Source organism: Variovorax sp. J22R115 (assembly GCF_030317005.1).
GTDB lineage: Bacteria > Pseudomonadota > Gammaproteobacteria > Burkholderiales > Burkholderiaceae_C > Variovorax.
The window spans coordinates 1-55,517 of sequence record NZ_JASZYM010000003.1 but is presented as its reverse complement, the minus strand read 5'-3'; the positions used below and the strand labels follow the sequence as shown (position 1 = coordinate 55,517).

The following is a 55,517-nucleotide window of genomic DNA, read 5'->3' as shown; positions in this document are numbered from 1 at the left end:
CCGACGCGATCCTGCCGACAATGGGCGGACAGACGGCGCTCAACTGCGCGCTCGACCTCTGGCGCAACGGCGTGCTCGACAAGTACAAGGTCGAGCTGATCGGCGCGACGCCCGAGGCCATCGACAAGGCCGAGGACCGCCTGAAGTTCAAGGACGCGATGACCAAGATCGGTCTGGGCTCGGCGCGTTCGGGCATCGCCCATTCGCTGGACGAAGCCTGGGCGGTGCAGAAGACCGTCGGTTTCCCGGTGGTGATCCGTCCCAGCTTCACGCTCGGCGGCACGGGCGGCGGCATTGCGTACAACCCGGAAGAGTTCGAGACCATCTGCAAGCGCGGCCTGGAAGCCTCGCCGACCAACGAACTGCTGATCGAAGAATCGCTGCTCGGCTGGAAAGAGTACGAGATGGAAGTCGTGCGCGACAAGGCCGACAACTGCATCATCGTCTGCTCGATCGAGAACCTCGACCCCATGGGCGTGCACACCGGTGACTCGATCACGGTCGCGCCCGCGCAGACGCTGTCGGACAAGGAATACCAGATCCTGCGCAACGCCTCGCTGGCTGTGCTGCGCGAGATCGGCGTCGACACCGGCGGATCGAATGTGCAGTTCTCCATCAATCCGAAGGACGGCCGCATGGTCGTCATCGAGATGAATCCGCGTGTCTCGCGTTCGTCCGCGCTGGCCTCCAAGGCCACCGGCTTCCCGATCGCCAAGGTCGCGGCCAAGCTGGCCGTCGGCTACACGCTCGACGAACTGCGCAACGAAATCACCGGCGGCGCCACGCCCGCGAGTTTCGAGCCCAGCATCGATTACGTGGTCACCAAGATCCCGCGCTTTGCCTTCGAGAAATTCCCGCAGGCCGATTCGCGCCTGACGACGCAGATGAAGTCGGTCGGTGAAGTGATGGCCATGGGCCGCACCTTCCAGGAGTCGTTCCAGAAAGCGCTTCGTGGTCTGGAAGTCGGCGTCGACGGTCTCAACGAGAAGACGCAGGACCGCGAGGTTCTCGAGAAGGAACTCGGCGAGCCCGGCCCGGACCGCATCTGGTACGTCGGCGACGCCTTCGCCATGGGCCTGAGCGTGGACGAAGTGTTCGCGCTGACCAAGATCGATCCGTGGTTCCTGGTGCAGATCGAGGAGATCGTGAAGATCGAACTCGAGCTCGAAACCAAGTCGCTCGACGATATCGACCGCGACACGCTGCTCGCGCTCAAGAAGAAGGGCTTCTCCGATCGCCGCCTCGCGCGCCAACTGAAGACCACCGACACCGCGATCCGCGAAAAGCGCCGTGCACTGGGCGTGCGCCCGGTGTACAAGCGCGTCGACACCTGCGCGGCCGAGTTCGCCACCAACACCGCCTACATGTACTCGACCTACGAGGACGAGTGCGAAGCCGAACCGACGAACAAGAAGAAGATCATGGTGCTCGGCGGCGGTCCCAACCGCATCGGCCAGGGCATCGAGTTCGACTACTGCTGCGTGCATGCCGCGCTCGCGATGCGCGAGGACGGCTACGAGACCATCATGGTCAACTGCAACCCCGAGACCGTCTCGACCGACTACGACACCAGCGATCGCCTGTACTTCGAGCCCCTCACGCTCGAAGACGTGCTCGAGATCGTCGACAAGGAAAAGCCCACGGGCGTGATCGTGCAGTACGGCGGCCAGACGCCGCTCAAGCTCGCACTCGACCTGGAAGCCAATGGCGTGCCGATCATCGGCACCAGCCCCGACATGATCGACGCAGCCGAAGACCGCGAACGCTTCCAGAAGCTGTTGCATGAACTGAAGCTGCGTCAGCCGCCGAACGCGACCGCGCGAACCGAGCCCGAGGCGCTCGAAAAGGCGGCCGAACTCGGCTATCCGCTGGTGGTGCGCCCCAGCTACGTGCTGGGCGGACGTGCGATGGAAATCGTGCACGAGCAGCGCGACCTGGAGCGCTACATGCGCGAGGCCGTCAAGGTCAGCAATGATTCGCCGGTGCTGCTGGACCGCTTCCTGAACGATGCCGTCGAGTGCGACGTCGACTGCCTGCGCGATGCCGAGGGCAACACCCTCATCGGCGGCGTGATGGAGCACATCGAACAGGCTGGCGTGCACTCGGGCGACTCCGCCTGCTCGCTGCCGCCGTACAGCCTCAAGGCTGAGACGATCGCCGAACTCAAGCGCCAGAGTGCCGCCATGGCCAAGGCGCTGAACGTGGTCGGCCTCATGAACGTGCAGTTCGCGATCCAGGAGAAGGACGGCCAGGACGTGATCTATGTGCTCGAAGTGAATCCGCGCGCATCGCGCACGGTGCCCTACGTGAGCAAGGCGACGGGCATCCAGCTTGCCAAGGTGGCTGCGCGCTGCATGGCCGGCCAGTCGCTGGTTTCGCAGGGCGTCACGAAGGAAGTCACGCCGCCGTATTTCAGCGTGAAGGAGGCGGTGTTCCCGTTCGTCAAGTTTCCTGGCGTCGACACCATCCTCGGTCCCGAAATGAAATCGACCGGCGAGGTGATGGGCGTGGGCAAGACCTTCGGCGAAGCCTTCGTGAAGTCGCAGCTGGGTGCGGGCACGCACCTGCCGAAGTCCGGCCGTGTCTTCATCTCGGTGAAGAACAACGACAAGCCGCGCGCGGTGGAAGTTGCGCGCGGCCTGGCCACGCTGGGCTTCGAGCTCATCGCCACCAAGGGCACCGCGGCAGCGATCCAGACCGCTGGCATCGCCTGCGCCGTCGTCAACAAGGTCACCGAAGGCCGTCCTCACATCGTCGACATGATCAAGAACAACGAGATTGCGCTGGTCATTAACACGGTGGAAGAACGTCGCAACGCGATCGCTGATTCGCGTCAGATTCGCACCTCGGCGCTGCTGGCGCGTGTGACCACCTTCACGACGATCTTCGGCGCCGAAGCTGCGGTCGAAGGCATGCGGCACATGAAAGACCTGGACGTCATCTCTATTCAGGAAATGCACGCGCAGCTCGCGCTCGCGTAGCGGCAAAAAGATGGAATCGCAGCTCGTCGAACTCGACCTGGCCGACTGGAGCGGCGCCGTGCCGAACGAGGCATGGATCGCCGCGCTGGAGGCCGGGAAAGTGCTCTACTTTCCGCGCCTCGGGTTCGAGTTGCTGCCGGAAGAACGGGCGCTGCTGTCGCCGGTCGTCTTGTCGCCCGACGTCCGCAATATCAGCCTGGATGCGAATGGGCGCATCAAGGGCGTGGCAGGGGACGAGGAGCGGCAGCGCGCCGTCGCGGCAATGGTCGGGCGGTTCCGCGCGCAGGCGCAGCAGCTGATCTATGGCCTGCTGCCGCATTACACGCCTGCGCTGCGGCTGGCGCCGACCAGCTACCGGCCCGCGCAGGTCGAAACCCGTGTGCAGTCATGGCGGGCCGATGATCGGCGTTTGCACATCGACGCCTTTCCTTCGCGCCCCAACTACGGCGAGCGGATCCTGCGCGTCTTCACCAACGCCAACCCCGAAGGCGCGCCGCGCGTTTGGCGGGTCGGCGAGCCTTTCGAGACCGTCGCACGGCGCTTTTTGCCGCGCACCAAGCCCTATTCGCGCTGGCAGGCGCGGATGCTGCGGGCGCTCCGCGTCACCAAGTCGCTGCGCAGCGAGTACGACCATCTCATGCTGCAATTGCACGACGGCATGAAATCCGACCTGGACTACCAGAAGAACGCCGACCAGCAGACCGTGGCGTTCCCGGCCGGGTCGGTGTGGGTCTGCTTTTCCGACCAGACTTCGCACGCCGTCATGTCGGGCCAGTACATGCTCGAGCAGACCCTGCACTTGCCCGCTGCGAGGCAATACAATCCCGATTCGAGCCCGCTCGCCATCCTGAGCCGGCTGACCGGACGCCAGCTCGTCTGATCTTTTCACTCCCATCGACCGCCGAACGGCAGCGTTCGGCGGTTTCGCTTTCTGGAGCAACAACGTGGCCACCATTCCCATCACCAAGCGTGGCGCAGAAAAGCTGCGCGAAGAACTGCAACGACTCAAGACCGTCGATCGCCCGTGGGTCATCAACTCGATCGCCGAAGCCCGCGCTCAGGGCGACCTGAGCGAAAACGCCGAGTACGAAGCTGCCAAGGATCGCCAGGGCTTCATCGAAGGCCGTATCCAGGACATCGAAGGCAAGCTTTCGGCGGCGCAGATCATCGACCCGGCCGCGCTCGACGCGGGTGGCAAGGTCGTGTTCGGCTCGACCGTCGAACTCGAGGACGAGAAGTCGGGCGAAGCCGTCAAATACCAGATCGTCGGCGAGGATGAAGCCGACTTGAAGCTGGGCTTGATCAACGTCTCCAGCCCCATCGCGCGCGCATTGATCGGCAAGGAAGAGGGCGATACCGCGGAAGTGCAGGCGCCGGGCGGCATCAAGCGCTATGAGATCGTCGCTGTCAGCTATCTCTGATCCGGCAGGGGCCATGAAGGACCGCATCGCCCTGTTGCTCGCCGCCTTCTGGTGGGGCAGCCTGACGACGATCGGATTCCTCGTGGTGCCGATGCTTTTCGCCCGACTCGGCAGCCCGGCCGTTGCTGGCAATTTCGCCGGGCAGCTGTTCGCGGCGCAGACTTGGGTGGCCCTGGTTTGCGGCCTGGTGCTTCTGGTTCATTTCCGGGCACAAGGCGGCGACCGCGTCGAGGGGCCGGCGCGGGCTGCAATTTTCTTGATCATCACGGCGCTGTTGCTGGCACTGTTGCAGCAATATGCCGTCGCGCCGCGAATCCTGGCGCGCGAGAACCTCAGGCTCTGGCACTCGCTGGGGAGTGCCATGTACCTCGGTCAGTGGGTGTGTGCCGGCGTCCTGCTTTGGCGCATGGGACGCCGCCAGGCCTGATCAGGCCTTCCAGAACCGCGTGATCCAGCGCGCCGGCCGGATGAAGCGGAAGCGCCGGTTGCGTCGCCCCGCCAGTGCGTCTGGCGGGTTGCATTCCCCGTGAAAGACCATGATCTTGGCGCCTTCCGGCACGAAAGGCTCGCGCCAGTAGTTGGTCGGCCAGGTCGGAATCCCGTGGTACTTGAAGCTCGGGCACCATGCCTCGGGCCAGTAGGCAAGCTTGCCTTTGCGGTACATGAAGTCCGACAGGTAGGTCTGCTCGTTGCGGAACTCGGCCTGCACGGCGTCCATGTTCTGGCGGAAATGGGCCAGCACGTCGGGATGGGCGCCCAGTTCGAAGCGGTACACCGACGAGTTGCCTGTGATGCGCCGACGCCGCCAAGGGCGCTCGTAGTCGTGGATGATCAGGAATTCGCCCCGGTACTCGAAGAATTCGTCCAGGCTGCCCACCACCACCACATCGAGGTCGACAAAGAGCGCCGTGCCTCGCAGGCCGTGAAGATCCTGCTCGAAGGTGGTCAGTTTCTTCCATGCGCGGTCGACTTGTCCCGGTGCCAGTTCGAGGTCCAGGGGCGGGATCGGAAAGCACTCCACTTCGCTGCGGATGCCGTTGCTGTCGTCGGTCAGGCACACGAACTTGAACTCGCCACTCAGATGGCGGCGGACCATTGCGTAGAGCCGATTGACGTAGTCGGGCCCGTATTTCGTGCCCCACTTCATGCACAGGATGTGCCGCTGCTGCGGTCCAGCCGCTGTCTCGCTCGGCATCCTCAATCCGCCTGGCGCCGCTTCTTGACTGACAGCGGCTTGCGGGCCTTGGCGCGCTTGATCGTGCCGCCCGGCGTCAAGCGCTGGTTGCCAAGAACGCGCAAGGTCTTGATTTCGGGGCGCTGCCCCGCACGCTTGCTGTACTTGATGACTTTGACATCGCGCGGACCGGGCATGCGGTCTTCGTCAATTTCCCTTTCCTTTTCGGGAATGGGCCGCCAGAGGACGAGCAGCTTGCCGATGTGCTGGATCGGCGCGGCGTCCAGTTCGTCGGCCAGAGTCTGGAGCATGGCTTCGCGGGCAGTCCGGTCGTCGGAAAACACACGCACCTTGATCAGGCCGTGGGCCTTGAGCGCGGCGTCGGCTTCTTTCTTGACGGCCGGCGTCAGCCCGTCGCCGCCGATCATGACGATCGGGTCCAGATGGTGCGCTTCGGAGCGGTGCACCTTGCGCTGCGCAGGGGTAAGTTGAATGGCGGGCATCCCCGTATTATCGAGCGTCAATGAATCCCAAACCGAAAAGCAAGAAGGTCAACAAGGCGTGGCTGCATGATCACATCAACGACCCGTACGTCAAACTGGCCACGCGAGAGGGCTATCGAGCCCGGGCCGCCTACAAACTGAAGGAGATCGACGAGACGCTCGGGCTGATCAAGCCTGGGCATCTGGTCGTCGACCTGGGCTCGACGCCCGGCGCTTGGAGCCAGTACGTCCGGCGCCGCATGTCGCCCGGCGGTGCAGCCGCGGGCGAGTTGGCAGGAACCATCATCGCGCTCGACATCCTGCCCATGGAGCCGATCGAGGGCGTGACCTTCCTCCAGGGCGACTTCCGCGAAGCCGACGTGCTGGAACGGCTGACCCAGGCAATGGGCGGCCGGCTGGCCGATGTGGTCGTGTCCGACATGGCACCCAACCTGTCCGGCATCGCATCCGCGGACGCCGCGCGTGTCTCGCACCTGATCGAGCTTGCGATCGAGTTCGCGCACCACCACATGAAGCCTGAAGGGGCGCTGGTCGCCAAGTTGTTCCACGGCAGTGGCTACAGCGAGCTGACGAAGCTTTTCAAGGACAATTTCCGCATTGTGAAGCCGATCAAGCCCAAGGCTTCCCGCGACAAGTCTTCCGAAACCTTCATGGTGGGCATCGGCCTCAGGGCAACGGATACGAATTGATACTCGACTTTCTTCCCACGGTCGTACCTAAAACCGCTTGCACCCTATGGCTGCTATAGGGAAATCAGGCTGTTTCGCGGGTTGAAAAGCCTAAAATGGTCGCCAATTGCGTGCCCACAGCGCGTTTTTGTTTTTCATACCACGCGCTTTCGACTGGAGCTTCGTTTGAACAATCAGTGGTTTTCTAAAGTTGCCGTCTGGCTCGTCATAGCGATGGTGTTGTTCACTGTGTTCAAGCAGTTCGACACCCGCGGCGTTGCCGGTGCAGGCAACATCGGCTATTCCGACTTCCTCGAGGAAGTTCGCAACAACCGCATCAAGAGCGCCACGATCCAGGAAGGCCAAGGCGGCAGCGAGATCGTCGCGATCACCAATGACGACCGCAAGATCCGGACGACGGCCACGTACCTCGACCGCGGCCTGGTCGGCGACCTGATCGCCAACAACGTCAAATTCGACGTCAAGCCGCGCGAAGAGGGCTCGCTTCTCATGACGCTGCTCGTGAGTTGGGGACCGATGCTGCTGCTGATCGGCGTCTGGGTCTACTTCATGCGGCAGATGCAGGGCGGCGGCAAGGGCGGTGCGTTCAGCTTCGGCAAGAGCAAGGCCCGCATGCTCGACGAGAACAGCAACCAGGTCACCTTCGCCGATGTCGCGGGCTGCGACGAGGCCAAGGAAGAGGTGAAGGAAGTTGTCGACTTCCTGAAGGACCCGGCCAAGTTCCAGAAGCTCGGCGGCCGCATTCCGCGCGGCCTGTTGCTGGTCGGCCCTCCTGGCACCGGCAAGACCTTGCTCGCGAAGAGCATCGCCGGCGAAGCCAAGGTCCCGTTCTTCTCCATCTCCGGTTCGGACTTCGTGGAAATGTTCGTCGGCGTGGGCGCTGCCCGTGTGCGCGACATGTTCGAGAACGCCAAGAAGAACGCCCCCTGCATCATCTTCATCGATGAAATCGACGCGGTCGGCCGTCAGCGTGGCGCCGGCCTCGGCGGCGGCAACGACGAGCGCGAGCAGACTCTCAACCAGATGCTGGTCGAGATGGACGGTTTCGAGACCAACCTCGGCGTGATCGTGGTGGCAGCAACCAATCGTCCGGACATCCTCGACGCCGCACTGCTTCGCCCGGGTCGTTTCGACCGCCAGGTGTACGTGACGCTGCCGGACATCCGCGGCCGCGAGCAGATCCTCAACGTCCACATGCGCAAGGTGCCGCTGGGCCAGGACGTGAACCCCAGCATCATCGCGCGCGGTACGCCCGGCATGTCGGGCGCCGACCTGGCCAACCTGTGCAACGAAGCCGCGCTGATGGCGGCCCGCCGCAATGCCCGCGTCGTCGAGATGCAGGACTTCGAGAAGGCCAAGGACAAGATCTTCATGGGTCCCGAGCGCAAGAGCATGGTCATGCCTGAGGAAGAGCGCCGCAACACGGCCTATCACGAGTCCGGTCACGCGCTGATCGGCAAGCTGCTGCCCAAGTGCGACCCGGTCCACAAGGTGACGATCATCCCGCGCGGCCGCGCCCTCGGCGTGACCATGAGCCTGCCTGCGCAGGACCGCTACAGCTACGACCGCGAATACATGCTGAACCAGATCAGCATGCTGTTCGGCGGCCGCATCGCCGAAGAGGTGTTCATGCACCAGATGACCACCGGTGCCAGCAACGACTTCGAGCGTGCCACCCAGATCGCCCGGGACATGGTGATGCGCTACGGCATGACCGAATCGCTGGGCCCGATGGTCTATGCCGAGAACGAAGGCGAAGTGTTCCTGGGCCGCTCGGTCACCAAGACCACCAACATGAGTGAGTCGACCATGCAGAAGGTCGATGCCGAGGTACGCCGCATCATCGACGAACAGTACGCGCTGGCGCGCCGCCTGATCGAAGAGAACAGCGACAAGATGCACGCGATGGCGAAGGCCTTGCTCGAATGGGAGACCATCGATACCGAGCAGCTCGACGACATCATGGCCGGCCGCGCGCCGCGTCCGCCCAAGGATTGGACCCCACGCATTCCGCCCTCGGGCAGCGGCGGCGGCAGTGGCGGAACGCCGGCGGTGAATCCCGATCCGGCGCCGACCGTGGCCTGAGCATGATGCTTTGGCAATCAACGGGGCCTGTGGCCCCGTTTTTTCGTGGGGGTGAGGCATGACGGCGATCTGGCGCACCGCGCGCTTCGCCATCGATCTGGCAGAGCCGAGGGTGATGGGCATCGTCAACGTCACTCCCGATTCGTTCTCCGACGGGGGAGAACACGCCTCGACCGAGGCCGCCGTGCGTCATTGCGCGCAATTGATCGACGAGGGCGCGGACATTCTGGACATCGGCGGCGAATCAACGCGCCCGGGCAGCCCGGCCGTACCTCTCGAAGCTGAACTGGCGCGGGTGCTGCCGGTGGTGCGCGAGGCGGTGAAGCTTCAGGTGCCCATCTCCGTCGACACCTACAAGCCCGAAGTGATGCGCGCCGTGCTGGACCTCGGTGCGGACATCGTCAACGACATCTGGGCGTTGCGCCAGCCGGGCGCCCTGCAGGCGGTCGCCGCTCATCCCGCTTGCGGTGTCTGCCTGATGCACATGCACCGCGATCCCCAGACCATGCAGACGGCTCCGATGCTGGGCGATGTGGTTCCGGCGGTGCGCGCATTCCTGGACGAGCGGGCTCAGGCGCTGCTGGAGCTTGGCGTCGATGCGTCCCGCATCGTGCTCGATCCGGGCATTGGCTTCGGCAAGACCGTGGCTCAGAATTTCGCTTTGCTCGCACGCCAGGGCGAGTTGCTGGTCTCGGGCTGGCCTGTCCTGGCCGGATGGTCACGCAAGTCTTCGCTTGGCGCAGTCACCGGCATCGAGGTAGCAGGCGAACGCCTGGTGCCCAGCGTGGCCGCGGCCGTGCTGGCCGTCGAGCAGGGCGCGGCGATCCTGCGCGTGCACGATGTGCGCGAAACCGTTGCCGCGTTGGCGGTATGGCACGCGATGAAACAACAACAACAGGTATCAGATCAATGACAAGAGAATATTTCGGAACCGACGGCATTCGTGGAACGGTCGGGCAGCCGCCCATCACTCCCGATTTCGTACTGCGTCTCGCGCACGCCGTGGGCCGTGTGCTGAAGAAGACGGAATCGCGCCCGACCGTGTTGATCGGCAAGGACACGCGCATTTCCGGGTACATGCTCGAATCGGCGCTGGAGTCGGGCTTCAACTCCGCGGGTGTGGACGTGGTGCTGCTCGGTCCGCTGCCAACGCCGGGCGTGGCCTATCTCACGCGCGCTCAGCGTGCGAGCCTGGGCGTGGTCATCAGTGCAAGCCACAACGCTTATCCGGACAACGGAATCAAGTTCTTCAGCGCCCACGGCACCAAGCTCAGCGATGAATGGGAACTGGCCGTCGAGGCAGCCCTGAAGGAGCCACCGGTGTGGGTCGACTCCAAGACCCTGGGCAAGGCGCGGCGCCTCAACGATGCGCCGGGGCGCTACATCGAGTTCTGCAAGAGCACCTTCGCGAACGACCTGACCCTGCGCGGCCACAAGCTCGTCATCGACGCGGCCCACGGTGCGGCCTATCAGGTGGCTCCATCCGTGTTCCATGAACTGGGCGCCGAGGTGACGAGCATCGGCTGTGCGCCCGACGGCCTGAACATCAACAAGGGCTTCGGCGCCACGCATCCGCAGGCGCTGATCGATGCCGTCAAGGCCCAAGGTGCCGAGTACGGCATCGCACTCGATGGAGACGCAGACCGGTTGCAACTGGTCGACGCGAGCGGTCGCCTGTTCAATGGCGACGAACTCCTGTACCTGATGGCGATGGAGCGCATCGCGCGCGGCGAGAAGCCTGCCGGCGTCGTGGGTACCCTGATGACCAACAAGGCCGTCGAGGTGGCGCTGAAAGGGCAGGGCATCGAGTTCGTCCGAGCGAAGGTCGGTGACCGCTATGTGCTCGAAGAACTCGAGAAGCGCCGCTGGCTGCTGGGCGGCGAGGGCTCCGGCCATTTGCTCGCGCTCGATCGCCACACGACGGGCGACGGCATCGTGAGCGCGTTGCAGGTGTTGCAAGCTTGCGTGCGCAGCGGCCGGAGCGTGGCCGAACTGCTGGTGGGGGTGACGCTGTTTCCGCAGACGCTCATCAATGTGCGTCTCGCCGAAGGACAGGATTGGAAATCCAACGCCTCGCTGGCTGCCGAAACGCAACGCGCAGAGGCCGAACTCGGTGACGCGGGACGCGTGCTGATTCGCGCGAGCGGCACCGAGCCGTTGCTGCGCGTCATGGTGGAAGCGCGTGACGCAGCGCAAGCCGAAGCCTGCGCGCGACGCCTGGTCGCGGCCGTCCAGGAGGGTTGAGCGCGATGGTCGATATCGTGATGGCGGACTACCGCAATCCCATGCATGCGCGCGCCGTTGTCGATCTGCTGGATGCCTATGCGTGCGACCCAGCGGGTGGGGGCTCGCCGCTATCTGCCGATGTGATCGCGGAGCTGCCCAAAGCCCTGGCCGCGCGGCCGCAAGCCTTCAGCGTGCTCGCGTACGACGGCGAGCAACCCGTCGGGTTGATCAATTGCATCGAAGGCTTCTCGACCTTCGCCTGCAAGCCGCTCGTCAACGTCCACGACGTCGTCGTGTTGGCGAGTCATCGGGGGCAGCGGGTGACGCAGCGCATGCTGGCCCGCGTGGAAGATGAGGCGCGCAGCCGCGGCGCCTGCAAACTCACCCTCGAAGTGCTGTCAGGCAATCAAAGCGCTCTGCGAGCCTACGAACGCGAAGGCTTCGCAAACTACCAACTCGATCCCGCGTTCGGCTCCGCGATGTTTCTGCAAAAGAAGCTGTAAAAAATGCCGCCGGCACCTTGCGGTGCGGGCGGCCTTTATCGGGGAAACCGGAATCAGAAGCGAGTGACCGGCATCGCCTCGTCACCCTTAGACGGTGCGTACTTGCCCAACTCCCACTTCGCAATCGCATTGCGGTGCACTTCGTCCGGGCCATCCGCGAAACGCAGCGTGCGGGCGCCGGCGTAGGCGTAGGCGAGCGGGAAGTCGTCGCACATGCCGCCGCCGCCGTGCACCTGCATCGCCCAGTCGATCACCTGGCAGGCCATGCTCGGTGCGACCACCTTGATCATCGCGATCTCGGTCTTGGCGACCTTGTTGCCGGCCACGTCCATCAGCCATGCGGCCTTGAGCGTCAGCAGGCGTGCCATGTCGATCTTGCAGCGCGCTTCGGCGATGCGTTCCTGCGTCACGGTCTGCGATGCGACGGTCTTGCCGAAGGCCACGCGCGAGGAGGCGCGCTTGCACATCAGTTCGAGCGCGCGTTCCGCCAGGCCGATCAGGCGCATGCAGTGGTGAATCCGTCCCGGGCCGAGGCGGCCTTGGGCGATCTCGAAGCCGCGGCCTTCGCCCAGCAGAATGTTGCCCACGGGCACGCGAACGTTCTCGAAGTACATCTCGACGTGGCCGTGAGGCGCGTCGTCATAGCCCATCACGTTGAGCGGGCGCACGATGCGGATGCCCTTGGCGTCGGCCGGCACGATGACCATGCTCTGCTGGGAGTGGCGGGGCGCGTCGGGCTCCGACTTGCCCATGGTGATGAAGACCTTGCACCGGGGATCGGCCGCGCCGGAAATCCACCACTTGTGGCCGTTGATCACGTATTCGTCACCCTGGCGTTCGATGCGGGTGGAGATGTTGGTTGCATCGCTGGACGCTACATCAGGCTCGGTCATGGCGAAGGCCGAGCGGATCTCGCCTTCGAGCAGCGGTTTGAGCCAGCGCGACTTGATCTCGTCGGACCCGTAGCGTGCGATGGTCTCCATATTGCCGGTGTCGGGCGCCGAGCAGTTGAAGGCCTCGCTGGCCCATGGCACCCGCCCCATGATCTCGGCCAGCGGCGCGTATTCCTGGTTGGTGAGGCCGGCGCCTTCGTAGCCCGATGCGGCAGCGCTATCGACCGGCAGGAACAGATTCCACAGACCCTGGGCCTTGGCCTTGGTCTTGACCTTTTCGACGGTCTCGAGCGCGGTCCAGCGCTTGCCGGCGGCGGTGTTCGCCGCCAACTCTGCCGAGTACGCGGCCTCGGCGGGGTAGATGTGGTCTTCCATGAAAGCGCTGACGCGCTTTTGAAGCTCTTTGGTTTTGGCCGAGTATTCGAAGTCCATGTCTTCTCCAGGTGGGTGGAATGTCAGGCGGCCGCTGCCGCGCCAATCATGCTTTCTTGGCGAATTGCCAGGCCATTTCGGCCATCGGTCGCGCGCCGCGGCCCGAGGCCACGGCTTGTTCGCTCGATGCGGTCCCGGCCTCGACCCGCTTGGCGATGCCTTGCAGAATCGCCGCGATGCGGAACAGGTTGTAGGCCAGGTAGAAGTTCCAGTCCGGCGCGAGCGCTTCCGGCGTCGTCAGGCCGGTACGGTCGCAATAGCGCTGGATGTATTCGCTCTCCGTCGGGATGCCGAGGCTCTTCAGGTCGAGGCCGCCGACGCCGCGTGACATCGCGTGCGGGATGTGCCAGGCCATGCAGTGGTAACTGAAGTCGGCCAGCGGATGACCGAGCGTCGACAGTTCCCAGTCGAGCACGGCAATCGCACGCGGCTCCGTGGGGTGGAACATCAGGTTGTCGAGACGGAAGTCGCCGTGCACGATCGAACTCATCTTCTCGTCGCGTGCACTGGCCGGGATGTGGGCCGGCAGCCACTCCATCAGGCGATCCATCTCGGGGATCGGCTGCGTGATCGATGCGACGTACTGCTTGCTCCAGCGTCCGATCTGGCGTTCGAAGTAGTTTCCGGGCTTGCCGTAGTCGGCCAAGCCGCGTTCGGCGAACTTCACCGTGTGCAGCGCCGAGATGACGCGGTTCATCTCGTCATAGATGGCGGCGCGCCCGGCGTGGTCCATGTCGGGGAGGGACTGATCCCACAGCACGCGGCCGGCCATGAACTCCATCACGTAGAAGGCGCGGCCGATCACGGCTTCGTCTTCGCACAGGCAGTACATCCGCGGAACCGGCACATCGGTGCCTGCGAGGCCGCTCATGACCTTGAACTCGCGCTCGACTGCGTGCGCAGAAGGCAGCAGCTTGGCGACCGGCCCCGGCTTCGCGCGCATCACGTAGCTTTGCGAGGGCGTGATGAGCTTGTAGGTCGGGTTGGACTGCCCGCCCTTGAACATCTCGACCGTGAGCGGTCCCTTGAACCCATCGAGATTCTTCTCGAGCCATGCGGTCAGCACATCGATGTCGACGAGGTGCTGCTGGGAAACGGCACGCGTGCCGACGAAGTTGTCGAAGTCCTGGGTCATGTCTCTCGATGTCTCTGGATTTATTGGTCGTCTGCTTCGGAGATGCGCATCAGTGCGGCGCGGTCCAGCACCACCAGGCCGCCCGGCTCGATGCGGATCGCTTCTTCGCGCTCCATGGCCTTCAGTTCCTGGTTGACGCGTTGGCGCGAGGCGCCAAGCAATTGCGCAAGTTCTTCCTGAGCGAGATGCAGGCCGATGCGCATCTGACTGCCGTCCGCGAGGCTCGGCACCCCGTAGCTGCGAACCAGGTGGATGAGCTGCTTGGCCAGCCGTGCGCGCAAGGGCAGGGTGTTGAGATCCTCCACCAGTCCGAACAGCTGGCGAATGCGTCGTGCCTGCAGGCGCATCAGCGCTTCGTAGAGCTCGACGTGATTCGCAAGGATCTTCTGGAAGTCCGCACGCGCGACGCAGAGGATCGTGGAGTCGCCATGCGCATAGGCATCGTGCGTGCGCCTGTCCCCATCGAACATCGCCACGTCGCCGAACCAGATGCCCGGCTCCACGTAAGTCAGCGTCACCTGCTTGCCCGACACGGCCGTCGAACTCACCCGCACCGCGCCCTTCGCGCAGGCGATCCATTGCTCCGGCGGATCGCCGCGAGCGGCGATCAGTTCGCCGTCCTTGTAGCGTTTGACGAAAGCACATCGGAGGATGTCGTGGCGCAGTGATGGTGAAAGAGAAGAGAACCAGCGACCACCGTTGATCGCTTCACGTTCTTCGATGGTAAGAATGGGGTCGTCCATGGACTGTCCTGTCGGTGACTGAAAAGCTAGGGGTTGTCGCGGGAGCGACGCGCCCGTCATTCGTAGCGCGGCGTCTGCTTCGAGAGGAATGCGGCGATACCGATGCCAGCGTTGGCATGATGCAGATTACGCACGAAGTGATCGCGCTCCTGCGACAGCTGCGAAACGAGCGTCGTGCCCCGCGCTTCGCTGAGCAGTTCCTTGATGCTGGCCAGTGCGTTCGGCGCTCGGGCGTTGAGCTTGCCGGCGATGGCGAGTGCAGCAGTCAAGGCCTGGCCGCTCTCGGTGATCTCGTTGACCAATCCAAGCGCATGCAGGCGGGACGCATCGAGGCGTTCGCCCAGCATGAGCCATTCGCTGGCCAACTGGCGTGGCAGCGCCCGCCCGAGATGCCAGCTCAGTCCGCCATCCGGCGAAAGCGCGACATTGCTGTACGAGGCGGCGAACACCGCATCGCGCGCCGAGACGACGAAGTCGCAGGCCAATGCCAGCGAGAAGCCTGCACCGGCCGCCGCGCCTTCGACCGCTGCGATGACAGGCTTGGGAAAGGTGCGGATCGAATCGACCCAGGTATGCAATGCCTCGATGCTCTCGGCCTGCACCGCCGGCTCGCGGTCGCGGTTGGCCGACAGGCGCTGCAGCGAGCCGCCGGCACAGAACCACTTGCCTTCGCCCACGAGGATCACGCTGCGGATCTCGTCGCTGTTCTCGGCGCCATTGAGCGCCTCGATGCCAGCGGCATACATCTCGGGGCCCAGTGCGTTGCGTTGCGAGGGATTGGAGAGCGTGAGCACCATCGTGCTGCCCTCGGTCGTGCTTTTCAGTTCTGCGGTCATGGGTGTCTCTTACTCTTCTTCATGGGTGAGGCTCAGGCCGAGAGCGCCGCGGCGGCGCAGCCACGGGCTCGGGCGATAGCGGGGATCGCCGTAGACGGTCTGGAGGTTGAACAACACTTCGAGCATGTTTGTCGGGCCGTACAGGTCGCCCATGGCCAACGGCCCTTGCGGATAGCCGAGCCCGAGGCGCACGGCGGTGTCGAGGTCGGCCGGCGAGCAGACGCCTTGCTGGCACATGTCGCACGCGATGTTCACGATGGTCGCGACCACGCGCTGGGTGACGAAGCCCCCGCTGTCACGGATCACGCTGACGGCCTTGCCGTCGCGCGCGAACAGTGCATGCGCCGCATCGCGCATGTCGCGCCGGGTCGCGGGGTTGGTGGCGAGCACGCGGCGCTTGGTTGCCGCGTCGTCGACCATCATGTCGATGCCGATCGTGCGCGTCGCGTCCAGCCGCTCGACCGCGGCCACGGTCGTCACGTCGAAGCCGAGCGGCGCGACCAGGATCAGCGCCGCGCTGGAAGGCGTCGCGCCGCTTTCGAGTTGAGCGCCCAGGGCGTGGATGAGCCGCAGCAGTTCGGGTCGGCGTGCCGCGCGCGGCGATACCCAGACCGACGGTGTCGAATCGACCGTCGGCACAGGCGGCTCCGGGAGCTGCTGCATCGCGCCGTCGGCATAGCGATAGAAGCCTTCACCGGTCTTGCGGCCCAGCGCACCCGCGGCGAGACGCTGCGCCGTGATCACGCTGGGGCGGTAGCGCGGCTCCTCGTAGTACTGGCGGTAGATGGACTCCATCACCGGATGCGACACGTCGAGCGCCGTCAGGTCCAGCAACTCGAAAGGTCCGAGCCGAAAGCCGGCCTGGTCCTTCAGGATGCGGTCGATCGTCGCGAAGTCAGCCACGCCTTCGCCGACGATGCGCAGCGCCTCCGTACCATAGCCGCGTCCCGCGTGGTTCACGATGAAGCCAGGCGTGTCCTTCGCCTGCACTGCGCTGTGACCCATCTGCGTGCCATAGCCGGCGAGCCGCGTGCAGACCTCGGCTTCCGTCTTGAAGCCGGCCACGACCTCCACGACTTTCATCAGCGGCACGGGGTTGAAGAAATGGAACCCCGCCATGCGCTCGGGATGCTTCATCGCCGCCGCGATGGCGGTGACGGACAGCGACGACGTGTTCGTGGCCAGCGTGGCCGAGGTCGAAACGACCCCCTCCAGTTCCTTGAAGAGCTTGCGCTTGACCTCCAGGTCTTCGACCACGGCCTCGATGACCAGGTCGCAGCCGGCGAGCGCCTCCATCGAATCGACCGCACGGACGCGTGCCGACAGCACGTCGCGCTGCGCTGCGTCCAGCTTGCCTTTCTCATGCTGCTTTTGCCATTGGGCGAGGACGGCATCGCGTCCGCGCGCCGCTGCGCCATCGAAGCTGTCGAGCAGCAAAACCTCGCTTCCGGCCTGCGCTGCGATCTGCGCAATGCCTCGTCCCATGGCGCCAGCGCCGATCACACCTATGTTGGAAAAATTCACAGTCATTTGATAATTGTCTCTCTCTGAAAGATCGGCTCTGACCCTCATGTCAGAATGTGTCAACTTTAGATTGCCATTGCAGCCCATTTTGCAGTCCCCACGCTTAGCGGCGAGCCTGTTTCTCCTCGGGCTGGCCCTTGAATCATCCGCGTTGACGATCGGTCGACCGCAGGGTGCCGTCTGGATCGGCAAGCCGATGGACGTGGTGATCCCACTCACGCTCGACTCCGTGGAGGCGGGCGGGTCCCTGTGCCTCGAGGCCAGTGTCCTCCAGGGCGACACCCCGATCCCCGATCGCCGCGTGACTGTATCCCTCGACCCCGGCGCAGGTCCTGGCAATCCGAACATGCGCATTCGCTCCACCGTTCCGATGGAGGAGCCGGTGGTCACCGTCACGGTGCGGGCCGGCTGCGACATGAAGTCGACGCGCAGCTACGTTCTGCTCGCCGATGTGCCCACCGATGTGTCGCTGCCGGGTGTCGTTGCGCCTTCTGCCGCTCGCTCTTCATCGGACACGGCTCCGGTCGCACGGCCCGCTGCGCGCGGAGTTTCGCGCAATGCAAGCGGGGGCTCGTCCTCATCGGACGGTTCCGGTACCAGGACAGCACAGCGCGCCGTCCCGCCGCGGGATCCAGCATCGGCGCCTGATGCCGAAGCGCAGGCACCGCGCCGCCCACCCGCCATCGCCGCACCGGTCGCGCCACGGCGAACGCCCGTTGCGCGGCCCCCCGCCACTCCGAAGGTCGCTCCGGCGACGCCCGCATCACCGGTGCAAGCGCCTAAACAAGAACCGGCGACAGGCGCATCGCGGCTTCGCGTGGAGGCGCTGGAGCCGCAATCCACCAGGGAAGCCGGCCTCAAGACCGCGAAGGAACTGACGCTGCCCCCTGTGGAGGATCTCGGGCGGCGTGCTGCTGCAGCGGCCCTTTGGAACGCGATGAATCCGCAGCCGCAAGAGGCGCAGCGTGAGGCCCAGCGTGCAAAGGACATGGACGCCACGCTCGCCGCATTGCGCGAGCAGACCGCGCAGAACCAGCGCGCGCTCAACGAGTTGCGCAGCGAACTGGCCCAGGCGCGCGAAAGCCAGTTCCGCAATCCGCTCGTCTACACCTTGATCGTCTTGCTGCTGCTGGCTCTCATCGGCATGTTGCTGTTGTGGCGGCTGGCGCGGCGCCCGGCCGTGCCCGCCTGGTGGGGTGAAGCGCCGCCTCCGAAGGGCGACGGCGCACGCAGGCGCCTCCATCCGCAACGGGGCCTGCTGGACGACGAGATGGATTTGGACTCCGAGCCGGACCCGCCTCCTTCGCGACGCAGCGCCAGCACGGGCAGGACCTTCGTGCCGACGCCGTTTGCGCCGCTCGAGCCGAACGCTCTCGACAGCGGCTTCGACGAGCCCGTGGCGCACCCGGCTCGCACTTTCGACAACGCCCCGGTGCGGCCGGTCAACACCGAAGAACTGTTCGACGTGCAGCAGCAATCGGATTTCTTCCTTTCGCTCGGCCAGCACGACCAGGCGATCGCGGTGCTGCGCGAGCACATCGCCGCCAATCCCGGGACCAGCGCTCTCGCTTACCTCGACCTGTTGCGCATCTTCCATACGCTCGACCGCAAGGAAGACTATGCGAGGTTGGCGGAAGAGTTCGAGCGCGCCTTCAATGCCGATGTGCCGGCCTTCGAGCATTTCGCCGAAACGGGCAGAGGTCTGGAACACTACCGCAGCGCTTTGGCGCGCATCGAGTCGCAATGGCCCGCGCCGGGCACCCTCGCGCTGATCGAGGAACTGATTTTCCGCAAGCCTGGCGTCCACGAAGAGGGTGCGTTCGACCTCGCCGCCTACCAGGAACTCCTTCTCCTCTACGCTGTGGCGAAAGAAGTGATCGATCCGGACAGCGCACCGCCTGCACCGGTCACTCCGCATTCGTTCGTCGACACGCACGACGATCTGCCGACAGCGACCGCGCCCATCGAGGTCGACACCCAGCCGCCGGCCATATACGACGACCAGGTGGTGGCCCCCTCGATCTACGGCTCGATCGACGATGGACTGCACCACGACACGGTGATGGTCCCCGATACACCGGTCCCGATGCCTTCCGCAGACGAGACGCCGCAGCGCGTCAAGCCCGATCTCGAACTGGACTTCGCCGAATTCGACAAGACGGCTTACGAGACCATGCCGACGCCGATCGAGTCCCCGAAGCCGCCTCCCGCGCCTTCGACAGATCCGCACGTGATCGACTTCGAGTTGTTCGACCCGAACACCGAGGCCGAGATCGCGCCGCGACCGATCATCAAGCGCTGAACGCAGGGGCGCGGCGTTGTGCCCTGTCCACTGCGACGCTGAGACCTATGGCGGCAAGCACGGTCGCCAGCCCGACCCAACTCATCCACGCGGTCGCTTCATGGGCCAACAACCACCCGCCGGCCCCAGCGCCCACGGCCTGCCCGATGTAGATGCCGGAACTGTTCAGTGCCACCGAGCCCGGCGCGAGGGCGGGCGAGAGAGCCACCAGCCGCGCCTGCTGGGCCGAATTGGTCGCGAAGCAGCCCAGGCCCCAGGGGGTGAGCAGAAGCGCCAGCCAGACGAGCGTGACACCCAGCGGCCACAGAAGGAGGCTCAGTGCGATCAGCGAGGTGGTGAGCAGCACCATGCGCGGCGCACCCACGCGGTCGATGTGCCGGCTCACCAGCATGTTGCCCGCGAGGCCGCACGCGCCGAACCAAGCCCACATGAGGCCCAACTCGGTGGCGCTTGCGTCCAGCGTCTGCTTCAGAATCGGCGCGAAATAGCTGAACAGCACGAACTGGCCGGCGCCCTGCAGCGCGGTGACGGAGACCACGCCCATCAGCAGAGGACTTTTGAACACGCGGCCCCAGGCCTCGCGCGATAGGGCGGCAGGCCGGATGCCCGCGGGAAGCTTCAGCCAGATCCAGATCGCGCTGACCGCTGACAGAACCGTGATCACCGCGAACGCCGCCCGCCATCCGAAATGGCCGCCAATGACAGCGCCGATCGGAAGGCCCAGCACAGAGGCCATCGACCATCCGAGAAAGACGAAGGTGACTGCGCGGCCACGCTGCTCCGGCGGCACCAGCAAGCCGACGCACGCTGCCGCCTGCGGAGTGAAGATCGCGGGTGCAATGACCGTCAGCATGCGGACCAGTAGCAGTCCGCCGAAATTCGGCATCAGCGTCGCGACGAGGTGTCCCGCGCCGTACCACAGCATCGTGCAGGCCAGCAGCACCCGGCGGTCCCAGCCGGCGACCACGGCGGCAAGCAAAGGGGCGCCCAGGCACATCACGATCGCGCCGACCGTGATCAACTGGCCAGCCGTTGCCGCGCTGACCTGAAGCGACGTGCTGAGTTCGTTGAGCGTGCCAGGCACGACCATCACGCCCGTGCCGATCACGAAGTTGCCTGCCAGCAGGGCCCACAGGGCGGCCGGCAGCGCAGGCCGTTTCAACGGCGGACCTGCAGTGCGCCGGGATTGACGATGTTGGTCGGATTGCCCTTGATGAAGCTGACGACGTTGTCGAAAGCCTGACCGAAGTACATCTCGTAGCTGTCCTGCTCGACGTAGCCGATGTGCGGGGTGCAGATGCAGTTCTCCAGTCGGAGGAGGGCGTGACCCTGCAGCGGTGGTTCACTCTCGAAGACGTCGACCGCTGCCAGACCGGGCCGTCCGCGATTGAGAGCTGCGAGAAGAGCGTCCTGCTCGACCAGTTCCGCCCGCGACGTGTTCACGAACAGGGCGGTCGGCTTCATTCGGGAAAGATCCTCGAGCGTCACCAGGCCTCGCGTTTCCTCCGTGAGCCGCAGATGAACCGACATCACATCAGCCGCGGCGAAAAACGCCTCCCGGCTCGGGGCAATCTGGAAGCCGTCGGACCTTGCCCTGGCGCAGCTCTGCTCGCGCCCCCAGATCATCACCTGCATACCGAAAGCCTGGCCGTAGCGCGCGACCAGCTGGCCGATACGCCCGTAGCCCCAGATGCACAGCGTCTTGCCCTTGAGCACAGAGCCAAGCCCGAAGTTCGGCGGCATCGACCCCGACTTGAGGCCCGATTGCTGCCATGCGCCGTGCTTGAGGTTGCTGATGTACTGCGGCAGGCGACGCATGGCGGCCATGATCAATGCCCAGGTCAGCTCGGCAGGTGCCAGCGGCGACCCCGTGCCTTCCGCCACCGCAACGCCTTGTTCCGTACAGGCGTTCACGTCGATATGACTGCCAACCCGACCCGTCTGCGAAATGAGCTTGAGCTTGGGCAGCTTCTCGATGAGCTGCCGGGAGATGTGAGTGCGCTCGCGGATCAGCACGATCACGTCGGCGTCCTTGAGCCGCACCGAGAGCTGTCCAATGCCCTTGACCGTGTTGGTGTACACCTTGGCGGCATACGCATCGAGCTTGGCAGCGCACTGCAGCTTGCGCACCGCATCCTGATAGTCGTCGAGGATCACAATGTTCATGGCGTGCCATTGTGCCTCGCACCATCGACCTGCTGTGCCGGCGCGTTGCTTTGCTGTTGCACGCGCCGTACGTTGCGGTGACGAACAGCGGTGCCGAAGGACGCATTGCGCTCGTTCGACGCGGAAGCGTCCGGGTCTTCAATGTGTATGGTTGGACTGCAGGGGTGTGCCGGCTGCCTCGAGCGCCACGAGCCTGTCGAGCTCCGCGCAGACATCGGCCATCCGGCCCGAAATCACGACACGGCTCTGATGGCAGCCCGGCTGCTGCGCATCGACCATGCGTACCACGCGCAAAGGCCGCGCGGTGGGCGCGCTGGCTTGCACAGTGGCCGACTGCCGCCCGCCGCAGCTTGGACGAACCCCGACATAGCGCAGGCCCGGCGAACTGATGCGACGCGAACTGCGCGCCGGCATCCAGCGGCTGGCCAGCGATTGCAAAGGGGTGAACAAATCAACGATGCTGAGCAGGGCGATTCCCATGTGAACTCCAAAGGTCAGAGATTGAACATAGGCAGGATTGATTTCATGGGCCTCGACAGGGTGATGGCTCTTCGCCATACGCCCGCCACCTGTCGCGGCCGGGTGATTCAAAGCCCTACATCAGCATGGTGTTGCGGATCAGACCAACCGCCAGGCCTTCGATTTCGAAGGGCTCGCCCGGTTGGACGACTATGGTGGGGTAATCGGGGTTTTCAGCATGCAACTCGATGACTTGCTTGTTGCGCTTGAGGCGCTTGACCGTGACCTCATCGCCCAGCCGGGCCACGACGATCTGGCCGTTTCGGGCTTCCTTGGTGGCTTGAACCGCAAGCAGATCGCCGTCCATGATGCCGGCGTCCCGCATCGACATGCCGCGCACTTTGAGGAGGTAGTCGGGCTGGCGCTGGAACAGCGTGTTCTCGACGTAGTAGGTCTGATCGACATGTTCCTGCGCGAGGATGGGCGAGCCGGCCGCCACGCGGCCAATCAACGGCAGCGCGAGTTGCGCCATGCCTGGCAGCGACAGGGAGAACTGGTTGTTGCGGGACTCGTTGAGGGAGCGCAGGGCGTCGCCCTTGAGCCGGATGCCGCGGGAGGTGCCGCTCACAAGCTCGATGACTCCCTTGCGCGCGAGTGCTTGCAGGTGTTCCTCGGCAGCGTTGGCGGACTTGAACCCGAGTTCGGCGGCGATCTCGGCGCGTGTGGGAGGGGCTCCGGTGCGTGCGATGGCGCTTTGGATCAAGTCCAGAATTTGCTGCTGGCGGGCGGTAAGCTTCACTGCGAACTGCATGTTGGCTCCTGACGGGCACTGGCTGAATATCCAGTACCTGTATTTTTAACCAGTTTCTGGAAGTTGGCAAGTGATGGCCGAGAGCATGGGAAAAGACGAGCGCCGAGTGATCGTTCTGGGCACGGGGGGCACGATTGCCGGCCGTGCTTCGACTGCGGGCGACAACATCGGCTACAAGGCCGGCGAGGTAGGCGTGGCCGAACTGCTGGGCAGTATCGACGCGCCAGACGGCGTTTTGTTGTTGGCAGAGCAGGTTGCGCAGATCGATAGCAAGGACATGTCTTTTGCCATCTGGCAAACGCTGGCCCTGCGTTGTGCCCATTGGCTCGCGGAACCCGGAGTGGCGGGCATCGTCATCACCCATGGTACGGATACCTTGGAGGAGACGGCCTTTTTCCTCCAGTCGGTCCTGGCGCCGTCGAAGCCGGTGGTCTTGACCTGTGCCATGCGGCCGTCCACCGCGCTGGCGCCTGACGGTCCCCAGAACGTGCGGGATGCTGTCGTCGTGGCGTCCACGCCAGGCGTGCAGGGGGCCGTCGTCGTTTGTGCGGGTACGGTGCACAGCGCGCTCGATGTTCAAAAGATCCACACGTACCGGCTCGATGCATTCGACTCGGGTGATGCGGGGCCGGTGGCGTACGTCGAGGAGGGGGCCTTGCGGGTGCTCAGAAACTGGCCGGCGCCGACCGGGTCCGTGCGGCTCGCCTTCGAGCGAATGGCAGGCGCCGAATCCTGGCCTCGCGTGGAAATTCTGGTGAGCCACGCCGACGCGCGCGGCGCGATCGTGGATGCGCTGGTGCGGGAGCGCAGGCTGGGTCGCGCGGATGCCATCCAGGGGCTAGTCCTTGCTGCGACGGGGAACGGCACATTGCACCATGCGCTCGAAGCTGCCGCGCTGCGTGCGCAAGCGGAAGGTGTCGCCGTCGTTCGCGCGACCCGATGCTCGCAGGGGCGCATCCTCCCAAGGGAATGGGAAGTCTTGCGCGATGCGGGTGCCCTGACGCCGGTCAAGGCGCGCATCGCGCTGATGCTGGAATTGCTGTCGGGCGAGCGCTCCGCCTGATCCATGTTCGACGCGCTGCAATCGACTCCCTGGGCCTATCCGGCGCTGGAGGTCGTGCACATCGTCGGGATCGCGCTCCTCGTGGGCAATCTGGTCGCGCTCGAGGCGCGCGTTTTCGGACGCGCCGTCGTGCTGCCGGTGCACGGCCTTGCCAAACTGTCGTTGACCATCGCCTTGTCCGGCTTTGCACTGGCGGCGGCCAGTGGCTCGTTGATGTTCGCCACACAGCCGGCGGAGTTGCTGGCCAACCGGGCATTCTTGATCAAGATGGGATTGCTGCTATTGGCCGGCTGCAACGCCCTGTGGTTTCATGCGCGTGGCTCGTTGCTCAAACTCGACTTGATGGCGCGGGTACAAATGTTGTCGTCCACTGCGATCTGGCTGGCCGTGATCTTTTGCGGCCGATGGATCGCCTATTGAAAGGAGCTTCCGCATGAAACGTCGCTGCCTCGTATTGGCCGCTGCCGCTGCTTCGACTGCCGTCGTGATGCCGCCTGCCTGGTCGCACCATGGCTGGAGCAGCTTTGATCAGGACCGCCCGCTCTACCTGGAGGGCCGGGTCGTGAGCGCGCGCTGGCAGAACCCGCACGCCGAATTGATGATCGAGGTGTCCCCGGATCTCAAGGTGCCGGCAGACCTCGCGAAGCGTCCGCTGCCTGCGCAGAGCGCGCCCGTCGATGGGCCCGGCCTGCTTGCCAAGGCGACCGTGCCCCGCCGCAACGATCGCCAATGGGAGCTTGAACTGGCGCCGCTCACGCGCATGGAAGCCTGGAAAGTCCAGGAGATCAAGCCCGGCACCCGCATCTCCGCGGTGGGCTTCACTTCCAAGGACGAGAAGGGGGATGCCGTGATGCGCGTCGAGTACCTGTTCGTCGACGGCAAGGCCTATGGGCTGCGTTCCAGCCCGGCCTGATCAGCTGTTCAGTGCGGCGAGCGCGCGCTGCGTGATCTCGTCGACAGTGCCGACACCGCTGATGCCACGGTATTTGGGCGCCGCGGCGGGCTCGGCCTTGGCCCAGTTCGAGTAGTAGTCGACCAGCGGCCGGGTCTGTTGGCTGTAGACCTCGAGGCGCTTGCGCACCGTCTCTTCCTTGTCGTCTTCGCGCTGGATCAGGTCTTCACCTGTGAGGTCGTCCTTGCCTTCGGCCTTCGGTGGGTTGAATTTCACGTGATAGATGCGCCCCGACGCCGGGTGCGAGCGGCGACCACTCATGCGCTCGATGATGTCGGCGAAGGGCACGTCGATCTCGAGCACGTAGTCGAGCTTGACGCCGGCCGAGCGCATGGCTTCGGCCTGAGGAATCGTGCGGGGAAAGCCATCGAAGAGGAAGCCCTGGGCACAATCCGGCTGCGCGATGCGTTCCTTGACGAGATTGATGATCAGGTCGTCGCTCACAAGGGCGCCCGATGCCATGACGGCCTGGGCCTGGAGCCCGAGCGGCGTGCCGGCCTTGACGGCGGCACGCAGCATGTCGCCAGTGGAAATCTGGGGGATGCCGTACTTCTGGCAAATGTAGGCCGCCTGCGTGCCCTTGCCTGCCCCGGGGGCGCCCAACAAAATCAGTCTCATGGTGTCCTCGGAAGGTTCTTTGATTTTCTGTCGCGCCCATGGACGCCCCGAAGGACGCCACTGGGCGGAGTTGCTTCGAGGATAGCATGCGCCCCCGAGCTACTCGGGCCTGGGCACGGGCTCAAACTAGGCAGCTGCGAGCAGGGCGCGAACGCGTGCGAGGTCTTCGGGCGTGTCGATGCCGGGCCCGGGCGCATGCGAACTGACGTGCACGGCGATCCGATGGCCGTGCCACAGCGCGCGGAGCTGTTCCAGGGCCTCGGTCGCCTCGATCGGCGCCGGAGGCAGGCCGGGAAACGCGCGGACGAAGCCTGCGCGGTAGCCATAGATGCCGATGTGCCGCAGGGCTGGCGGCGAGGTCGGCACGGCCTTCATACCCTTCTCCGCGAAACCGTCGCGCCACCACGGAATCGGTGCGCGGCTGAAATAGAGCGCGTTGCCGTTCGCGTCGAGCACCGTTTTCACGACATTCGGATTGGCGAACTCCTCGGGTGAATCGATGGCATGGGCAGCCGTGCTCATGGCCGCGTCCGGATGCTCCGCCAGCGTCTGCGCCACGGCGTCGATCAAGGAGGGCTCGATCAGCGGTTCGTCGCCTTGCACATTCACGATGATCGCGTTGTCTGCCAAGCCAAGCTGCGTGCACGCTTCGGCAAGGCGATCGCTGCCGCTGGCGTGATCCGTGCGCGTGAGAAGAGCCTGAACGCCGTGCGCTTCGCAGGCGGCGACGATGCGAGGATCGTCGCCAGCCACCACGACGCGCTCGGCGCCGGATTCCATGGCGCGCTGGGCGACCCGCACCACCATCGGCAGGCCGGCGATGTCGGCCAGGGGCTTGTCTGGCAGGCGCGTCGAAGCGAGCCGCGCGGGAATCAGAACGGTGAAGGGGGTGTTCAAAGGCCCAGCTCTTCGTCGGTCAACGTGCGCGCTTCGGTTTCGAGCAGCACCGGAATGCCGTCGCGCACGGGGTAGGCGAGGCGGGCGCTGCGCGACGAAAGCTCCTGCTTTTCGGCGTTCCAGGTGAGCGGCCCTTTGGTCACGGGGCAGACGAGCAATTCAAGCAGCTTGGTGTCCATCGAGCGATGATAGCTTTGCGTCGAGCGCCGTAAAGAAGGCGGCAGAGGGTTCGAAGACAAGCGGCACGGCCAAGGCGTCGGGTGCCTTGCGCCATAGTTTCACTGCGTCTTTTTCGGTGCAGATCAGCGTCTGGCCGCTGTCCGTCGGCAAAGCCCAGTCATCGAAATCGTGGTGGTCGGGCAGTGCGATGCATTGCGCCGGCATCAGCGATCGATCCTTCAGCATCTGGAAGAAGGCCTCGGGCTTCGCGATGGCGGCGACGGCAATCAGCTTCCGATCGGTCAGCGATTCGAGCGGCACCCGTCTGCCATCGCGGCGCAAAGCGTACTCGGCAAGTGACTTTCGCACGGTGAAGCCGTGAAACGCGGGCTGTGCGCCCGTGTGGATCACCAGGTCGCAGCGGCGCGGCCACTGCTCGCGCAGCATGCCCGCAGGCAGGAGCCAGCCGTTGCCCACGCCGCGGTCGTCGAAGACGCAGATCTCGATATCGCGTGCGAGCGCAAGGTGCTGGAGTCCGTCGTCGCTCACGATGACTTGAGTGTCCGGATGCCGCTCGAGCAGGGCACGAGCCGCTTCGATCCGCTTTCGTGCGACGAAGACCGGCGCCCTGGTCGAATGCCGGATCAGCGCTGGCTCGTCCCCCACGTCGCGCGGGTCGGAGTCATCGAGCACCTCGCGGCAGTCGTCGGTCGCTCTTCCATAGCCGCGAGACACGACGCCGGCCATGATGCCGCGCGCCCGGAGGTGTCGAACGATGGCCATCACGACGGGCGTCTTGCCGGATCCACCGGCGATCACGTTGCCGACGACGACGACTGGCACGCGGACCCGCTCGGTCTGTAGGAGGCCCGTTCGGTAGAGCGCGCGTCGAATGCCAGCCAGCGCGCCGAACAGCATTGACAGCGGCCACAGCAGTCGCGCCAGCACGCCGCGTTGCAGCCAAGCCTGGCGCAACGAGCCCAAGGCTAGCGTCCCGCCTGTGCGGCCGATTGGGTGGCGAAAGTGATCTGCACCAAGCCGGCCCGGCGGGCCGCTTCCATCACCGTGATCACGGATTGATGGGAGGCATTGGCGTCGGCGCTGATGATCACGACGTTGTCCCTCGCACCTCCGGAAGCCGCCGCAAGCGCCACGGCGACCGCTTCGACACTGCGGTCAGGCAGCACGTTCTTGTTGATTGAATAGCGCCCGTCGGAGGACACGGCGACGATCACTTCCTTCGGGTAGTCCCGCTGCGCCTCCACATCAGCCACCGGCAGACGCAACTGCATCTCCGTAAACTTGCTGTAGGTGGTCGACAGCATCAGGAAGATCAGCACGACCAGCAGCACATCGATGAACGGGATCAGGTTGATCTCGGGCTCATCGCGCGACCCGTGGCGGAAATGCATTCTCATCGGCGTAACGTGTTCAGATGGCGAGCAAAGCGTTCGCCGGCCAATTCGAGATTCAGCAGGTACTCGTCAACCCGGCTGCGGAAATAGCGCCAGAAGATCAGCGCCGGAATCGCGATGATGAGCCCGAAGGCGGTGTTGTAGAGCGCAATGGAAATCCCGTGCGCAAGCTGCGCCGGATTGCCCGATCCGACCGCGCCGTTCGACGGAGACTGCGAGCCGAAGATCTCGATCATGCCGATCACGGTGCCAAGGAGGCCGAGCAACGGTGCGGCCGATGCGATCGTCGCCAGCGCGGGCAGGTAGCGTTCGAGCCGATGAGCCACGACGCGTCCGGCTGCCTCCATGGAAACACGCAGGTCGTCTTCGCTCGAGAGCGGATTGGTGTTGAGCGCGCGAAAACCTGCAGCCAGCACCTCGCCGAGTCCGGAGTTCTTTTCCAGCTTGGTCACCACATCCGGACCGGGGATCGAAGTGCGCGACACCGTGATGGCCTCGTCGAGCAACTTGGGAGGCAAGACCCGGGAGGTCTTCAAGCTGGTGAATCTCTCAATGACGAGCGCTAGCCCGATCACCGAACAAGCGAGCAGAGGCCAAATCGGCCAACCCGCAGCAACTATGATGGAAAACAAGAATTCCTCCGGCCCATGGACTGCAAATGCGCGGCGATTATCCACCGAGCCGGCTCGCCTTCCCGACCTGTCTTTCACGTAGGCGAAGACGCACACAATCTGTGGATAACTTTGTGACTAACACGCAGAGCAACTCGCCCGGACCCGCGTCGGCTGGGCGTTTCGATGATTAGACCGAAAATTGAGCAGTACTTTTTCCAATAAAATCAATAACTTGCACGAGGACATGCGCTCTTGCTGCAGACCCTGGGGTCGTTGTGGCGACCATGGGGCCGCTTGTGGACGAATCGTGATGCGAAAAGCGGTCTGGGCATGAACGAACGTGAGCAAACACCTGCGTCAGGAGGCCGAGTCTGGGCTGTTGGAGCGCTGTGCCGAGCGGTCGCGGATTCGCTGGATGCGCGCTTCAACCCAGTCATCGTGCGGGGGGAAATCTCCGGCTTTTCTCGCGCCGGCAGCGGGCATTGCTACTTCGCGCTGAAGGACGAATTCGGCCAGTTGCGGTGTGCGATGTTCCGGCGCGCGGCAAGCCTTCTCGATTTTTCGCCCCGCGATGGCGATCAGGTCGAGGTGCGCGGCCGGCTGGCGGTCTACGAGCCGAGGGGCGACCTGCAACTTGTCGTCGAGAGCCTGCGCCGGGCCGGCCAGGGCGCGTTGTTCGAGCAATTCATGCAACGCAAGGCACGGCTGGAAGCGGAGGGACTTTTCGACGGCGCACGCAAGCGACCGTTGCCGACGATGCCGCACTCCATCGGGCTCGTGACTTCGCTTGGCGCGGCGGCGCTCCATGACGTTGTCACCGCCCTGCGCCGTCGCGTGCCGCACATCCCGGTGGTGATTGCGCCTGCGGCAGTGCAGGGCGCGAATGCTGCAGCCGAACTCGCGAGTGCGATGCAGTCGCTGTACCGTTCGCAGCCCCAAGTCGATGTCATCCTGCTGGTGCGCGGGGGCGGCTCCATCGAGGATCTGTGGTCGTTCAATGACGAGCAGCTGGCGCGCACCATTGTTCAGAGCCCCGTACCGGTCATCAGTGGCATCGGCCATGAGACCGATTTCACCATCGCGGATTTTTGCGCCGACGTCCGCGCGCCGACGCCAACGGCTGCTGCCGAACTCGTTGCGGCGCCTCGGGACTTGTGGCTCGGCGCTCTCGAACTGCTGGACGACCGGCTGCGGGAGTCGATCGCAGCGCGCGTCGATGCTTCAAATCAGCGCCTTGACGTCGCGGCCGGCCGGCTCGGGCGCCCGTCGGCGTTGGTGGGGCGGCAGAAACTCCGCCTCGCCCACAATGCGCAACGCCTGCACTACGCCGTGATATCCCGAACAGGGCGCTTCGCGCAGACCCAACAAATACTGCAAGCCGACTTGCCGCAGCGGTTTCGCGCCGTGTTCTTTCGGCAGCACGAGCGCCTCGACCGAGCGGCGCTGCGCCTGCAGTTGCTCGACCCTGCGCTGGTGTTGCAACGAGGCTATGCGTGGCTCACGAACGCGGACGGCCATGCCGTCACCAGCGTGCAGAGCCTGGCGGCCGGCGACGACGTGCACGCGCGCCTTGCCGACGGCACGGTCGATCTCAAGGTGATGCGATCGGGGACAAAGGGAACACGTCCGACGCCCGACGCGTAATTCCTTTCTAGAATCGGCCATCCCACAACCAACCCGCGAGATAAAACATGGAACTCGTTCTTCCGCCTCTGCCATACCCGTTGGACGCGCTGGCACCTGAGTATTCGAAGGAAACGCTCGAATACCACTACGGCAAGCACCACAATGCCTACGTCGTGAATCTGAACAACCTGCAAAAGGGCACGGAATTCGAGAACATGACGCTCGAGGAGATCGTCAAGAAGTCCAGCGGCGGCATCTACAACAATGCGGCTCAGATCTGGAACCACACCTTCTTCTGGAACTGCATGAAGCCCGCCGGCGGCGGCGAGCCCTCCGGCGCGCTGGCCAAGGCGATCGATGCCAAGTGGGGCACCTTCGCAGCGTTCAAGGAAGCGTTCGTGAAGTCGGCAGTGGGCAACTTCGGCTCCGGCTGGACCTGGCTGGTGAAGAAGACCGACGGTTCCGTGGACATCGTCAACACCGGCGCAGCCGGCACCCCGCTGACGACCGACGACAAGGCGCTCTTGACTGTCGACGTCTGGGAGCACGCCTACTACATCGACTACCGCAATTTGCGCCCCAAGTACGTCGAGACCTTCCTCGCGAAGCTGGTGAACTGGGACTTCGCGGCGAAGAACTTCGGTTGATCTGAGCATTTCGCCCCCACGAAAAGCCGACCCTTGGGTCGGCTTTTTGCTGCCTCAGGGCTTTGGCGAGCGCTCAGCGCCGGCTTGCGAAGAGTTCGCCGCCCAGCTTGCTGCCTTCCTTGATGTTCTTGCGGGCGAACCAGCCCTGGTTCATCTCCAGCACGAAGCGAACCGGTTCCTTCGAGCAATGCGAATCTTCGGACATGGGATTCATGTCGACCAGGTTCACGATCCGGCCGTCGTCCGCGACAAAGGCGGCCGTCAGCGGAAGCAGGGTGTTCTTCATCCAGAAGCACTGAGTGGCCGGCTGCTCGAACACGAAGATCATGCCCTCGGCTTGGGGCATTTCCTTGCGGAACATCAGCCCAATCTGGCGCTGTTCGGGGGTCTGGGCGATCTGTGCATCGATCTGATACATCCCGGCGGTGAATTTGGTTCGCTGGAGATTGCTTTGCGGCTCCTGGGCTTGCGCAAAAGTCAGCAATGCGGCCGACAGCGCCAAAAAGGCGAAAAAACGCTGGAACATGGGTCGACTTTCGAGACGGCAACTCAAACAAGAATGCCCGCGGATGCGGGCATGGCCAATTGGGCTTGGAGCTTACCTCTTATTCCGGGGAATTACCTGTCCGGCACCTGACCAGAGGGGGCGGTGCACGCGCGGACGAAAAAAAAGCGTTCCGGAGAACGCTTTTTCATGACAGATCGACCAATCAGTTGGGCGTGCCGCCTTGCGGGTTCACCTTGCGAACGCTGCCATCCTTGTTGCGGCGGCGATCGCTGCGGGTGTTGGCGCGAGCCTGACCTGCGGCGGTTGCCTTGTTCTGGGTCAGGCCACCGCTACCTTCAGCGGTGTTGGCCGTGTCGCCAGTCGGCTGACGGACTTGGCCTTGGGGCTTGTCGGCGCGGCGCTCGGTCGCGCGTTGCTGGGACTTGGTGTTGGTCTGGGGGGCGGCTTCTTGCGAGGTGCCTTGTGCGTATGCGCCAGCTGCGAACAGGCCGGCCATCATGACTGCGAGAACTTTGCTCATTACGGATTCCTCAATGGAAATGGTTGTAAACGCCTCCCGGCCAGCAGAAGGTCAGTCAACAACGGAGCCAATATGGCTGTGGTTGACAGATTCTTCGGCCTCCTCCGGTTGCGTCTAAAATTCTAAGGGTATTCAGGCGGCTGGAAACGTAGTGTCTTCCAGCGTTCATTTCATGCGGAGTTCTTGTTCTCATGTCCAGCTATCAGCACATCAAAGTCCCGGCCGAAGGTCAGAAGATCACGGTCAACGCCGACAACTCGCTGAATGTGCCTGACCAGCCGATCATTCCGTTCATCGAGGGCGACGGCACCGGCTTCGACATCACCCCCGTGATGCTCAAAGTCGTCGATGCCGCCGTGGCCAAGGCCTATGGCGGCAAGAAGAAGATTCACTGGATGGAGGTCTACGCCGGCGAGAAATCGACCAAGGTCTATGGCCCCGACGTCTGGCTGCCCGAAGAAACGCTCCACGCCGTCCGCGACTACGTGATCTCCATCAAGGGCCCGCTGACGACACCCGTCGGCGGCGGCATCCGTTCGCTGAACGTCGCGCTGCGCCAGGAACTGGACTTGTACGTCTGCCTGCGGCCTATCCAGTATTTCGAAGGCGTCCCGAGCCCCGTGAAGGAGCCGCAAAAGACCAACATGGTGATCTTCCGCGAGAACTCGGAAGACATTTACGCAGGCATCGAGTTCGAGGCCGAGAGCGACAAGGCGAAGAAACTCATCAAGTTCCTGCAGGACGAATTCGGCGTCAAGAAGATCCGCTTTCCGAACACCTCGGGCATTGGCATCAAGCCGGTTTCACGCGAAGGCACCGAGCGCCTGGTGCGCAAGGCGATCCAGTACGCAATCGACAACGACAAGCCCAGCGTCACGATCGTGCACAAGGGCAATATCATGAAGTTCACCGAAGGCGGTTTCCGCGACTGGGCTTATGGCTTGGCAGCCAAGGAATTCGGCGCCGAACTGATCGATGGTGGCCCTTGGATGAGGTTCAAGAACCCCAAAACGGGCAAAGAAATTACCGTCAAAGATTCGATTGCTGATGCATTCCTACAACAGATCCTGCTGCGCCCGGCCGAATACAGCGTGATCGCTACACTGAACCTGAACGGCGACTACGTGTCCGACGCCCTGGCCGCACAGGTCGGCGGCATTGGAATCGCCCCGGGCGCGAACCTGAGCGACACGGTCGCCATGTTCGAAGCCACCCACGGTACGGCACCGAAGTACGCCGGCAAGGACTACGTGAACCCCGGTTCCGAAATCCTGTCCGCCGAAATGATGCTGCGCCACATGGGTTGGATCGAGGCGGCCGACCTGATCATCAGCTCGATGGAAAAATCCATCGTCAGCAAAAAGGTCACCTACGACTTCGCGCGCCTGATGGACGGAGCCACCCAGGTGAGTTGCTCGGGCTTCGGCCAGGTGATGATCGACAACATGTAAATCATCGCCCAGGCGTCCTCGGACGCTGCGCCAGCAAAGCCCCGGGCCGCAAGGCAACGGGGCTTTTTTGTTGCACATCTTGCGCGCATGGGCGGCTTGCGAACATTTTCTGGGTCGATCAGGGCACGCAGTTTGCATGCATCGAACATCCAGTTCCAGCCGCATCCGCCTTGAATGTCACAAAGCTGCCTCCAGTTGTGTCACTACGGCAAGTGCAACGCGCGGCTGCTCTATAAAATGATTTTCATGGCTACCAGAATCCCCTCGACCCCCAAGACGCCCCCGGCCTCGAAGCCGAGGCGGGACGACGGTGATGCGGTCGTTCTTGAACGGCGGCCGCAGAAGACCGCGCCGCCCCAGATGTTCCAGGTCGTGATGCTGAACGACGACTACACGCCGATGGAGTTCGTGATCGTCGTGATCCAGGAGTTCTTCAACAAGGACCGGGAAACCGCCACGCAGATCATGCTCAAGATCCATCTCGATGGTCGCGGCGTGTGCGGGGTCTACTCCCGTGACATGGCGGCAACCAAGGTCAATCAGGTGATGGAAGCGGCCCATCAGGCCGGGCACCCGTTGCAATGCGTCAGTGAACCGGTTGAATAAACCGCGCTCCAACCCATCTGAGAAATTATTTACAGCAAGGCAAAAGGAAATCACATGATTGCCCAGGAACTGGAAGTCAGCTTGCACATGGCTTTTGTCGAAGCCAGGCAGCAGCGCCACGAGTTCATCACGGTGGAGCACCTGCTGCTCGCTTTGCTGGACAACCCGAGTGCCGCAGAGGTTCTGCGCGCGTGCTCGGCGAACGTCGACGACTTGCGCGCGTCGCTCACCAACTTCATCAAGGACAATACGCCCCAGGTGGCGGGTACCGACGATGTCGACACCCAGCCGACGCTGGGTTTCCAGCGCGTGATCCAGCGCGCCATCATGCATGTGCAATCCACCGGCAACGGCAAGAAGGAAGTCACCGGCGCCAACGTGCTGGTCGCGATCTTCGGTGAAAAGGATTCTCATGCCGTCTACTACCTGCATCAGCAGGGCGTGACGCGCCTCGATGTCGTGAACTTCATCGCGCACGGCATCAAGAAGAGCGATCCGCCGGAAGCCGCCAAGGGCAACAACGACGCGTCTTCGGGCGAGGGCGAAGAGGGCGGCGGCGAGAAGAACGAGAAGTCTTCCCCGCTGGAGCAGTTCACGCAGAATCTCAACCAGCTAGCCAAGGAAGGCAAGATCGATCCGCTCATCGGCCGCGAGTACGAGGTCGAGCGCGTGATCCAGATCCTGTGCCGCCGCCGCAAGAACAACCCGCTGCTGGTGGGTGAGGCTGGCGTAGGCAAGACGGCGATCGCCGAAGGCCTCGCGTGGCGCATTACCCAGAACGACGTGCCGGAGATCCTGGCGGAGTCCAACGTCTACTCGCTCGACATGGGCGCGCTGCTGGCCGGTACCAAGTACCGTGGTGACTTCGAGCAACGCCTGAAGGGCGTCCTCAAGTCGCTCAAGGACAAGCCGAACGCGATCCTGTTCATCGACGAGATTCACACGCTGATCGGCGCTGGCGCTGCTTCGGGCGGCACGCTCGATGCGTCCAACCTGCTCAAGCCGGCGCTCTCGAGCGGCCAGCTCAAGTGCATCGGTGCCACCACCTTCACCGAATACCGCGGCATCTTCGAAAAGGATGCGGCCCTGTCGCGTCGCTTCCAGAAGGTCGACGTGGTCGAGCCGACCGTGCAGGAAACCGTCGACATCCTGAAGGGCCTGAAGTCGCGCTTCGAAGAGCACCATGGCGTGAAGTACGGCGTGGCCGCGCTCCAGGCCGCTGCCGAGTTGAGCGCCAAGTACATCAATGACCGTCATCTGCCCGACAAGGCGATCGACGTGATCGACGAAGCTGGCGCCGCTCAGCGCATCCTGCCCGCGAACAAGCGCAAGAAGACCATCAGCAAGACCGAGGTCGAGGAAATCGTCGCCAAGATCGCGCGCATTCCACCGGCCAACGTGTCGAACGATGACCGCGGCAAGCTGCAGACGATCGAGCGCGACCTGAAGAGCGTCGTGTTCGGCCAGGACAAGGCCCTCGAAGTGCTCGCTTCGGCGGTCAAGATGGCGCGTTCGGGCCTGGGCCGCGAAGACAAGCCGATCGGCTCGTTCCTGTTCAGCGGTCCCACGGGCGTCGGCAAGACCGAAGCGGCCAAGCAGCTCGCCTACATCATGGGCATCGAGCTGATCCGCTTCGACATGTCGGAGTACATGGAGCGCCATGCCGTGAGCCGCCTGATCGGCGCGCCTCCGGGCTACGTTGGATTCGACCAAGGCGGCCTGCTGACCGAAGCGATCACGAAGAAGCCGCACGCGGTGCTGCTGCTCGATGAAATCGAGAAGGCGCACCCGGACATCTTCAACGTGCTGCTGCAGGTCATGGACCATGGCACCCTGACGGACAACAACGGGCGCAAGGCCGACTTCCGCAACGTGATCATCGTGATGACCACCAATGCGGGTGCCGAGACCATGAACAAGGCGACGATCGGCTTCACCAATCCGCGTCAGGCGGGCGACGAAATGGCCGACATCAAGCGCCTGTTCACGCCGGAGTTCCGTAATCGCCTGGACGCGACCGTGAGCTTCAAGGCGCTCGACGAGCAGATCATCCTGCGCGTGGTGGACAAGTTCCTCCTGCAACTCGAGACCCAGCTTGCCGAGAAGAAGGTCGATGTCACCTTCACCGATGTGCTGCGTAAGCACCTCGCGAAGAAGGGCTTCGATCCGCTGATGGGTGCTCGCCCGATGCAGCGACTGATCCAGGACACGATCCGTCGTGCCTTGGCCGACGAATTGCTCTTCGGTCGCCTCCAGGAAGGTGGTCGCCTGACCGTCGACCTGGACGACAAGGAAGAAGTGCAGCTCGACATTCAGCCGCTGGCCAAGAAGGAGGGCAGGGCGAAGCCGGAGGCCGAAGAGGCAGCTACTGGCTAACTGGCTCACCCCCAGGCTTGCCCACTTCGTGTGGCCGCCCACCCCCTTGCAGGGGGCAATACCAGCGGACCGGCTGAGCCGGATCCGCGGTATTTCTGGACAATCGAGAAAGGCCGGTAGCATCGCTGCCGGCTTTTTTCATTTTCAGAACCGCTTTTTCCCTTGATCGTCCCCGAGCTCAGCCAGGAATGGAAGACTGGCCTCTCCCTTGCATGGAGCGGCTACATCGCGGTGCTTTCCGTCTGGATCGTGATGCAGAAGCGCGCGCCGGTGTCGACGATGAGCTGGATTCTCTCGTTGGCACTGCTGCCGTTCGCTGGGTTCGTCATCTATTACTTCCTGGGGCCTCAGCGGCTGAAGAAGCAGCGACTCAAGCGCTTGCGCAGCCGCGCGAGCGCCCAGTCGTCAGCGGATCTCGCGCTGCTGAGGGATGCGGCCGAGCAGGCGCCGCCTGCCTTGCGTCAGATGGCAGCGCTGGGTACGGCATCCTGCGGATTGCCGGTGTCGAGCGCGACGTCGGCCGAACTGCTTTCTGGCGGCGCCCGTACCTTCGATGCGATCTTCGAGGCGATCCGGAATGCGCGCGACCATGTGCACCTCGAGTACTACATCTTCGAGCCGGACCAGATCGGCACTGCGCTGCGCGATCTGCTGATCGAACGCGCGCGCGAAGGCGTCGCGGTGCGGCTGCTGCTCGACGCACTGGGCTCCAAGCGCATCGGCCGCAAGTTCATGGCGCCGATGCATGAGGCCGGCATCCGTGTTGCGCTCTTCCATGACACTCGCATCGGCCGGCGCCTCCGGCCTGTGACCAACTACCGGACCCACCGCAAGATCGTCGTGTGTGACGGGCGCGTCGGCTTTACGGGCGGCGTCAACATCACCGATGAGGAAGACTCCCGCACGCGCGAGGATGCCTATCACGACGTTCACCTGCGCATCGAGGGGACCGCAGTTCGCTGGCTGCAGACCACCTTCCTCGAGGATTGGACCTACGCGACCGGCGAAGACCCGCGTGAGATGGGTCGAACCATGGCGCGGTTGCTGCCGCGCCTTCCCGCGCACGAGGGCGTCGGCGAGATACCGGTGCAGATCGTCACGAGCGGGCCGGACAACCTGCTCGAGCCGATCCACCGCATGCACCTGGCGGCGATCCAGTCGTCCGAGCATCGCGCCTGGCTCACCACGCCGTACTTCGTGCCCGGCGAGCCAGCTCTGATGGCGCTCACGAGTGCTGCATTGCGAGGTGTCGACGTGCGGCTCCTGGTGCCGCGGCGGAGCGATTCGCTGATCGTGAGCGCGGCGGCCCGCTCGTATTACGACGAACTGATCGCAGCCGGTGTCAAGGTGTGGGAATACAAGGCGCGCATGCTGCATTCGAAGACACTCGTGGTCGACGACAACTGCGCGATGATCGGCACCGCCAATTTCGACAACCGGAGCTTCCGGCTCAATTTCGAGGTCTGTGCCGTGATCTACGGCCCAGCTCTCGCCAAGCCGCTCGTCGCGCAATTCGAGACCGATCTTCGCAGTGCGTCGCCGATCCGGGGCCAACGGCGCCAGAGTTTTCTGCGCCGCCTCGGCGATTCGATCGCACGCCTGTTTTCCCCCTTGCTTTGACAATGCCCCCTCACACTTTCCTCTGGCACGACTACGAAACCTTCGGTGCCGTGCCGCGCCGCGACAGGCCTTCACAATTTGCCGCCATCCGCACCGACGCCGAACTCAACGAGATCGGTGAGCCGCTGATGATCTATTGCAAGCCCGCGCCCGACTACCTGCCAAGCCCGGTGGCCTGCCTCATCACTGGCATCACGCCGCAGCAGTGCCTGGAGCGCGGCATCCCCGAGCACGAATTCGCGGCGCACATCGAGCAGGCGTTCTCGCAGCCGGGCACCATCGGCGTCGGCTACAACACGATCCGCTTCGACGACGAAGTCACGCGCTTTCTGTTTTGGCGCAATCTGATCGACCCGTATGCACGCGAATGGCAGAACGACTGCGGCCGCTGGGACCTGCTCGACGTGGTGCGGCTGACCTACGCGCTACGTCCCGACGGCATCGAATGGCCGAAGAAGGCCGATGGCAGCCAGAGCTTCAAGCTCGAAGACCTGGCGCGCGCCAACGGGTTGCTCCACGATGCCGCTCACGATGCGCTCTCGGACGTGCGCGCGACCATTGCGTTGGCGCGGCTCGTTCGCGACAGGCAACCCAAGCTTTTCGACTTCGCTTTCGCGCTGCATCGCAAGGATCGCGTCGCCTCCGAACTCGGCCTGCCCGCCACACGGGACTCTGCGCGGCCTTTCCTGCACGTCTCCGGCATGTTCCCGGCCGAACGAGGTTGCCTGGGCGTCATGTGGCCGCTGGCCACCCACCCGACCAACAAGAACGAGTTGATCGCGTGGGACTTGGCCCACGACCCTAGCGAACTGTGCGATCTCGACGTGGCGACACTTCGCCTGCGCCTCTTCACGCGCACCGCCGAATTGCCCGAGGGCGTGGCGCGGCTGCCGGTGAAGGGAGTGCACCTCAACAAGTCGCCGATGGTGGTCGGCAACCTCAAGACCTTGTCGCCCGTCATGGCCACACGCTGGGGCATCGACATGGAGGCTGCGATGCGCAACGCCGAAGTGGCGGCTGCGCTGCCCGACATGAGCGCCATCTGGCCGCAGGTCTATGAACGGCCGCGGGAAGGCACGCCCGACGTCGATGAAGACCTCTATGGCGGATTCGTCGGCAACGGCGACCGGCGACGACTGACCCAGTTGCGCAGCCTGTCGCCGACCCAACTCGCGCAGGCACGCACCGGCTTCGACGATCCACGGCTTGAAGAACTGTTGTTCCGCTACCGCGCGCGCAACTTCGTCGAGACGCTCAGCGACGAAGAAGCCGAGCGCTGGGAGGCGCACCGCGTCGCGCGCCTGCTCGAAGGCGAGGGCGGTGCGCGCAATGTCGACGAACTGTTCGCCGAGATCGACACGCTGGCCGAGACCGCGGACGAGCGCGCGGAACAGATACTCGGCGAGTTGTATGAGTATGCAGAGGCCATTGCACCGGCCGTCTGAACAGGAACCCGCGATGTCCCCCACTACCGTGCGCCGTCTGGCGCCCGCCGATGCCGCTCCCTACCGGGCGCTGATGCTCGAAGGCTACGAACGGCATCCCGACGCATTCACCTCCAGTGCGGACGAACGCGCGGCGTTGCCGATGTCGTGGTGGGAATCTCGGCTGGATGTATCGCCGCAGGCTGGCCAAATCGTCCTGGGTGCATTCGACGAAGACCGGCTCGTCGGTGCCACCGGCCTCCAGTTCGAGCCGCGCGGAAAAGCGCGGCACAAGGCCAACCTGTTCGGCATGTTTGTCGCGCCTTTGGCCCGCCAGGGCGGCGTGGGGCGTCTGCTCGTAAAGGCTGCGCTGGCGCAAGCTGCTTCGCGTGAAGGGGTGAAGGTCGTGCAACTGACCGTCACGGAAGGCAATGCCGCCGCGCAGACGCTCTACGAAAGCTGCGGATTCGTGTCCTTCGGCGTGGAGCCCTTCGCTGTGGCGCTGGGCTCGACCTTCCTGTCCAAAGTCCACATGTGGTGCCTGGTGGGTTCGCTGGGCTGAGGCCTGCTTGCCCTCAGCCGAGCGGAATCATCCACCCGGTCTCGGCCGCGCGGCCGGACAGATGGAGCGCCGCCGTGGCGGCCGGCGTCTCCGCCAACAGCCGGCCCTTGCGATACACCTTGAGCCGCGCCGCGCGCAGGCGGATGGCCTCCACCGGATCGCGCGCCTGCAGCAGCACGAAGCTCGCATCGCATCCGGCTTCGAGCCCGTAGCCTTCGAGATGAAACACCTTGGCCGCGTTCACGGTGACCGCGTCGAAACATTGGCGAATGCCGTGCTGGCTGGTCATCTGTGCCACATGCAGCCCCATGTGCGCCACCTCCAGCATGTCGCCCGAGCCCATGCCGTACCAGGGGTCCATCACGCAGTCGTGGCCGAAGGCGACGTTCACGCCCGCGGCCATGAGTTCGGGCACGCGCGTCATGCCACGGCGCTTTGGGTAGGTGTCGTGGCGGCCTTGCAACGTGATGTTGATGAGCGGGTTCGACACCACGCCGACGCCACTTTCGGCGATGAGCGGCAGCAGCTTGCTCACGTAGTAGTTGTCCATCGAATGCATCGACGTGCAATGCGAGCCCGTCACCCGACCCTGCATCCCGAGGCGCTGCGCCTCGAAGGCCAGCGTCTCGATGTGGCGCGACAGCGGATCGTCCGACTCGTCGCAGTGCATGTCGACCAGCTTGCCGCGCTCGGCCGCGATCTCGCACAGCAGCTTCACGCTGGCGGCGCCGTCGGCCATCGTGCGCTCGAAGTGTGGAATGCCGCCGACCACGTCCACGCCCTTGTCGAGCGCGCGCTTCAGGTTCTCCACCCCGGCCGGTGAGCGCAGCACGCCATCCTGCGGAAAGGCGACGAGTTGCAGGTCAAGGTAAGGCGCCACGCGACGCTTGACTGCGAGCAGCGCATCGACCGCGAGCAGGCTGGGGTCGCTCGTGTCGACGTGGCTTCGGATCGCGAGCAGCCCCTTGGCGACCGCCCAGTCGCAATACGCCAATGCACGCTCGATCAATGCTTCGGCCGTCAGCAACGGCTTGAGTTCGCCCCACAGCGCGATGCCTTCCAGCAGCGTGCCGCTTTCATTGACGCGGGGCAGGCCGTAGCTGAGCGTCGCATCCATGTGGAAATGCGGGTCGATGAAATGCGGCGTGACGAGAAAGCCTTGCGCATCGAGCTTTTCGGCTGCCGGCGCATCGAGCCCGGCCGTCACCTCGGCGATGCGGCCGTCCTGCACGGCGATCGACATGCCGGTGCGGCCGTCGGGGAGGGTAGCGTCGTGGACGAGGAGGTCGAGCATCACCTCTCTCCTTTTCGATAGGGTTTCATCAGGGCTTGTGGATAGCTTGCCTTGCGCGCCACCAGCACCAGCGCGAGGATCGACAGCAGGTAGGGCAGCATCAGGTAGATCTGGTAGGGCAGCACGGCGTCGCCAGATTGCTGCAGACGCAATTGCAGCGCATCGAAGAAGGCGAACAGCAACGCACCCAGCAGTGCCTTGCCGGGCCGCCAGGAAGCGAACACCACCAGCGCCACGCAGATCCATCCGCGGCCGTTGATCATGTTGAAGAAGAACGCATTGAAGGCCGACAGCGTGAGAAAGGAGCCTGCCACCCCCATCAGCGCCGAGCCCGCGACGATCGCGCCCGTGCGCGTGGCCGCGACCGAGACGCCCTGGCCTTCGGCCGCCTGCGGGTTCTCGCCGACCATGCGCACGGCCAGTCCTGCGGGCGTGCGGTAGAGGACGTAGGCGACCACCGGCACCATCAGCAGTGCAAGGAGCGTGAGCGGCGTTTGCGCGTCGAGCACCGGGAAGTGAAGCCATTCCATCGGCGCGAAGGGCGTCACGGTCGGCGGCGTGTTCACCTTAGGAAAACTCACGCGATAGCCGTAATAGCTCAACGCCGTCGCCAACAACGTGATGCCAAGCCCGGACACGTGCTGCGAGAGTGCCAATCCCACGGTCAGGAAAGCGTGCAGCAGCCCGAAAACCGCTCCCGTCAGCGCAGCCGCTGCGACGCCCACCCACAACGGCGCCCCTGCATACACCGCCAGCCAGCCTGCAAAGGCTCCGGCAACCATGATCCCCTCGATGCCGAGATTCAACACACCCGCGCGCTCGCACAGCAGCACGCCGAGCGTGCCGAAGATCAGGGGTGTGGCAATGCGCAGCACCGCAACCCAGAAGGAGGCGTTCGAAAGAATGTCCGCCACATCGGTCATTTCATTCGCACCCGGTATTGCGTCAGCAAGGTCGCGACCAGCACGGCGATCAACGAGGCGGCCACGATCACGTCTGCGATGTAGGTCGGCACCCCGATGGCGCGGCTCATGGTGTCGGCACCGACCAGCACGCCGGCCACGAACACCCCCGCAGCCAGGACGCCCAGCGGATGCAGCCCGGCCAGCATCGCGATCACGATGCCGCTGTAGCCGTAGCCCGGGGACATGTCGAGCGTGACGTAGCTCGTGCGGCCGGCGACCTCGATCGCGCCCGCCAGCCCGGCCAGCGCGCCGGAGAGCAGCGCCACCAGCACCACCGTGCGCGTGACCGGTACGCCCGCGAAGGCCGCGGCGCGTGCGTTCGCGCCGACCGCGCGGATGTCGAAGCCGATCACCGTGTACTTGAACAGCGCCCAAACGATGACCGACAGCGCGCCGGCCCACAGCAGTCCGGTGTGCACACGCGTCTGCGCGATCAGCTTGTTGAGTTCGAGTTCGGACTGCAGCGACACGCTCTGCGGCCAGCCCATCGCCGTCGGATCCTTCATGGGGCCATCGAGCATGGCCGAGACGCCGAGCAGCACGATGAAGTTGATCAGCAGCGTGGTCACGACTTCGTCGACGCCCAGCTTGTTCTTCATCAGCGCCGGGCCGAGCAGCAGCAAGGCGCCTGCGGTCGCGGCGGCCAGCATCATCAGCGGGTACAGCAGCCAGAGCGGCAGATCGAAGCCGGTGCCGCCGTGCATGCCGCCCACGGCCACTGCGGCGAGCGCCCCGGCGTAGAGTTGTCCTTCGGCGCCGATGTTGAAGAGCCGCGCCTTGAAGGCGACGGTGGCGGCCAGCCCCGTGAGGATCAAGGGGATGGCGCGGGTAAGGGTCTCGCTCCACGCGAACACCGAACCGAAGCCGCCCTGCAAGAGAAGCGCATACGTGCGACCCACTGGCGCGCCGGCCCACAGCACGAGCAGAGTGCTCACCAGCAAGGTGAAAGCGACCGCGCCGAAGGGCGCAAGCACCAATGCCGCGCGCGATGTCCCATGGCGGCGTTCCAGCCTCATGCCTTCGAGCCCGCCATCGCCAGGCCGATTGCTTCGCGCGTCCATGCCGACGCCGCGCGGGGCTCGCCCAGTTGGCCGCCGTGCATGACGGCGACGCGATCGCCCAGCGTCAGCACCTCGTCGAGGTCGTCCGAGATCAGCAGCACCGCGGCGCCGGCGTTGCGCGCCGCGATCAGTTGTTGCTGCACATAGGCAACGGCGCCGATGTCCAGCCCCCACGTCGGCTGATGCGCGACGATGAGCCGCGGGATGCGGCTCTGCGCGGGAGCGGACGCCGGCGCGAGCAGCGCCCGCCCGAGAATGAGCTTCTGCATGTTGCCGCCGGAGAGCGACCGCGCCGGCGATTCGAGCCCGGCTCCTCGCACGTCGTAGGCCTTCTCCACGCTGCGGGCATGCGCCTTGGCAGCGCCGCGCCGGACCCAGAGCCAGCGCGAAAACGCCCGGCTGCGCAGCCGCTCGGACACGGCGTTCTCCCACACCGGCAGGTCGCCCACCACGCCGACCGCGTGCCGGTCTTCGGGAATGCGCGCCACGCCGCGCTGCACCAGCCGGGCCGGCGACGGGGCCAGCGCGCGCCCCATCAGCCTCACCGTGCCAGCGATCGCGCGACGTGTGCCGCTCAGCAACTCGGCCAGCGCCACCTGCCCATTGCCGGACACGCCCGCGATGGCGGTGATCTCGCCGGCCTTGAGCGTGAGCGTCACGTCCTGCAGTCGATCGTGCCCGCTGCCCGTCGTCCGTACGTGGTCCAGCACGCAGACCGCATCGCCGACACGCTGCGCGGGCCGCCGCACGGTGCCTTCAACCGCATGGCCGACCATCCACAGCGCGAGCTGCGCCTGCGTGGTGTCGCTGGTCCGCGCCTGCGCCACCAGCTTGCCGCCGCGCAGCACGGCGATACGGTGTGAAACGCGCAGCACCTCGGCCAGCTTGTGGCTGATGAAGATGATCGACAGGCCCTGCGCCACCATCTGCGCCAGCGTGTGGAACAAGGCCTCGCTTTCCTGCGGCGTGAGCACGGCCGTGGGTTCGTCGAGGATCAGGATGCGCGCATCACGGTACAGCGCCTTGAGGATCTCCACACGCTGACGCTCGCCCACGGACAGACTGCCCACCAGCGCATCCGCCTGCACCGGCAGGCCGAAGCGCCGAGCCACGTCCAGCAGCTTGGCGCGCGCCGCGCTGCGGCGCGAGAAAGGCTGCCACAGCGACTCCGTACCCATCAGCACGTTGTCCAGCACGCTGAGGTTGTCGGCCAGCGTGAAATGCTGGTGCACCATGCCGATGCCCGCGGCCAGTGCCGCCTTCGGATTGCCCGGCGCGAGCGGGCGGCCGAACACCTCGATGCTGCCTTCGTCGGCGACGTAGTGCCCGAACAGGATGGACATCAGCGTGGACTTGCCCGCGCCGTTCTCGCCGAGCAGCGCCAGCACCTCGCCGGCCTGCAGGTCGAGAGAGATGTCGTCATTGGCCACCAGCGCGCCGAAGCGCTTGGTGATGCCGCGCAGGGCAAGGACTTGGGCCAAGAAGAGCTACTTGGGGGTGAGCTTCACTTCGCGGTTGATTTGGGCTGGCCGTCGTCCACCTTGACCGTGAACTTGCCCGAGAGGATGTCCGCCTGCTTCGCCTTGACCTTGGCGGCGATGTCGGCCGGCACCTTATTCTCGAAGGTACCCAGCGGTGCCAGCTCGGAGCCCTTGTGCTTCATCATCGAGTAGGGGCCGTAGTCCTCGGCGGTGAACTTGCCTTCCTTGACCAGCTTGATCGCGCGGTCGGCCGAGGGCTCGAAGTTCCAGAGCGCGGAGGCCGCCACCGTGTCGGGGTACTTATCCTGCGTGTTGATCACATTGCCGATGGCGAGCTTGCCCTTTTCCTTGGCCGCGTCGCTCACGCCGAAGCGCTCGGCATACATGACGTCGGCGCCCTTGTCGATCATCGCGAAAGCCGCTTCCTTGGCCTTGGGCGGATCGAACCAGCTGTTGATAAAGCTCACGCTGAACTCCACCTTCGGGTTCACTTCCTTGGCGCCGGCCATGAAGGCGTTCATCAGTCGATTCACCTCCGGGATAGGGAAACCGCCGACCATGCCGATCTTGTTCGTCTTGGTCATGCCCCCGGCGACCATGCCCGAGAGATAGGCCGGCTCCTGGATGTAGTTGTCGAACACCGAAAAATTCGGCGCCTGTGGCTTGAGGGACGATCCCATCAGGAAGGCCGTCTTGGGAAAGTCCTTCGCCACCTTGCGCGCCGCCGCTTCGACACCGAACACCTCGCCCAGGATCAACTGGTTGCCCGCCGTCGCGTACTCGCGCATGACGCGCTCGTAGTCCGCGTTCGCAACGTTCTCGGTCGCGGTGTATTCAATCTCGCCACGCGCCTCCGCCGCCTTCAGCGCCTTGTGGATGCGCCCCACCCATTGCTGCTCGAAGGGCACGGTGTACACCGCCGCCACCTTCAGCTTGGCCTGCGCGAACGCGAGGCCCGGCACCCCGGCGGCAAGCGCCGCTGCAATGGCGACCGAACGAATGATGATCTGACGGCGTGCTGTCACGGTGCTTCTCCTCGAGTTAAAAAATCGACGCTCTTATTCGTGAAACACCGCGGAACCGGCTTCGCCGGGCCGCTGGCGTTGCCCCCGGCAGGGGGTAGGCGAAGCGACACGAAGTGCACGCAGCCTGGGGGCGAGCTTCATTTGGTGCCGAAGATGCGGTCGCCGGCGTCTCCGAGGCCGGGCAGGATGTAGCCGTGGCTGTTGAGTTCACGGTCGATGGCAGCGGTATAGATCGGCACATCGGGATGCGCGTCCTGCATCGTCTTGACGCCTTCGGGGCAGGTCAGCAGGCAGACGAACTTGATCGACTTCGGATTCAGTTCCTTGAGACGCTCGACCGCCGCCACTGCCGAATTGCCGGTGGCCAGCATCGGATCGACCACGATCGCATCGCGCTCTTCCATGCCGCCGGGCATCTTGAAGTAGTACTCCACCGCGGTCAGCGTCTTGGGGTCGCGGTACAGGCCGATGTGGCCGACGCGCGCGCCCGGAATCACGCTGAGCATGCCGTCCAGGATGCCGGTGCCCGCGCGCAGGATCGACACCAGCACCACCTTCTTGCCGTCGATGACCTTCGCGTTCATCGTCTCGAGGGGGGTTTCGATCTCGATGTCCTGCATCGCCATGTCGCGCGTGACCTCGTAGGCCATCAGCATGCTGATTTCATTGAGGAGGCGCCGGAAGCTGTTGGTGCTGGCCTCCTTGCGCCGCATCAGCGTGAGCTTGTGCTGGACGAGGGGGTGGTCGACGAGGTGGACGTTGCTCATGGGTGGTCGAGAAAGCGGCTGGGCGTTCTTGTCGTTGTGAAAAAAAGTGGGTGGAGTCTAGAAGACGGTGCCGTCGCTCTCGATGCGCAGGGGTGGCGCACCGTCACGCAAGCGCTGTGCCATGACTCTTCCGGCAGCCCAGGTTCCGCCTTCGAGCACGCGGGCCAGCGGCAGGTCTTCCTCGGTGCGGCCGAGCACCTTGCGCACGCGAGGCGCCAGTTCGTCGAGCAGGGCGACGGTGAGTGCGCGCCATTCGACGATGAATTCGTCGCTCACCTTCCAGTCGCGCTGAAGCAAGGCCGGGTCCTTCGGAACGATCATGCCGCTGTCGATCAGCAGGCCGCCGTTGCGGTATTCGGGCAGCGCGGTCAGCGCCTCGAGATGGCGCACCTTGACGCCGGCCCATTCGAAGGGCTCGAGCATCGAGTAGGTGAGCCACTGCGAGAGCTTGTGAAACGGCATCCAGCCTCGGGTCAATCCCGGGCCCGGCACCGCGCTATGTCGCCAGCAGTCGCCCAGCGCGAGCGCCGGGTCGCCGGTGCCGCCGGGTGCATCGCTGCCGTCTGCCGCAATGCTGTCGATCGCATTGGAGGCCGGCCAGATGCCGGAGAGCGATTCGAGCAGCAGAGAGAGGATCTCGTGCGCGGTGACCTCGGCGGTCGGCGGCGCGGCAGGACCGTAAGGGCCGACCAGTGCATCGAACAGCCCGCCGGGACGACCATCGTCGCCGAACACTTCGGGCTGTTCGCTCATCGCCTCGCCGAGCCGGCGCAGCAGCGTCGCGCGCCCCGTGAGTCCGACCAGCGGATTGACCGCATTGACCTGGAAGGCATCGCCGAGCCTGTCAGTGACGAGCGCGCGCAATCCTGCGGAATCGGCTTGCAGGGGCTGCGCGGGATTCGACGAGAACAGGCCGCTCGTGAAGGCGTGGAAGCTCGCGACGCCCAGCCCTTCGGAGCGCGTGAAGCGCTGACCCGTGGCGGCCTCGATGTAGTGCCAGTCGGGACCGGCGCCAGCATCCAGCAGCACGCTCACCAGCACGAGGTCGATATGCGCGCGGGCGCGCTGGGTGGAATTCGCACTGCCCAGTAGCTCGTCGAGCATCTTGACCCGATTCACGCCGCCGGCTTCGAAATGGCGCCAGCGGCTGTGGTACGGAATGGGGCTCCAGGGGTAGCGGTCGCGCGTCACTTCGGCCACGGTGCGCGCCGTGTCTTCGAGTGCATTGTCTGCACCGATCGTGAACCACTGCGATTCGCCGGCACGCGCCCGTGCCAGCAGGGCCGCCGCGCGGCTGCGCACCGCCTGCGTCGTGCGCAGGTAGGCAGCGGCGCCGACGGGGTGCTCGGTGTCGGGCAAGAATTCGGTAGCGGGGTCGACATGCCCTTCGGAGTCGACGCTGCGCACAGCCGGATTGGAAGTCGGTCGATTCGGGTCCAGCCCGTAGTTGTCCTTGCTCATTGGTCCAGTTTCCGGCCCTTGGCCTTCTTGAGTTCCTCGGCATCAGGCACGACGCCGGGCGTGAAATAGCCGGCCGCCATCTTGGCGTCCATCTCGACGCGTGCGTCGGCCGGGATCAGTTCGTCGGGGATGTTCACGCGCGTTCCGATCTCGATGCCGGAGCCGGTGATGGCGTCGAACTTCATGTTGCTCATCGACACCAGGCGGTGGATCTTGCGGATGCCGAGCCAGTGGAAGACGTCGGGCATCAGCTCCTGGAAGCGCATGTCCTGCACGCCGGCCACGCATTCGGTGCGCGCGAAATACTGGTCGGCCGTGTCGCCGCCCACCTGGCGCTTGCGAGCGTTGTAGACCAGGAACTTGGTCACCTCGCCGAGCGCGCGGCCTTCCTTGCGCGAGTAGGCGATGAGCCCGACACCGCCGCGCTGCGCGCCCTGGATGCACTCCTCGATGGCGTGCGTGAGGTACGGCCGGCACGTGCAGATGTCGGAGCCGAACACGTCGGAGCCGTTGCACTCGTCGTGGATGCGCGCCGTCAGCTCGACATCGGGGTTGGCGAGGTCGCGCGCGTTGCCGAAGATGTAGAGGGTCTGGCCGCCGATGGGCGGCAGGAACACTTCCAGGTCGGAGCGTGTCACCAGCTCGGGGTACATGCCGCCTGTTTCCTCGAAGAGCACGCGGCGCAGGTCGGTTTCGGAGCAGCCGAAGCGCTTGGCGACCGCGGGGAGATACCACACGGGCTCGATCGCCGCCTTGGTGACCATCGCCGCGCCGCCGGCCGTCAGGAACTTGCCGTCGGCCTTGAGGCGGCCCTTCTGCAAGGCCTCGATGACCTCCGGCAAGATCACGTGCGCCTTGGTGATCGCGATGGTCGGACGGATGTCGTAGCCGGCAGCTAGCTCGGTCGAGAACACATCCGCCACCACGGCGCCCCAGGGATCGAGCGAGACGATCTTGCCGGGCTCGCTCCATTGCGGGTAGGGGCCGATGGCATCGGTCGGCGCCGTGTTGGTGAGGTCCGCCTTGTGGTGCGGCGACAGGGCGCCCGAGGCTACGGCCAGCGCGCGATAGACGCTGTACGAGCCGCTGTGCGTGCCGATCACGTTGCGATGCGCTCGCTTGGTCGTGGTGCCCACCACCGGTCCGCGTTCGGCCGCGGTGGCTGCCCCCCATTGGATCGGCAATGCGCCGAATCCACCGGCGTGCGAGGTCAGGCGGATGTGGCTGCGTTGAGGGGATGAGCCGGGATACACCGGCGAGATCGACACCGACTCGGGTGGCGCGACGTCAGGGGAGGGCTCGGTAGACGCGGAGGAAAGCGATGGAGAGGAAGGAGTCGGAACGGTGTCGACAGACATTGCAGGCCCTCAAAAACCGCAATGTACCGAGGGCTCCCATAACTGGCAAGCAACCGCATACGCCATTCGTCGTAATGCGCTGCGCAGGCTGGGGCAACGGCACAATCCGCCGGATCACTTTTTCTGGATGTGCCTGTAACCGGCCGACTCGAAAGCACGAATGACCAGTGGGAGCCCGTTGGCGAAGAGCGACGCGGAGCGCGTACTGCACGACCTCTTCGTGCGCGGCCTCGAAGGCGACGCAGCGGCCTATCGCGCGTTCCTGCAGAAACTCAGCACGCACCTTCGGGCGTTCCTTGCCAGGCGCCTGTTCGGCTGGCCCGATGAAGTGGAAGATCTCGTTCAGGAATGCCTTCTCGCCATGCACAACCAGCGCCATACCTACCAGAGCGACCAGCCGCTGACGGCCTGGGTGCATGCGATCGCGCGCTACAAGATGATCGACCTGCTTCGCGCGAAGGCCGGCCGCGAGGCGCTGCATGAGCCGCTGGACGACGACCTCGCCGTCTTCGCCGAATCGGCCACCGAAGCCAGCGATGCGCGCCGCGACATCGCCGGCCTGCTCGACACCCTGCCGGACCGGCACCGCCTGCCCATCGTGCACGTGAAGCTCGAAGGCCTGTCGGTCGCCGAGACCGCAAAGCTCACCGGCATGTCGGAGTCGGCGGTCAAGGTGGGCATCCACCGCGGCCTGAAGGCGCTGGCGCTGAAGATCAAGGAGTCCATGTGAAGACCGACGACCTTGTCGCGATGCTCGCCACCGGCGCCGCGCCGGTGCCGCGGCGCGCGGCTTCGCGCAGGCTGTCCGTCGCGCTGCTGGTCGGCGTGCCGCTGTCCTTTGCGTGGATGCTGTACGAATACGGCATGCGCCGCGACTTGATCCAGGCGCTGTTCTGGCCGATGTTCTGGGTCCGCCTGGCGCTCCCGATCTGCGTGGCCATCACCGGCTTCGTGATCGTGCAGCGACTGGCGCGGCCCGGCGCGCGCGTTCGCAAGGCCTGGCTCGGGCTGGCCGTGCCCCTGGTCGTCATCTGGGTGTTGGCGCTCGTGATCCTGATGTCATCTCCGGCAGAAGAGCGCCCGACGTTGATCATGGGACAGACGTGGCGCACCTGCGCGACGAACATCGCGACGATTTCCCTGCCCGTGTTCGTGGCCGCGCTGATCGCATTGAAAGGACTTGCGCCGACGCGGCCCGCGCTGGCCGGTGCCGCTGCCGGTGCGATGGCGGGCGGCGCTGGCGCTGCGGTCTACGCGCTGCACTGCATCGAGCTGGCGGCGCCCTTCATTGCGATCTGGTATGTCGTGGGCATCTTGCTGCCGGCGGTGCTGGGCGCCTTGATGGGGTCCCGCATCCTTCGCTGGTAATCCCGAGGCCTCTACGCTTCAGTCCGGCAAGGGCAGGGCGCTGGTGCACTTGAATTCGTCGAGGCAGACGCTGGAACGCACCCCGTCGACGCCCGGAAGGCGCATCAGCTTGTCGATCAGGAACTGCGACAGGCCCTTCAGGTCGCGCGCGATGACTTTGATCACGAAGTCGTAGTCGCCGGTGATCGAGTAGCACTCCAGGACCTCCGGCAGGTCGGTCACCACGTCGGTGAACTTCGACATGTCTCGGATGTGGCCCTTTTCCATGGCGACGAGGATGAACGCCACGACGTGCAGGTCCAGCCGTGCGGCGTCCAGGCGCGTCTCGTAGCGCGCGATGAAGCCCGCTTCCTCCAGCCGCCTGTGGCGGCGATGGCATTGCGCGGGCGACAGGCCGGCGGCCGCTGCCACCTCCAGGTTGGATGCGCGTCCGTGCTCCTGGAGGAAGCCGAGGATCTTGCGGTCGACGCGGTCCAAATCGGGCTCTTGCAAGTTCGTCTCCTTGTTGTGTGAATAGAAGAAATTATCTTGCGCTTCCGAGGGTTCGCCCCAACGCGTGATGAAAGCAGATTCTCCGTGCAAAAAATCACACTTACTCCCCTGGAACGCAGTCTATCGACGCGGTCCTGGCAGGCGCCCGACCGGGGCGTCTTCCGAAATTGAACCCTGCCGACTATTTCTCATCAGGACTCCAAAGTGCAATATTCTTTCTTGCGTTCTTCCTTGACCCTGGTTGCCGTCGCGCTCGCCGGCGCTGCCGCCCCCAGCCACGCCACCGACAAGACCGTGTCGGTCGCAGTCACCTCGATCGTCGAACACAAGGCCCTCGATGCCGTGCGGGATGGCGTCAAGGACGAACTGAAGTCGGCCGGCTTCGAAGCCGGCAAGAACCTGAAGTACGAGTACCAGAGCGCGCAAGGCAACAACGGTACGGCGGCGCAGATCGCCCGCAAGTACGTCGGTGAACGGCCGGACGTGATCGTCGCCATCGCCACGCCGTCGGCCCAAGCCGTGGTGGCCGCGAGCAAGGACATCCCGGTCGTCTACAGCGCGGTCACCGATCCGGTCGCCGCCAAGCTGGTCAAGGGCTGGGAGGCCTCGGGGACCAACGTCACCGGCGTGTCCGACCTCTCGCCGCTGGACAAGCATCTGGAGCTGATCAAGCGGGTCGTGCCCAACGCCAAGCGCGTCGGCGTGATCTACAGCCCGGGCGAAGCCAATTCGGTGTCGATCATCGAGGCGCTGAAGAAAGCCATGCCGGCCGCCGGCATGACGCTGGTGGAGGGCGCCGCGGCGCGCACCGTCGACGTGGCCGGTGCGGCGCAGAGCCTGATCGGCAAGGTCGACGTGATCTACGCACCCACGGACAACAACGTGATGTCGGCGTTTGAAGGCATCGTCAAGGTGGCGCAGCAGGCCAAGATTCCCGTGGTCGCGGCGGACACCGACGCGGTCAAGCGCGGCGCCGTTGCGGCACTGGGCCTCAACTACTACGACATCGGCCACCAGACCGGCAAGATCGTGGTGCGCATCCTCCAGGGCCAAGCGCCGGGGACGATCGCCTCTCAGACCAGCAGCACCTTCGAGCTGCACGTCAATCCGGGTGCTGCGCTGAAGCAGGGCGTGACGCTTCCGGACGAGCTGGTCAAGTCCGCCAAGGTTGTGGTCAAGTAAGCGGGCGTCGCCAACATGTCGCTCATTGCCTCCCTCGGTGCGATCGAGATCGGGCTGATCTTCGGGCTGGTTGCCCTGGGGGTCTTCCTCTCGTTCCGCATCATCAACTTCCCCGACCTCACGGTCGACGGCAGCTTCCCGCTCGGCGGTGCAGTCGCCGCGGCGCTGATCGTGGCGGGCTGGAATCCGTTCGCCGCGACGGCGGCGGCGATCCTGGCCGGCGCGCTCTCCGGCTACCTCACCGCATGGCTGAACGTGCGGCTGCGCATCATGCAGTTGCTCGCCAGCATCCTGGTGATGATCGCGCTCTATTCGGTGAACCTGCGCGTGATGGGCAAGCCCAACATCGCGCTCATCGACGAGCCGACGGTCTTCAGCATGGTCGCGTTCGGCGGCATGCCCGACTACGTCCTCAAGCCGCTGGTGCTGCTGGTGATCGTGGTCGCGGCCAAGGTCCTGATCGATCTCTTCTTTGCATCGGAAGCCGGCCTGGCCATGCGTGCCACAGGTGGCAATCCGCGCATGGCCCGGGCGCAGGGCATCTCGACCGACCGACAGACGGTGTGGGGCCTGGCGCTGTCCAACGGGCTGGTGGCGCTGGCCGGTGCCCTGTTCGTGCAGAGCCAGGGCGGCGCCGACATCTCGATGGGCATCGGCACGATCGTCGTCGGCCTCGCGGCGGTGATCATCGGCGAGACCATCCTGCCGGCGCGCAGCCTGGTCATCACGACCCTCGCTTGCGTCCTCGGGGCGGTGCTCTACCGCTTCTTCATCGCGCTCGCGCTGAACAGCGATTTCATCGGCCTGAAGGCCCAGGACCTGAACCTTGTGACCGCCGTGCTGGTCGCGTTCGCGCTGCTCGTTCCCGGCTACAAGCGCAAGCTCGCCGGACTCAGGCCGGGCGCTCGCCGCATCGCGGCCACCACTGTCAAGGAGGCCCGCTGATGTTGCACGCCAAAGGCTTGGAGATTACGTTCAACCCCGGCACGCCGATCGAGAACCGGGTGCTGCGAGGGCTCGACCTGAAGATTCCGACGGGGCAGTTCGTCACCGTCATCGGTTCGAACGGCGCCGGCAAGTCGACTTTCCTGAATGCCGTCAGCGGCGACCTGATGGTCGATTGCGGCACCATCCGCATCGACGACGAAGACGTTACCCGCCGCCCGGCATGGGAGCGATCGAATCTCGTCGCCCGCGTCTTCCAGGATCCGATGGCCGGCACCTGCGAAGCACTCACGATCGAGGAAAACATGGCGCTGGCCTGGAAGCGCGGTGCGCGCCGCACCTTCGGCTTCTCGCTGACGCGCAGCCTGCGCGAACTCTTCCGCGAGAAGCTCAGCATTCTCAACCTCGGGCTCGAGAACCGGCTGGCCGACCGCATGGGATTGCTCTCCGGCGGGCAGCGCCAAGCCGTCAGCCTGTTGATGGCGTCGCTGCAACCGTCGCGCATCCTGCTGCTCGACGAGCACACGGCGGCGCTCGATCCGAAGACGGCCGCCTTCGTGCTCGAACTCACCGCCCGCATCGTCGAGGCCGGCAAGCTCACGGCCATGATGGTCACGCACAGCATGCGCCAGGCGCTCGACTACGGCACACGCACGGTGATGCTGCACGAGGGGCGCGTGATTCTGGACGTGAAGGGTGATGAGCGTGCGGGCATGGACGTGTCCGACCTTCTGCACATGTTCGAGCAGACGCGCGGCGAAAAACTCGACGACGACAAATTGCTTCTTGCCTGACACCGACTCCCAATATTTGAAGGACTGAGATGAAAGAACTGTTGAACCGTTTCGAGAACAAGGCTCCCGAGATCGTCTTCGAGTGGCACGACGCCGAGACGCCGGCCAAGGGCTGGGTTGTCATCAATTCGCTGCGCGGCGGCGCCGCGGGTGGCGGAACGCGCATGCGCCCGGGGCTGGATCGGCGGGAGGTCGAGTCGCTGGCCAAAACCATGGAAGTCAAGTTCAGCGTCTCCGGCCCAGCCATCGGCGGCGCCAAGTCGGGCATCGACTTCGACCCGGCCGACCCGCGCAAGAACGACGTGCTGCGCCGCTGGTACAAGGCCGTGACGCCCTTGCTGAAGAGCTACTACGGCACCGGCGGCGATCTGAACATCGACGAGGTGCATGAGGTGATTCCGATCACCGAGAGCTACGGTCTTTGGCATCCGCAGGAAGGCGTGGTCAACGGACATTTCGCGCCGAGCGACAGCGAGCGCATTCAGAAGGTCGGCCAGCTTCGCATGGGCGTGGCCAAGGTCGTCGAGGACCGGAGCTACTCGCCGGACATCACGCGCAAGTATGTGGTGGCCGACCTGATCACGGGCTGGGGCGTGGCTGAATCGGTATTGCACTACTACCGGCTCTACGGCGGACAGATCGCCGGCAAGCGCGTCATCGTGCAGGGCTGGGGCAACGTCGGCTCGGCCGCCGCGTACTACCTGGCGCAGGCTGGCGCGCGGGTGGTCGGCATCATCGACCGCGAAGGCGGGCTGCTGAATCCGGATGGATTCACACTCGATCAGGTTCGCCAGCTTTTCCTCGAAAAGAAGGGCAACCAGCTGTCGGCCAAGTACATGCTCCGGTTCGACGAAATCGACGAACTCATCTGGAGCGCCGGCGCCGAAGTTTTCCTGCCTTGCGCCGGTTCGCGGCTCGTGACGCAGGCGCAGGTCGATGCGCTCGTCAAGGGCGGACTCGAAGTCGTGGCCAGCGGCGCCAATGTGCCGTTTGCGGATCGCGAGATCTTCTACGGGCCGATCTACGAGAAGGCGGATTCGCAAGTCGCCGTCATCCCGGACTTCATCGCCAATTGCGGCATGGCGCGCGCCTTCGCGTTCCTGATGCAGGATGACGCCGAGATTTCCGACGCGGCCATCTTCAGCGATGTCTCGCGCACGGTGGCCGCCGCGTTGGAGCGATGCCATGCGGGGTCCAGCGCGCGAACCGGCATTGCGCGCACGGCGTTCGAGAATGCGCTGACCGAGCTTGTCTGATGGCGCTGGCGGGCTGATATGGCCCGTTTTGTCAAGCGAGCGCGAGGTGTTTCCTCGCGAAGCTTCGCGACAGCCCATGGGGACGACGAAGTCTAAAAAGGCGTCACACCGGCACCTTGGGACTCGA

The 55,517-nt window shown here is 64.8% G+C and carries 55 protein-coding genes (1 of these 55 running past the window's edge); 27 read left to right on the top strand and 28 right to left on the bottom strand.

Annotated elements, in window-relative coordinates:
* From carB to QTI04_RS05625, 4 genes are all read left to right on the top strand, one after another.
* Positions 1-2,981, top strand: partial view of a carbamoyl-phosphate synthase large subunit gene (gene carB / locus QTI04_RS05640; RefSeq protein ID WP_286599016.1) — the 3' portion only. The gene continues 247 nt to the left of window position 1, outside the view; 2,981 of the gene's 3,228 nt are visible here — the last part of the coding sequence; its start codon lies off the left edge, out of view; it ends in the stop codon at positions 2,979-2,981.
* Positions 2,982-2,991: 10 nt separating this feature from the next.
* Positions 2,992-3,861, top strand: a complete 870-nt coding sequence (locus QTI04_RS05635; RefSeq protein WP_286614490.1) for a Kdo hydroxylase family protein — start codon at positions 2,992-2,994, stop codon at positions 3,859-3,861.
* 64 nt (positions 3,862-3,925) lie between these two features.
* On the top strand, positions 3,926-4,402 hold the full coding sequence (gene greA / locus QTI04_RS05630; RefSeq protein ID WP_286599014.1) for a transcription elongation factor GreA: 477 nt from the start codon (positions 3,926-3,928) through the stop codon (positions 4,400-4,402).
* A 13-nt stretch (positions 4,403-4,415) separates the two neighbouring features.
* Positions 4,416-4,829 carry a DUF4149 domain-containing protein gene (locus QTI04_RS05625; RefSeq protein ID WP_286614489.1) on the top strand — a complete coding sequence of 138 codons (414 nt, stop codon included), beginning with the start codon at positions 4,416-4,418 and terminating at the stop codon, positions 4,827-4,829.
* Here the strand turns inward: QTI04_RS05625 and QTI04_RS05620 are convergent, their stop codons facing one another.
* Both QTI04_RS05620 and QTI04_RS05615 read right to left on the bottom strand, forming a co-directional pair.
* On the bottom strand, positions 4,830-5,597 hold the full coding sequence (locus QTI04_RS05620) for a glycosyltransferase (protein WP_286614488.1): 768 nt from the start codon (positions 5,595-5,597) through the stop codon (positions 4,830-4,832).
* Positions 5,598-5,599: 2 nt separating this feature from the next.
* A complete protein-coding gene (locus tag QTI04_RS05615) occupies positions 5,600-6,079 on the bottom strand; it encodes a YhbY family RNA-binding protein (protein WP_286566427.1) in 480 nt (159 codons plus the stop codon).
* 20 nt (positions 6,080-6,099) lie between these two features.
* Here QTI04_RS05615 and QTI04_RS05610 point away from each other — a divergent pair, with 20 nt between their 5' ends.
* The 5 genes from QTI04_RS05610 (at position 6,100) to QTI04_RS05590 (ending at position 11,582) form a co-directional block, all read left to right on the top strand.
* Positions 6,100-6,768 carry an RlmE family RNA methyltransferase gene (locus QTI04_RS05610; protein WP_286614487.1) on the top strand — a complete coding sequence of 223 codons (669 nt, stop codon included), beginning with the start codon at positions 6,100-6,102 and terminating at the stop codon, positions 6,766-6,768.
* A 165-nt stretch (positions 6,769-6,933) separates the two neighbouring features.
* Entirely contained in the window at positions 6,934-8,853 is a 1,920-nt protein-coding gene (gene ftsH, locus QTI04_RS05605; RefSeq protein WP_286599009.1) for an ATP-dependent zinc metalloprotease FtsH, read from the top strand.
* A 58-nt stretch (positions 8,854-8,911) separates the two neighbouring features.
* On the top strand, positions 8,912-9,766 hold the full coding sequence (folP, locus tag QTI04_RS05600) for a dihydropteroate synthase (protein ID WP_286599008.1): 855 nt from the start codon (positions 8,912-8,914) through the stop codon (positions 9,764-9,766).
* Positions 9,763-11,097 (top strand): phosphoglucosamine mutase, encoded by a 1,335-nt coding sequence (gene glmM / locus QTI04_RS05595; RefSeq protein WP_286614486.1) that lies wholly within the window; start codon positions 9,763-9,765, stop codon positions 11,095-11,097. The genes folP and glmM overlap by 4 nt, the downstream gene beginning before the upstream one ends.
* Before the next feature lie 5 nt (positions 11,098-11,102).
* Complete coding sequence (locus tag QTI04_RS05590) at positions 11,103-11,582, top strand: GNAT family N-acetyltransferase (protein WP_286614485.1); 480 nt, start codon at positions 11,103-11,105, stop codon at positions 11,580-11,582.
* Positions 11,583-11,635: 53 nt separating this feature from the next.
* On the opposite strand, the gene QTI04_RS05585 is transcribed toward QTI04_RS05590, so the two are convergent.
* The 5 genes from QTI04_RS05585 to QTI04_RS05565 are packed head-to-tail and all read right to left on the bottom strand — an operon-like array spanning position 11,636 to position 17,151.
* On the bottom strand, positions 11,636-12,907 hold the full coding sequence (locus QTI04_RS05585) for an acyl-CoA dehydrogenase family protein (RefSeq protein ID WP_286599006.1): 1,272 nt from the start codon (positions 12,905-12,907) through the stop codon (positions 11,636-11,638).
* Positions 12,908-12,953: 46 nt separating this feature from the next.
* Positions 12,954-14,042 carry a phosphotransferase gene (locus QTI04_RS05580; RefSeq protein WP_286614484.1) on the bottom strand — a complete coding sequence of 363 codons (1,089 nt, stop codon included), beginning with the start codon at positions 14,040-14,042 and terminating at the stop codon, positions 12,954-12,956.
* A gap of 20 nt (positions 14,043-14,062) precedes the next feature.
* Positions 14,063-14,785, bottom strand: coding sequence for a Crp/Fnr family transcriptional regulator (locus tag QTI04_RS05575; RefSeq protein WP_286599004.1), 723 nt, complete (start codon positions 14,783-14,785; stop codon positions 14,063-14,065).
* A gap of 56 nt (positions 14,786-14,841) precedes the next feature.
* The gene (locus tag QTI04_RS05570; protein WP_286614483.1) at positions 14,842-15,621 is read right to left on the bottom strand and encodes an oxepin-CoA hydrolase, alternative type; all 780 of its coding nucleotides are present in this window, start codon (positions 15,619-15,621) and stop codon (positions 14,842-14,844) included.
* Between the two features lie 9 nt (positions 15,622-15,630).
* Positions 15,631-17,151, bottom strand: coding sequence for a 3-hydroxyacyl-CoA dehydrogenase (locus QTI04_RS05565; protein WP_286614482.1), 1,521 nt, complete (start codon positions 17,149-17,151; stop codon positions 15,631-15,633).
* Between the two features lie 145 nt (positions 17,152-17,296).
* Here QTI04_RS05565 and QTI04_RS05560 point away from each other — a divergent pair, with 145 nt between their 5' ends.
* Entirely contained in the window at positions 17,297-19,447 is a 2,151-nt protein-coding gene (locus QTI04_RS05560) for a hypothetical protein (protein ID WP_286614481.1), read from the top strand.
* Here the strand turns inward: QTI04_RS05560 and QTI04_RS05555 are convergent.
* From QTI04_RS05555 to lexA, 4 genes are all read right to left on the bottom strand, one after another.
* Positions 19,437-20,609: an MFS transporter gene (locus QTI04_RS05555; protein ID WP_286614480.1), complete on the bottom strand. Its 1,173-nt coding sequence runs from the start codon at positions 20,607-20,609 to the stop codon at positions 19,437-19,439. The genes QTI04_RS05560 and QTI04_RS05555 overlap by 11 nt on opposite strands.
* A complete protein-coding gene (locus QTI04_RS05550) occupies positions 20,606-21,613 on the bottom strand; it encodes a D-2-hydroxyacid dehydrogenase family protein (RefSeq protein ID WP_286598996.1) in 1,008 nt (335 codons plus the stop codon). Before QTI04_RS05550 ends, QTI04_RS05555 begins: the two co-directional genes overlap by 4 nt.
* Positions 21,614-21,751: 138 nt before the next feature.
* Complete coding sequence (locus tag QTI04_RS05545) at positions 21,752-22,171, bottom strand: hypothetical protein (protein ID WP_286614479.1); 420 nt, start codon at positions 22,169-22,171, stop codon at positions 21,752-21,754.
* A 37-nt stretch (positions 22,172-22,208) separates the two neighbouring features.
* Positions 22,209-22,883, bottom strand: a complete 675-nt coding sequence (lexA, locus tag QTI04_RS05540; protein ID WP_093107767.1) for a transcriptional repressor LexA — start codon at positions 22,881-22,883, stop codon at positions 22,209-22,211.
* 73 nt (positions 22,884-22,956) lie between these two features.
* Between lexA and QTI04_RS05535 the strand changes: the two genes are divergently transcribed.
* Genes QTI04_RS05535 through QTI04_RS05525 form a run of 3 tightly spaced genes read left to right on the top strand, consistent with a single transcriptional unit; the run spans position 22,957 to position 24,859 of the window.
* Entirely contained in the window at positions 22,957-23,946 is a 990-nt protein-coding gene (locus QTI04_RS05535; protein ID WP_286614845.1) for an asparaginase, read from the top strand.
* A 3-nt stretch (positions 23,947-23,949) separates the two neighbouring features.
* Positions 23,950-24,366, top strand: coding sequence for a hypothetical protein (locus QTI04_RS05530; RefSeq protein WP_286598992.1), 417 nt, complete (start codon positions 23,950-23,952; stop codon positions 24,364-24,366).
* A gap of 13 nt (positions 24,367-24,379) precedes the next feature.
* Positions 24,380-24,859, top strand: coding sequence for a DUF6152 family protein (locus QTI04_RS05525; protein ID WP_286614478.1), 480 nt, complete (start codon positions 24,380-24,382; stop codon positions 24,857-24,859).
* On the opposite strand, the gene adk is transcribed toward QTI04_RS05525, so the two are convergent.
* The 6 genes from adk to QTI04_RS05495 all read right to left on the bottom strand — a co-directional run bounded on the left by adk (position 24,860) and on the right by QTI04_RS05495 (position 28,619).
* On the bottom strand, positions 24,860-25,516 hold the full coding sequence (adk, locus tag QTI04_RS05520; protein WP_286614477.1) for an adenylate kinase: 657 nt from the start codon (positions 25,514-25,516) through the stop codon (positions 24,860-24,862).
* 126 nt (positions 25,517-25,642) lie between these two features.
* A complete protein-coding gene (gene kdsB, locus QTI04_RS05515; RefSeq protein WP_286614476.1) occupies positions 25,643-26,413 on the bottom strand; it encodes a 3-deoxy-manno-octulosonate cytidylyltransferase in 771 nt (256 codons plus the stop codon).
* On the bottom strand, positions 26,410-26,592 hold the full coding sequence (locus QTI04_RS05510) for a Trm112 family protein (RefSeq protein ID WP_286566403.1): 183 nt from the start codon (positions 26,590-26,592) through the stop codon (positions 26,410-26,412). Before QTI04_RS05510 ends, kdsB begins: the two co-directional genes overlap by 4 nt.
* Positions 26,573-27,556, bottom strand: a complete 984-nt coding sequence (gene lpxK / locus QTI04_RS05505) for a tetraacyldisaccharide 4'-kinase (protein ID WP_286614475.1) — start codon at positions 27,554-27,556, stop codon at positions 26,573-26,575. The genes QTI04_RS05510 and lpxK overlap by 20 nt, the downstream gene beginning before the upstream one ends.
* Positions 27,557-27,558: 2 nt before the next feature.
* Complete coding sequence (locus QTI04_RS05500) at positions 27,559-27,984, bottom strand: biopolymer transporter ExbD (RefSeq protein ID WP_286599286.1); 426 nt, start codon at positions 27,982-27,984, stop codon at positions 27,559-27,561.
* A gap of 2 nt (positions 27,985-27,986) precedes the next feature.
* A complete protein-coding gene (locus QTI04_RS05495; protein ID WP_286599285.1) occupies positions 27,987-28,619 on the bottom strand; it encodes a MotA/TolQ/ExbB proton channel family protein in 633 nt (210 codons plus the stop codon).
* Between the two features lie 312 nt (positions 28,620-28,931).
* Between QTI04_RS05495 and xseA the strand changes: the two genes are divergently transcribed.
* Positions 28,932-30,245, top strand: a complete 1,314-nt coding sequence (gene xseA / locus QTI04_RS05490) for an exodeoxyribonuclease VII large subunit (RefSeq protein WP_286614474.1) — start codon at positions 28,932-28,934, stop codon at positions 30,243-30,245.
* A 47-nt stretch (positions 30,246-30,292) separates the two neighbouring features.
* A complete protein-coding gene (locus QTI04_RS05485; RefSeq protein WP_286614473.1) occupies positions 30,293-30,874 on the top strand; it encodes a Fe-Mn family superoxide dismutase in 582 nt (193 codons plus the stop codon).
* A gap of 73 nt (positions 30,875-30,947) precedes the next feature.
* Here QTI04_RS05485 and QTI04_RS05480 read toward each other — a convergent pair whose 3' ends face one another.
* Both QTI04_RS05480 and QTI04_RS05475 read right to left on the bottom strand, forming a co-directional pair.
* Positions 30,948-31,400: a DUF192 domain-containing protein gene (locus QTI04_RS05480; RefSeq protein ID WP_286614472.1), complete on the bottom strand. Its 453-nt coding sequence runs from the start codon at positions 31,398-31,400 to the stop codon at positions 30,948-30,950.
* A gap of 184 nt (positions 31,401-31,584) precedes the next feature.
* On the bottom strand, positions 31,585-31,902 hold the full coding sequence (locus QTI04_RS05475; RefSeq protein ID WP_286598976.1) for a cell envelope biogenesis protein TolA: 318 nt from the start codon (positions 31,900-31,902) through the stop codon (positions 31,585-31,587).
* Positions 31,903-32,093: 191 nt separating this feature from the next.
* Here QTI04_RS05475 and icd point away from each other — a divergent pair, with 191 nt between their 5' ends.
* From icd to QTI04_RS05445, 6 genes are all read left to right on the top strand, one after another.
* Positions 32,094-33,353 carry an NADP-dependent isocitrate dehydrogenase gene (icd, locus tag QTI04_RS05470; protein WP_286598975.1) on the top strand — a complete coding sequence of 420 codons (1,260 nt, stop codon included), beginning with the start codon at positions 32,094-32,096 and terminating at the stop codon, positions 33,351-33,353.
* 246 nt (positions 33,354-33,599) lie between these two features.
* Positions 33,600-33,959: an ATP-dependent Clp protease adapter ClpS gene (clpS, locus tag QTI04_RS05465; RefSeq protein WP_286599284.1), complete on the top strand. Its 360-nt coding sequence runs from the start codon at positions 33,600-33,602 to the stop codon at positions 33,957-33,959.
* A 54-nt stretch (positions 33,960-34,013) separates the two neighbouring features.
* Positions 34,014-36,335: an ATP-dependent Clp protease ATP-binding subunit ClpA gene (gene clpA, locus QTI04_RS05460; protein ID WP_286598974.1), complete on the top strand. Its 2,322-nt coding sequence runs from the start codon at positions 34,014-34,016 to the stop codon at positions 36,333-36,335.
* A gap of 162 nt (positions 36,336-36,497) precedes the next feature.
* A complete protein-coding gene (gene cls, locus QTI04_RS05455; protein WP_286598972.1) occupies positions 36,498-37,955 on the top strand; it encodes a cardiolipin synthase in 1,458 nt (485 codons plus the stop codon).
* 2 nt (positions 37,956-37,957) lie between these two features.
* Complete coding sequence (sbcB, locus tag QTI04_RS05450; RefSeq protein ID WP_286614471.1) at positions 37,958-39,400, top strand: exodeoxyribonuclease I; 1,443 nt, start codon at positions 37,958-37,960, stop codon at positions 39,398-39,400.
* Between the two features lie 13 nt (positions 39,401-39,413).
* Positions 39,414-39,941 carry a GNAT family N-acetyltransferase gene (locus QTI04_RS05445; RefSeq protein ID WP_286614470.1) on the top strand — a complete coding sequence of 176 codons (528 nt, stop codon included), beginning with the start codon at positions 39,414-39,416 and terminating at the stop codon, positions 39,939-39,941.
* A gap of 13 nt (positions 39,942-39,954) precedes the next feature.
* On the opposite strand, the gene QTI04_RS05440 is transcribed toward QTI04_RS05445, so the two are convergent.
* The 8 genes from QTI04_RS05440 to QTI04_RS05405 all read right to left on the bottom strand — a co-directional run bounded on the left by QTI04_RS05440 (position 39,955) and on the right by QTI04_RS05405 (position 49,353).
* Positions 39,955-41,235, bottom strand: a complete 1,281-nt coding sequence (locus tag QTI04_RS05440; protein ID WP_286614469.1) for an amidohydrolase family protein — start codon at positions 41,233-41,235, stop codon at positions 39,955-39,957.
* The gene (locus QTI04_RS05435; RefSeq protein WP_286614468.1) at positions 41,235-42,158 is read right to left on the bottom strand and encodes an ABC transporter permease; all 924 of its coding nucleotides are present in this window, start codon (positions 42,156-42,158) and stop codon (positions 41,235-41,237) included. Before QTI04_RS05435 ends, QTI04_RS05440 begins: the two co-directional genes overlap by 1 nt.
* On the bottom strand, positions 42,155-43,216 hold the full coding sequence (locus QTI04_RS05430) for an ABC transporter permease (RefSeq protein ID WP_286599283.1): 1,062 nt from the start codon (positions 43,214-43,216) through the stop codon (positions 42,155-42,157). Before QTI04_RS05430 ends, QTI04_RS05435 begins: the two co-directional genes overlap by 4 nt.
* A complete protein-coding gene (locus QTI04_RS05425; RefSeq protein WP_286598962.1) occupies positions 43,213-44,742 on the bottom strand; it encodes an ABC transporter ATP-binding protein in 1,530 nt (509 codons plus the stop codon). The genes QTI04_RS05430 and QTI04_RS05425 overlap by 4 nt, the downstream gene beginning before the upstream one ends.
* 23 nt (positions 44,743-44,765) lie before the next feature.
* Complete coding sequence (locus QTI04_RS05420; protein ID WP_286598960.1) at positions 44,766-45,767, bottom strand: BMP family protein; 1,002 nt, start codon at positions 45,765-45,767, stop codon at positions 44,766-44,768.
* 137 nt (positions 45,768-45,904) lie between these two features.
* Positions 45,905-46,534, bottom strand: coding sequence for a uracil phosphoribosyltransferase (gene upp / locus QTI04_RS05415; RefSeq protein WP_286598958.1), 630 nt, complete (start codon positions 46,532-46,534; stop codon positions 45,905-45,907).
* Positions 46,535-46,591: 57 nt separating this feature from the next.
* Positions 46,592-47,995, bottom strand: a complete 1,404-nt coding sequence (locus QTI04_RS05410) for a URC4/urg3 family protein (RefSeq protein ID WP_286614467.1) — start codon at positions 47,993-47,995, stop codon at positions 46,592-46,594.
* Complete coding sequence (locus QTI04_RS05405) at positions 47,992-49,353, bottom strand: GTP cyclohydrolase II (RefSeq protein ID WP_286614466.1); 1,362 nt, start codon at positions 49,351-49,353, stop codon at positions 47,992-47,994. Before QTI04_RS05405 ends, QTI04_RS05410 begins: the two co-directional genes overlap by 4 nt.
* A gap of 160 nt (positions 49,354-49,513) precedes the next feature.
* Here QTI04_RS05405 and QTI04_RS05400 point away from each other — a divergent pair, with 160 nt between their 5' ends.
* The gene (locus tag QTI04_RS05400) at positions 49,514-50,083 is read left to right on the top strand and encodes a sigma-70 family RNA polymerase sigma factor (RefSeq protein ID WP_286598954.1); all 570 of its coding nucleotides are present in this window, start codon (positions 49,514-49,516) and stop codon (positions 50,081-50,083) included.
* Positions 50,080-50,721, top strand: a complete 642-nt coding sequence (locus tag QTI04_RS05395) for a DUF1109 domain-containing protein (protein WP_286614465.1) — start codon at positions 50,080-50,082, stop codon at positions 50,719-50,721. The genes QTI04_RS05400 and QTI04_RS05395 overlap by 4 nt, the downstream gene beginning before the upstream one ends.
* 18 nt (positions 50,722-50,739) lie before the next feature.
* On the opposite strand, the gene QTI04_RS05390 is transcribed toward QTI04_RS05395, so the two are convergent.
* On the bottom strand, positions 50,740-51,213 hold the full coding sequence (locus tag QTI04_RS05390) for an Lrp/AsnC family transcriptional regulator (protein WP_286598949.1): 474 nt from the start codon (positions 51,211-51,213) through the stop codon (positions 50,740-50,742).
* A 204-nt stretch (positions 51,214-51,417) separates the two neighbouring features.
* On the opposite strand from QTI04_RS05390, the gene QTI04_RS05385 reads away from it, so the two are divergent.
* The 4 genes from QTI04_RS05385 to QTI04_RS05370 are packed head-to-tail and all read left to right on the top strand — an operon-like array spanning position 51,418 to position 55,390.
* Positions 51,418-52,395 (top strand): ABC transporter substrate-binding protein, encoded by a 978-nt coding sequence (locus tag QTI04_RS05385; protein WP_286614464.1) that lies wholly within the window; start codon positions 51,418-51,420, stop codon positions 52,393-52,395.
* A gap of 15 nt (positions 52,396-52,410) precedes the next feature.
* Positions 52,411-53,340 carry an ABC transporter permease gene (locus QTI04_RS05380; RefSeq protein WP_286614463.1) on the top strand — a complete coding sequence of 310 codons (930 nt, stop codon included), beginning with the start codon at positions 52,411-52,413 and terminating at the stop codon, positions 53,338-53,340.
* Positions 53,340-54,134, top strand: coding sequence for an ABC transporter ATP-binding protein (locus QTI04_RS05375; RefSeq protein ID WP_286614462.1), 795 nt, complete (start codon positions 53,340-53,342; stop codon positions 54,132-54,134). Before QTI04_RS05380 ends, QTI04_RS05375 begins: the two co-directional genes overlap by 1 nt.
* Before the next feature lie 29 nt (positions 54,135-54,163).
* Positions 54,164-55,390: a Glu/Leu/Phe/Val dehydrogenase dimerization domain-containing protein gene (locus tag QTI04_RS05370; protein ID WP_286598942.1), complete on the top strand. Its 1,227-nt coding sequence runs from the start codon at positions 54,164-54,166 to the stop codon at positions 55,388-55,390.
* The last annotated feature ends 127 nt before the right edge of the window (positions 55,391-55,517 follow it).

What these genes read in the sequence shown, in the direction of transcription:
- clpS (WP_286599284.1), top strand. Translation starts at nt 33,600, where the DNA reads ATGGCTACCAGAATCCCCTCGACCCCCAAGACGCCCCCGGCCTCGAAG.
- clpA (WP_286598974.1), top strand. Translation starts at nt 34,014, where the DNA reads ATGATTGCCCAGGAACTGGAAGTCAGCTTGCACATGGCTTTTGTCGAA.
- QTI04_RS05610 (WP_286614487.1), top strand. Translation starts at nt 6,100, where the DNA reads ATGAATCCCAAACCGAAAAGCAAGAAGGTCAACAAGGCGTGGCTGCAT.
- QTI04_RS05575 (WP_286599004.1), bottom strand. Translation starts at nt 14,785, where the DNA reads ATGGACGACCCCATTCTTACCATCGAAGAACGTGAAGCGATCAACGGT.
- QTI04_RS05405 (WP_286614466.1), bottom strand. Translation starts at nt 49,353, where the DNA reads ATGTCTGTCGACACCGTTCCGACTCCTTCCTCTCCATCGCTTTCCTCC.
- folP (WP_286599008.1), top strand. Translation starts at nt 8,912, where the DNA reads ATGACGGCGATCTGGCGCACCGCGCGCTTCGCCATCGATCTGGCAGAG.
- QTI04_RS05565 (WP_286614482.1), bottom strand. Translation starts at nt 17,151, where the DNA reads ATGACTGTGAATTTTTCCAACATAGGTGTGATCGGCGCTGGCGCCATG.
- QTI04_RS05410 (WP_286614467.1), bottom strand. Translation starts at nt 47,995, where the DNA reads ATGAGCAAGGACAACTACGGGCTGGACCCGAATCGACCGACTTCCAAT.
- icd (WP_286598975.1), top strand. Translation starts at nt 32,094, where the DNA reads ATGTCCAGCTATCAGCACATCAAAGTCCCGGCCGAAGGTCAGAAGATC.
- QTI04_RS05585 (WP_286599006.1), bottom strand. Translation starts at nt 12,907, where the DNA reads ATGGACTTCGAATACTCGGCCAAAACCAAAGAGCTTCAAAAGCGCGTC.
- QTI04_RS05440 (WP_286614469.1), bottom strand. Translation starts at nt 41,235, where the DNA reads ATGCTCGACCTCCTCGTCCACGACGCTACCCTCCCCGACGGCCGCACC.
- QTI04_RS05480 (WP_286614472.1), bottom strand. Translation starts at nt 31,400, where the DNA reads ATGTTCCAGCGTTTTTTCGCCTTTTTGGCGCTGTCGGCCGCATTGCTG.
- QTI04_RS05550 (WP_286598996.1), bottom strand. Translation starts at nt 21,613, where the DNA reads ATGAACATTGTGATCCTCGACGACTATCAGGATGCGGTGCGCAAGCTG.
- QTI04_RS05435 (WP_286614468.1), bottom strand. Translation starts at nt 42,158, where the DNA reads ATGACCGATGTGGCGGACATTCTTTCGAACGCCTCCTTCTGGGTTGCG.
- adk (WP_286614477.1), bottom strand. Translation starts at nt 25,516, where the DNA reads ATGAGACTGATTTTGTTGGGCGCCCCCGGGGCAGGCAAGGGCACGCAG.
- QTI04_RS05570 (WP_286614483.1), bottom strand. Translation starts at nt 15,621, where the DNA reads ATGACCGCAGAACTGAAAAGCACGACCGAGGGCAGCACGATGGTGCTC.
- sbcB (WP_286614471.1), top strand. Translation starts at nt 37,958, where the DNA reads ATGCCCCCTCACACTTTCCTCTGGCACGACTACGAAACCTTCGGTGCC.
- QTI04_RS05530 (WP_286598992.1), top strand. Translation starts at nt 23,950, where the DNA reads ATGTTCGACGCGCTGCAATCGACTCCCTGGGCCTATCCGGCGCTGGAG.
- QTI04_RS05535 (WP_286614845.1), top strand. Translation starts at nt 22,957, where the DNA reads ATGGCCGAGAGCATGGGAAAAGACGAGCGCCGAGTGATCGTTCTGGGC.
- QTI04_RS05545 (WP_286614479.1), bottom strand. Translation starts at nt 22,171, where the DNA reads ATGGCGAAGAGCCATCACCCTGTCGAGGCCCATGAAATCAATCCTGCC.
- QTI04_RS05485 (WP_286614473.1), top strand. Translation starts at nt 30,293, where the DNA reads ATGGAACTCGTTCTTCCGCCTCTGCCATACCCGTTGGACGCGCTGGCA.
- QTI04_RS05500 (WP_286599286.1), bottom strand. Translation starts at nt 27,984, where the DNA reads ATGCATTTCCGCCACGGGTCGCGCGATGAGCCCGAGATCAACCTGATC.
- QTI04_RS05590 (WP_286614485.1), top strand. Translation starts at nt 11,103, where the DNA reads ATGGTCGATATCGTGATGGCGGACTACCGCAATCCCATGCATGCGCGC.
- QTI04_RS05625 (WP_286614489.1), top strand. Translation starts at nt 4,416, where the DNA reads ATGAAGGACCGCATCGCCCTGTTGCTCGCCGCCTTCTGGTGGGGCAGC.
- QTI04_RS05370 (WP_286598942.1), top strand. Translation starts at nt 54,164, where the DNA reads ATGAAAGAACTGTTGAACCGTTTCGAGAACAAGGCTCCCGAGATCGTC.
- QTI04_RS05635 (WP_286614490.1), top strand. Translation starts at nt 2,992, where the DNA reads ATGGAATCGCAGCTCGTCGAACTCGACCTGGCCGACTGGAGCGGCGCC.
- QTI04_RS05615 (WP_286566427.1), bottom strand. Translation starts at nt 6,079, where the DNA reads ATGCCCGCCATTCAACTTACCCCTGCGCAGCGCAAGGTGCACCGCTCC.
- lexA (WP_093107767.1), bottom strand. Translation starts at nt 22,883, where the DNA reads ATGCAGTTCGCAGTGAAGCTTACCGCCCGCCAGCAGCAAATTCTGGAC.
- QTI04_RS05400 (WP_286598954.1), top strand. Translation starts at nt 49,514, where the DNA reads ATGACCAGTGGGAGCCCGTTGGCGAAGAGCGACGCGGAGCGCGTACTG.
- glmM (WP_286614486.1), top strand. Translation starts at nt 9,763, where the DNA reads ATGACAAGAGAATATTTCGGAACCGACGGCATTCGTGGAACGGTCGGG.
- QTI04_RS05620 (WP_286614488.1), bottom strand. Translation starts at nt 5,597, where the DNA reads ATGCCGAGCGAGACAGCGGCTGGACCGCAGCAGCGGCACATCCTGTGC.
- QTI04_RS05510 (WP_286566403.1), bottom strand. Translation starts at nt 26,592, where the DNA reads ATGGACACCAAGCTGCTTGAATTGCTCGTCTGCCCCGTGACCAAAGGG.
- xseA (WP_286614474.1), top strand. Translation starts at nt 28,932, where the DNA reads ATGAACGAACGTGAGCAAACACCTGCGTCAGGAGGCCGAGTCTGGGCT.
- QTI04_RS05430 (WP_286599283.1), bottom strand. Translation starts at nt 43,216, where the DNA reads ATGAGGCTGGAACGCCGCCATGGGACATCGCGCGCGGCATTGGTGCTT.
- upp (WP_286598958.1), bottom strand. Translation starts at nt 46,534, where the DNA reads ATGAGCAACGTCCACCTCGTCGACCACCCCCTCGTCCAGCACAAGCTC.
- QTI04_RS05475 (WP_286598976.1), bottom strand. Translation starts at nt 31,902, where the DNA reads ATGAGCAAAGTTCTCGCAGTCATGATGGCCGGCCTGTTCGCAGCTGGC.
- QTI04_RS05380 (WP_286614463.1), top strand. Translation starts at nt 52,411, where the DNA reads ATGTCGCTCATTGCCTCCCTCGGTGCGATCGAGATCGGGCTGATCTTC.
- QTI04_RS05580 (WP_286614484.1), bottom strand. Translation starts at nt 14,042, where the DNA reads ATGACCCAGGACTTCGACAACTTCGTCGGCACGCGTGCCGTTTCCCAG.
- QTI04_RS05375 (WP_286614462.1), top strand. Translation starts at nt 53,340, where the DNA reads ATGTTGCACGCCAAAGGCTTGGAGATTACGTTCAACCCCGGCACGCCG.
- QTI04_RS05525 (WP_286614478.1), top strand. Translation starts at nt 24,380, where the DNA reads ATGAAACGTCGCTGCCTCGTATTGGCCGCTGCCGCTGCTTCGACTGCC.
- QTI04_RS05445 (WP_286614470.1), top strand. Translation starts at nt 39,414, where the DNA reads ATGTCCCCCACTACCGTGCGCCGTCTGGCGCCCGCCGATGCCGCTCCC.